Below are 57,671 nucleotides of genomic sequence, written 5' to 3'. Positions count from 1 at the left end.
ACATACCGCAATACGGTCCGCGGGCGTATCCATATCAAAAGGAAGCCAAGCTGCACCGCTTAAACAAATGGCCAGTTGAGCTTTTAAAAGCTCAATACCACGCGGCAGCCATAGCCCTACAATATGACCTGGCTTTACCCCTTTTAAAGCCAGATGTTGAGCCATTATTAAGGCTTGCTGATACAGCTCACCATAACTCAGCGTTTTATCTGCTTCAATTAAAGCCGTTTTATCAGGAAGAGTTTGTGCAGTATGAGCAAAAATATCGGCTAAGACTTCATTCTGCAAAAATTCCGGATGATACTTTCCACGAATTACATTTTTCGTGTTCGTTACAAACTGGTTCATTTTTATACTCTCTTAATTTTCTGATTTGGCTTAAATGAAGTCATAATTTATTTTTCTGACCCATTAACGAAATCTAGATAGGCCATAAATTAATTAAGAGAACTTAAAGCAAGATTAAATTTTTTAGTTTTGATGTTTATTCAACAGAGTAAGAACCTTAGCTGTTAATTTTAATTTATAAATAAAAATCAAATATTTAATATTATTATTCTAATTTTATGATTATCTTTAAGATAAAAACGTACAAAACTAATGAAGTAAAAAGCTAGAATTCACAAGATTTATATAGTTCTCATTTTAATTAAACTAATAAAAGCCATCCTGTATACAAATTCTCCATATTTTAAACTTAATTGTTTAGTTCTGAATTATTAAAAGAGTTCTTAAAAAATAAAAGAGTGTATTTAAATTTATGCATGATGGTTGATTATTAATATTATATTAAAATTGTATGCATCAATTCTTTTTAACTTATATCTTTATCTGGATTTTATAAAAACTTAACTCCATTAAGCAGATTGAGCGAGCAGTTGTTTATCTACTTTCCTCATAACTCAACCGACCCTATTTGGTGTGGTGAGTTGTGAGGGTTAAACAAAGATACTCTTGGAAGGCGAGCTAAGATCACCTGTTTCATTTAAGCATGTCGAAGTATCTTTATTTATAATATTTGAAAATGGACTTAAAGAATTAAACAGTGGTGCTGGTATGAGTCAACACATAATAAACCCAAAAGAAATACCTTTAGCATTTCAAACCGCTTGGAATAAGCATGATATGCAGGCCTTTGCTGCTCTTTTTGATAAAGAGGCGACTTTCGTTAACCGTTTCGGTCACTACGTTAAAGGAGTTGATGAAATTATTGCAATGCATCAACCTATTCATGAAACCATTTATCGTGATTCAACACTAGAGAATGAGCTGATAGACCTCATACCTATGAGTGAGGATATATGTATTTCACATTTTTGGAGCCGCCTCACTGCGGGCGTAGCTCATCCTCAAGGGCCTCATCAGATTGATACTCTCATTCTTACTGTGCTCACCCAGAAGAATCATTCTTGGTACATTCAGGCGCTAGAAAATGTCACTTTGACGAACCCTCGTACGGGAGAGACCATACTTAGAAATATATAGAAAGGAGCACGATCATTTTTTTAGTAATTTATATGCATAAAAAAAAAGCCCTCGTCATTAACAAGGGCTTTTTAAGAATTTTGGCGGAAGCGGTGAGATTCGAACTCACGGAGGACTCACACCCTCGTCGGTTTTCAAGACCGGTGCATTAAACCGCTCTGCCACGCTTCCAACGAGCGCTATAATATAAACAAAAATGCAAGTTGGCAAATCTTTTATTTAATTTTTAATTCAAACGCTCAAAATAAAAACAAATCTATCTAAATTTCATCATTTTTAGGTTTTTCATAGCGAATTGCATTGATATACCACAGCTTTTTGCCCAAAGGCGTGTGTACTTCTACTTCATCATCAACTTCTTTACTCAAGAGTGCACGTGCCATAGGTGACTCAATTGAAATATGCTGAGGATGGTGATCATAAATTTCATCTACCCCGACAATTCGTAAAGTTTTTTGCTCCCCTTCTTCATTTTCAATGTCGACCCAAGCACCAAAGTAAACTTTGCCTTCTTGCTCAGGTGAGTAATCAACAATTTTTAACTCTTCTAAACGCTTTCCTAAGTAGCGTACTCGTCGATCAATTTTTCTAAGGAGCTGCTTGTTATATTGATAATCTGCATTCTCACTACGGTCACCGAGGCTTGCAGCCCAATTTACTTTTTTCGTAATTTCTGGTCTTTCTTCATGCCAAAGTTGTTTTAATTCAGCAACTAATTTGTCATGGCCTGACCGAGTGATTAAGTTAGATTTCATGATTAAAAACCACTGATTAACAACATAAGGGTTACAAGATGTAGCATTTTATACCCTATTTTCTCACATCAGAAGTGTATAAATTTTCTTCCTTAATAAATTCATGTTGTTATGATGATATATCGGATATTTAATTGTACAAAATTTGACAATACTTTTTTTCAATATTATGATGCGCGCATCTTAAATGTTGAGTATTTTTTAACCCACTCAAAAACTATGTAGATTTTCTACACAGTTTGCTTTTTTCATTTCATGTCATTTTGAATGACGTCATGACTGCCCACCCCTTATTGAATTTATCAACTTTTAGAAGTTATGGCAGCTTTTTGTCTGACTTTTAGGGCATAAATTACCTGTAGCGGAGACAACATGCACAGTAATTCAAGTTCTGGGTCGAGGCTTGGCCTTAGCTCTTTATTTTCTTCTCTCCCATTGAAAGTTCTTGCGCTCAGCACTATGTTTTTTCCCTTTCATAGTATCAATGCAGGAAAAACCCTACAGTACAATACTGTAGTTAACACAAACACATTAACAGTGGTTGCCGTAGAAAGCCCAACGACTGTTTTTAAAGAAGACCAGTTTTTACACGGCTTCGGTTATGACTTAGCGCGTAACTATGCACAAAGCTTAAATGTAAAGTTGGACTTCAAAATCGTGACAGATAATGCCACGGCGCTTAAGTGGGTTCAGCAAGGTAAAGCAAATCTTGCCATGACAACCGCAAGCTTAAGTTCAATCGAGAACAAAGGTTTAATGTCTTTTTCTGCAAGTTGTGGTGATATCGTAAATTTGCAAAAAAATGGATTAAATCCGAATCTAAGCTGGGTGTTTAAACAAGCAGATGACCCGCTTACACAAACAGCAAGCGGTTTTGTTTGTCAAAGCAAACAAAATGGTCTAACTCAGCAACTTGCTTCTTTTTATAACCGTAATGTTGTAAAACCAGAAGCTTGGTCTACGATTCAACGTGACTTAAGTGCACGTATACCGATTTACAAAGCAAGCTTTAAACAAAGTGCTGCTCAGTACGATTTAGACTGGCATTTGCTTGCAGCGATTGGTTATCAAGAATCGTACCTAAAGCCAGAGTCTGTTTCACCAACAGGTGTACGTGGGTTAATGATGTTAACCAATAGTACAGCTCGGGCAATGGGTGTAAGTAACCGTAACGATCCAGCACAGAGTATTCAGGGCGGTGCGAAATATTATGATCTCATGTTAAGTGAGTATGATGATATTCCTTTCCCAGATCGCAACTGGTATGCACTTGTAGCTTACAATATGGGACCGGGTGCGGTGAACCAGATTCAAAAGCGCTTGCAAGCCCAAGGGAAAGACCCTAACCAATGGGTTAATCTCTATAATTATTTGCAGAGTAACAAAACTCGCAATGGTCGATACAAACAAGCGGTTCAGTATGTGACTCGTATACGTGCTTATCTTGAGCACATTAAAACGGCACAAACGCGAATTAATATCTAGTTTTTATCATCTAAAAGTTGATAAATTCATTGTTTGTATAAATAAAAAGCTTACCTCTCGGGTAAGCTTTTTATATGAATACTTTTTCAGTTTAAGCGGTTTGCTCTAATACTTTTTTGAACAAATCTTTTTGTTCTTGGCTTGGTTTAGCTGTTTGTAAAGCCATTAACTGAGACATATCGCCTTGAACTTTTATTTTACCAGTCATGAATGCCTGCATAGCAGCTGCCATATCAAACTCAAGGAATACTTTACGTAAAGTTTCAGCATCCATGTTTAATGTAGTTTTGGCATTTGAAGACAAACCTTTTTGGATTTTACCCCCATCTAACGCTAATTCGGTATTTCCAGAAGCATCTGTAACTACTAAATTAATTGCCAAATTCGCAAGAGCTGGTGGCAAATTAAGATCACCTGCTTCAGCAGTTAATTTTTCGACAGTCGCAAACCAATCATCAGTTAAAAATGCAGGCATGATTCTTCCTCAAATTTATTTGTTCAATTTCTCTAGTGTTGCCTATCCAGACAACATCGTGTGAAGCACTTCTGCTTGAGCGTTGTTATAGCATGTAATTTTAAGGTTGAGCTATGACTTTTTGTACGGAACATTCATTTTTTAGTATTTTGATACATTAAAGGCACTTGTTTATAAAGTGCCTTCAATTGACTTATTAATTCGTTTTATTCAGCAGCAAAGCTTAAGTTCACTACATCTAAACGTTTTTTCAGTTCTTCTGGATCTTTAAAGTCTAATTCGCGCTGCGAGTCAAGAACTTCGAAATCGAACAAATCACGGTCAGCAAGTTGTGAAGGTGAAACGTTCTGTAACGCACCAAAAATGCTGTGTAAACGTTTTGGATACTGTTTGTCCCATTCACGAAGCATTTCATTGATCATGGCACGTTGTAAGTTCTCTTGTGAACCACAAAGGTTACACGGAATAATCGGGAACTTACGTAACTCTGCATATTTGATAATGTCCTTTTCTTCAACATAAGCCAAAGGACGAATCAAAATATTTTTCTTATCCGACGATAAAAGCTTAGGTGGCATTGCCTTTAAGCTACCGCCATGGAATAAGTTCAAGAAGAAAGTAGCAATAATGTCATCACGGTGATGCCCTAGCGCAACTTTGGTTGCACCAATTTCTTGAGCAAAGCCATAAAGCGAACCACGGCGTAAACGTGAACACACAGCACAGTACGTTTTACCTTCAGGAGTTAAACGTTTGGTAATGCTGTAAGTGTCTTTTTCCAAAATGTAATACGGAATGTTATTCTCTTCCATATAACGTGGTAAGACATCTTCAGGGAAACCCGGCTGCTTTTGGTCAAGGTTAACCGCAACAATATCAAAGTTGATTGGTGCAATACGTTTGAACTGCAACAAAATGTCGAGCAAGGTATAACTGTCTTTACCACCAGACACACACACCATGACCTTGTCACCATCTTCAATCATATTGAAGTCACGGATGGCATGTCCAACTTGACGGCGAAGCTTCTTAAGCAAACGATAATAGGCCGAGCTTGTTGGAAGTTCAGGCTTAAAATTAAATCCTTCGTTGGACTCAACTGGCGCGTACATAGACGAGATATACCCATAAATAAAAATACCGCGCAATTTTATATGATTCGGATGAGAATCGCATCAAAAGAATAGTTTCAATTCTTGAAGTCGTCATAATGCTCAGGCATGATGCAAAAGCAGTGCGCTATTTTGACCGATGAGTTCATTTTTTGCGCAAAATGCTTACTTTTTGGACTTTTCCACAGTTTTCCACAAAACCTGTGGATAAAATTGTGGATTTCTTAATACTTGACAAACTGTTTTGACCTTCTGTTAAGGGTTTTATTTAAATTGATCATTTTTTAACCAATGATTTTTACCCTTATTTTTCAAATAGTTATTCAAGTCAATAGAATCATTTTAAAAATTTTTTTTAATTTTTTTTGATGATCATTCGAGCAAAACTGCTTGATTTTTTCAAAGAGTCAAAATAAAAAAAATTACACAAAACTTCTTTAAGTAATATTTTTTGATAAACTCTTTGACAAGTTTTGAGACCCTAAAATTGTGAATAACATAAAATGAAAAATTCGGTTCAATATCTTTTTTCTTGTTTACTGGGGATGACCACTTTTTCGGTAGGTATAACGCCGACTTCAGCAGGTCAGATGTACATTTACCAAGACAAAAACGGCAGTACTTTACTGACTAACCGTAAAAGTTATGACCATTCACTCAAAAAAGTAAAAGTCACCTACTACCCGGATAGTAATATTCATAGTTATAGCAACTGGGGGACTTCAGAGGCTTCGGTTTTACCAAGCTATAGCAAAAACAAAAATGCTTTTGACCATATTATTAAGCAGGCAGCACAACAGCATGGTGTTTCGGAAGGATTAATCAAAGCCGTTATGCATACCGAGTCTGGCTTTAATGTAAATGCCCGCTCTCCGGTTGGTGCCCAAGGTTTAATGCAGCTTATGCCGGCTACTGCTCGTCGTTTTAATGTATCTAACGCTTATGATCCTCAGCAAAATATCTTCGCTGGTGCTAAATATTTAAGTTGGTTGCTCAAACGTTTTAACGGTAATACGCAAATGGCCCTTGCCGCTTATAATGCAGGAGAAGGAAACGTCGATAAATATGGCGGTATTCCCCCATTCCGTGAAACCCAAGATTATGTTCGCCGAGTCACAAGCCGCTACCAAAACTTATATTCTTCTGGTGTAGGCCTTTCTTCTTTTAGCAATTCGAGTATTTCTGCCCAAGCGATAAACCAGCCAGCCATACCGCACAGTACTTCGACGCAAGTCTCTGCTCAGCCTATAAAGTATTCTTCCTCGCGCCAAATCGTTACATTGCCAGATGGTACATATACAGACGCACCTACGGGAACTTATGTCACCAATAATGCAACTGCTATTGCACATATCCGGATTGAGTAAGCTCAAAAGGCCTTATACCTTACGGTTATTTATTTAGCGGGTTCTATTGTCAAAAAATTGTAATGATCTATTACTCCCACTGTCGTGTTCAGAGGGGCCTTCTAATAACTTGTTTAATTTAAATACATTCTTAGATCGCAAAGAATGTATTGATTCCTTATTTTTTTCTTGAATTTTTCCCCTAAGCGCCGCATATTAGCTGAGTGATTTATAATTTATAAATCAGATAATATTTTATTTATAAGAGGATTTTCTCAATGATGCGGATTGGTTTGTTTTTGCTTACCAACCTCGCGGTACTGGTTGTAGCTGGCATTATTTTGTCACTCTTCGGTGTCGGTAGTTACCATGGCGCGGGTGGCTTAAATCTAGGCAACCTTTTAGTCATCTGTTTTGTGTTCGGTATGGTGGGCTCTTTAGTCTCTCTATTCATGTCCAAATGGATGGCTAAGAAAACTACTGGTACAGAACTGATTGACCCAAATGCTCCTCGTAACCAAGCTGAAAGCTGGTTATTGCAAACAGTCGCTGAACTTTCTCAACGTGCTGGTATTAATATGCCAGAAGTTGGTATCTTCCCTTCATATCAGTCTAATGCCTTTGCAACAGGCTGGAATAAAAATGATGCCTTAGTTGCCGTTTCAAGCGGTCTACTTGAGCGTATGAACAAAGATGAGCTACGTGCTGTACTCGCGCACGAGATCGGCCACGTTGCAAATGGTGACATGGTCACATTGGCGCTCATCCAAGGTGTTGTAAACGCCTTCGTTATGTTCTTTGCTCGTGTAGTAGGTGACTTTATTGACCGTAATGTCTTTGGTCGTCAAGACAATGAAGCCCCAGGTATGGGTTATTTCATCATTACAATGGTTCTAGATATCGTGTTCGGTATTCTTGCCTCTGCCATTGTGATGTGGTTCTCTCGTTACCGTGAATACCGTGCAGATGAAGCCGGTGCGCGTTTAGCTGGTAAACAAGCAATGATTTCTGCTTTATTACGTTTACAAGCTGAAACAGAGTTACCTGACCAAATGCCAAAAGAAATGAAAGCGTTCGCAATTGCGGAAGGTAAAGAACAAGGCTTTAGTTTAGCTGCATTGTTCCAAACCCACCCTACAATTGAACAACGTGTGGCAGCTCTACACCAATTAGATTGCCCATAAAACGTTTAATGTAAAAATAAAGCCTCCAAATGGAGGCTTTATTTTTTTGATTACACGGTTTGATAAAGTCCCCAAAGGTAACTTGCACCCCACCACACAGCTAAGCCAATTAAAAGCAGTGCAAACGCACCTAATAAATCGGGTATGTGCAACCATAACCAACTCACAACAGGGTTACGCCAGAATGCCGACTGTTGTTGTTTCTTTTCGAGCTTTTCATGTAAATACGGATGAACGACATGAATATCACTTTGGATCGCATATTCTTCACGTATGTGCGTGTGAACTACATCTAGTGCTTTTCGACTTGGTCTTATAAAAATATCAAAAATAGTCCCAGCCACAGGAACAAATCCGACTACAGCATCTACAACGGCAAGTTTGATCACTGGAGTGAGCTTATGCTGAGGCACACCAATTTGTTTGGCTTTATAGATGGCATAACAGGTCAATGCGAAACCAGCGACATCACCTGCAATTGGAATCGTACTCAGCGCAGCATCGGCACCAATACCTTGCTTTGTAAAAGGAATACGGACCGCACTATCCATCATGGTTGCGAACTTGGCAAGATCCCGTTCTAGTGCGATAACCTGCTGCTGTGTTAATTTTTTTTCTTGAGGCATCAAAATCAAATATAAGAAGAAAAGTTAATCTTAATATACTTGATTTGATGCCCGTTTTTAAATTGTTTACTTTTAAGTTGAAGCTTTCGATTTAAACAGTGAACGTAATAATACGTACATGACCGGAATAAAAAACAGAACCAGCACAGTACCAAACATCACGCCACCTAAAATACTAATACCAATTTCTTGACGACTAACCGCACCAGCGCCTTGAGCAAACACAAGCGGAATTACACCTGCCCCAAAGGCTAAAGAGGTCATTAGAATCGGTCTTAATCGTAAGCTCGCACCTTCTAAGGCTGCCTGAATGGCATTCTTACCTTTTTCTTGCGCTAAGGCCGCGAACTCAACAATTAAAATGGCATTTTTACATGACAAACCAATAGTCGTTAATAGCGCAATTTGGAAATACACGTCATTTGGCAAACCAAAAATATAAGAGAAAATCACACTTCCTCCTACACCAAGCGGAATAGATGTCATTACGGCGGCGGGAATACTTAGGCTTTCATATAAAGCAGCTAAACATAAGAAAATAAATCCAGCCGAAATTAAATATAACCACACGGCCTGATTAGTCGACTTTTGTTCTTCAAAAGATAAACCTGTCCACGCTAAACCAATATCTTTTTGCTGGTTAACAAGTTGTTCTACATCTTTCATCGCTTGGCCAGAACTGCTGCCACTCGCAACATCTGCTTGTAGTTGTAAAGCACTATATCCCATATAGCGTTTTACAATTTCCGGCGCCCCGCCCCAGCTAAAGTTGGCAAATGAACTAAAGGGAACCATTTCATTTTGGTCATTACGTACAGACCAGTTATATAAATCTTCCGGTTTAGATCTAAACTCGGCATCACCTTGAATCATGACACGTTTAATACGGCCCCGATCAATAAAGTCATTTACATAAGTTCCGCCCCATGCGCTCGACAAAGTGTTATTAATTGCCGATAGCTGTAGTCCATTTGCTAGTGCCTGTTTCTGGTCAATCTTAATATTAAGATTTGCCTTACTATTGGTTGACTGCTTATCAAAGTTTTCGAAAGTTGAATAATTTTTACTTTGAGCCTGCAATTGGCGGAAGGCACTATCTAGAAAATCTTGCCCCTGTCCATTCAAATCCTGAATCCATAAATCCAGACCATCTGTTTGACCTAAGCCATTAACTGAGGCAGGTAAAGTCACATTAATCTGTGCATTATTAAAATGACTAAAGTATTTCATTGCACGCTTTTGTATAGCCTCAGCCGAGTTTTCTTTTCCTGTTCGGACATCCCACGGTTTTAGAGCAATAAACCCTTGTGCCAAGTTTTGTCCCGTGCCCGAATAATTTCGTCCATAGCGGATTAAAACCAAATCTACATTTTTATCTTCTTGAGTTAAGAAATATTGGCGGACTTGCTCACCAATTTTCTGGCTTTGAGAAATTGGTGCGCTGTCTACGAGCTTAATTTGAACACTTAAAATTCCTTGGTCTTCTTTAGGAATAAAACCGCTTTTTAAACCGTTATAGAACAGCGTAAAAACGGCAATTAAAGCCACAAAAATCACAATAACTGATTTACTGTAATGAATACTCGTCTGAACAAGCTTGATATATTGATTTTTAAGTTGCTCAATCTTTTGGTTAAACCATACGGCCCAACGCTGAGGTTGAGGGTTTGGTTTTAAAATTAATGCACATAAAGCCGGTGTTAAAATGAGCGCAACAATAAGCGACAACGCCATAGCGGCAACTAAAGTAATAGAAAACTGACGGTAAATCACCCCAATTGAACCGCCTAAAAAGGACATTGGAATAAAAACAGCAGTTAAAACCAACGTAATTCCGACTAAGGCACCACTAATTTCCCCCATCGACTCAATAGCAGCTTCTTTAGGAGATAAGTGCTGTTCATGCATGAGCCGCTCAACGTTTTCCACGACCACGATCGCATCATCGACCAACAAACCAATCGCGAGTACCAGCGCAAATAACGTTAAGGTGTTAATACTAAAACCAAGCACATATAAGACCGCGAAAGTTCCTAAAATTACAACTGGAACGGTAATACTCGGAATGAGCGTAGCACGCCAGCTTTGTAAGAACAGGAACATGACCAAAATAACCAGAATAATCGCCTCTACCAGAGTCTTTACTACTTCCTTAATTGACTCTTGAACAAAGGGCGTATTATCTCGTGGATAAACGATTTTATAACCCGCTGGTAGTTTCGTTGTAAGCTGATCTAGAGTTTGGTGGATGAGCTTAGAGGTCTGAATTGCATTTGCACCTGAAGATAAAGAAATACCCAAACCTGCGGCAGGATAGCCATTAATAGTGTTAAAAGACTGATAGTTTTCTGCACCTAGCTCAACTCTGGCAATATCTTTTAAATACACATAACTCGCCGTTTTATTCGACTTCACGACAATATTTTTAAAATCCTCAACTGTTTTTAAGCGAGAACCTGCTGTGACTTTTGTATTTAAATATTGACCGTCAATTACGGGTAAGTCACCAATTGCCCCTGCGGCGACTTGAGTATTTTGTGCGGTGATTGCATTCGCTACATCACTTGGCATTAAATTATATTGTTTTAATTTATCCGGATTTAACCAGATACGCATGGCATATTGTGAACCAAATACATCAGTTTCGCCCACCCCTTCAATACGGTTCAGGTTATCTACCACATGCGTAGTTAAATAGTCCGATAGCTCAATGTTTCCTGTTTTACCAGTCGAGTCATATAAGCCAATTACCATAAAAGTGTCACCCAGTGACTTACTTACCGTAACACCTTGGCGTTGAACTTCATCCGGTAAGCGACGTATTACGCCACTAATACTATTTTGTACTTGGACCTGAGCAGTATCCGGATTTGTTCCGTTATCAAAACTTATGGTAATTCGACTACGTCCAGATGAGTCACTTGATGAACTAAAATAGAGTAAGTGATCAATCCCTTGTATTTGCTGTTCTAAAATTTGAGTAACACTTTGCTCAACCGTTTGTGCATCTGCACCACTATAGTTGGCCGACACAGTAATTTTAGGTGGAGCAATGTCTGGATACCGTTCTACAGGCAAATTCATGACCGAAAAAATACCGAAAGCCATAACAATGATCGCCAATACATTGGCAAAAATGGGGCGTTGAATAAAAAATTTAGATAGCATGGCTGCTCGGTATGATGTCGTTAATTAACAGAAGTAAATGCCGCTTCGAGACCTTGTGATGATCAACGAGCGGTATAAAAAAGACAAGTAGAATTAAACAATAAATGTAATTAAGACAAAAACAAAGCGTGATTGAATATTTCCAACAAACCAATAAAAAACCAGTTAACGAGTGTCACTTAAAATTCATGAATTCTTCATGATCATGTCAAACAAGGCCCTGAAACTTGAGTCGTTTCAACTAAAACAATATGAGTAGAATTATGTTTAGAAAAGCACTTTTATGCTTAAGTTTAATTAGCTTGGTTGGTTGTAATGATGACGATAAAACTGAAACGACGCCAACCACGCCAGAATATCAACTTCCTAAAATTCTAGTAGTAGGACACCGCGGCGCTAGCGCTTTACGTCCTGAACATACTTTAGCTTCATATCAAAAAGCGATTGATGACGGCGCAGATTTCATTGAACCTGATCTAGTCTCTACAAAAGATGGCGTATTGGTTGCCCGCCATGAAAATGAGATTGGTGGAACAACCAATGTAAGCACTTTAAGTCAGTTTGCAGACCGTAAAAAAACAAAAAATATTGATGGCGTCGACTTAACTGGTTGGTTCACGGAAGACTTCACTTTAAGTGAATTACAGCAGCTTAAAGCGCGTGAACGTATTCCTGAGTTTCGACCAGCCAACACAGCTTATAATGACCTTTACCCTGTCCCAACTCTAGAACAAATCATTGAGCTTGCCGAAGCTAACTATAAAAAGACAGGGAAAATTATAGGTTTATATATTGAGACGAAACATCCGACTTATTTTAAAAATCAAAATCTGGCAATGGAAGATACTCTTCTAAAAACCTTAGCCAAATATAAATATACACGTGATATTGCACCTGTCTATTTACAGTCTTTTGAAGTTCAGAATCTAAAAGATTTAAAAAGGGAGCTTGATCTTCATAAGACGCTTAAACATGCACAAATTATTCAGCTATACGATTCAAAAACATCTCGACCAGCAGACTTCGTAGAGTCTGGTGACACTAAAACTTATGCAGATTTGGCCACAGCACAAGGGTTAAAAGATGTTGCCAAATATGCAAATGGTGTAGGACCAAGTAAAGGTTACATACTGACCTTTAATAATGATGGCTCTTATAAAACTAGTACGTTTATTTCTGATGCACATACGGCTGGCTTAAAAGTACATCCTTATACTTTCCGACCAGAAAATAACTTCTTACCAGCGCCGTTAAAGTGCAGCTCAGATAAACCTGCAGAACGTTGTCCATCTGGTGCATTAAAAGAGTTTGAAGCCTATTTCAAGGCAGGTGTTGATGGCGTCTTTACAGATGACCCAGCACTCGGTCGTGAAGCTGTCACTAATTTTGAAAAAGCTGCAAAATAACTCAATCTTCATAAAAAAACAGGGCAATGAATGCCCTGTTTTTTTTATTTATCAAGACTGTTATTGAAATATAAAGGAATCCACTGATACTGCTCAGCATTCACTTTATACACATGACCAATTCCCGGGAACGGTAAATGCGGGGCAGCTACCCATTGTTGCTTATTTGAAATTTCAGCAAACATTTTTAAACGAGTATTAATTGCCTGCTCTGAATTTACATCAAAATCTACCCCAGTTTTTGGAGCATCAAACTGTAAAGAATGTGAGTGGACAATATCACCAACAAAGACAATTTGTTGCCCTTTACTCTTCAAACGGAAGCTATGATGTCCCGGTGTGTGCCCTTGTGTATTGATTACTTCAAAACCTTGAATAACATCACCATCTTTAAAGGTTTTGAATGCTTTTTTTGCTTGATAAGGTGCAAGTGCAGCTTTTACGTTTTTAACAGTACCTAAATAATTTTCTTTTTTATCCGCTGGTACAGTTTTTTCATTTGCTGGATCTAACCAATAATCTGCTTCACGTTCATGAGCATAGATCGTTGCATTAGGAAATACGGCTTTTCCATTTTGAGCAATACCGCACACATGGTCTGGATGTAAGTGGGTCAATAAAACAGTTTTCACATTGGCAAGTTGATAGCCCGCTAATTCAAGATTTTTAGCAATTGAACCTAACTGTGGACCAAAACAACTCGCAGCTCCACTGTCAACAAGCGTCAAACTTTTACCATCATCAACTAAAAAGGCATTTACTGAAGTCTGAATCCCCTTTTCATTTACAGCAGCATATTTCGTTAAAATTTTAGTTTTTTCAGCCGGACTTAAATTTTTGAACAATTTAGGATCTAGATAAATAGTGCCATCGAGCAAGGAAGTTATCCGATAATTACCGAATTGATGATGGTAATATCCAGGTACTTGTTGAGCTGAAGCTGGTTCTGCATAGCTTATATGCAAGCTACCCATGATAAGTCCTAAGGCTACAAATAGTTTTTTCATCTCTTCTTCTCTATGGAGTTATAAAGTCAAAATCTTTAAAAAAGATTTAATATTTTTTTAAGGGCTGCACTATATAATGCATGAAAAGTGTCAAAAATATAAGTGAATGGATAGTTATTCTCCCTATAAGGGTAAAAGTGGCCTAAAGCGCATCTTGAATGCCACCAGTTATTCAATTTCAGGATTTAAAGCTGCTTACCAAAATGAAGCTGCATTTCGGCAAATTGTTTTAATTAATCTTGTACTCATCCCTGTCAGCTTTTTCCTTGATGTAACTCGCGGCGAACATGCCCTGATGATTATTGTCTGTTTGTTCGCCATCATTGTTGAGCTCTTCAACTCTGCCATTGAAGCAGTGGTTGACCGAGTTTCACTCGAGAAACACCAACTTTCCAAAAATGCGAAAGATATGGGTAGTGCCGCTCAGTTTGTTGCACTTTCTATTATTGTCGCAACTTGGCTTATTATTTTATTTGGATAAAAAAAACCATGCTTATAAATAGATAAGCATGGTTGTAACAAAAGAGGAACTTCTAGCTGCTGTTCCTGTTTTAATTTTAGGGTACTGAACTTAACTTATTCTTAAAATTACTGGAAAAATAAAAAAATCCCTGCGAATGCAGGGATTTTTTTGGGTTAAAGCGTTGATGCGTTATTACATCATTCCGCCCATACCACCCATACCGCCCATATCTGGAGCAGCTGGTTTGTCTTCAGGAATGTCAGTAATCATACATTCTGTAGTTAACATTAAGCCAGCAACAGAAGCAGCGTGTTCAAGTGCAGAACGAGTTACTTTAGCTGGGTCAAGGATACCCATTTCTAACATATCACCATATTCGCCAGTTGCAGCGTTGTAACCGAAGTTACCCTCACCATTCTTAACAGCGTTGATAACTACAGATGGCTCATCACCAGCATTCGCAACGATTTGACGAAGTGGAGCTTCAATCGCACGGCGTAAAATGTTGATACCAGCTGTTTGATCTTCGTTAGCGCCTTTTAAGCCTTCAAGAGCATTTACAGCGCGAACAAGAGCAACACCACCACCAGCAACAACACCTTCTTCAACTGCTGCACGAGTTGCGTGAAGTGCGTCGTCTACGCGGTCTTTCTTCTCTTTCATTTCAACTTCAGTTGCTGCACCGATTTTAATTACAGCAACACCGCCTGCTAACTTAGCAACACGTTCTTGTAATTTTTCACGGTCATATTCTGAAGTAGATTCTTCGATTTGAGCACGGATTTGTTGAACACGCTCAGCGATAGCAGCAGCATCACCAGCACCGTCAACAATAACTGTGTTTTCTTTAGAAACAGTGATTTTGTGCGCTGTACCTAAATCTTGAAGAGTTGCTTGTTCTAAAGACATACCAACTTCTTCAGAAATAACTGTTGCGCCAGTCAAGATCGCGATGTCTTGAAGCATTGCTTTACGACGGTCACCGAAACCAGGAGCTTTAACAGCACATACTTTGATGATACCGCGCATGTTGTTTACAACAAGAGTTGCAAGCGCTTCACCTTCAACATCTTCAGCGATGATAAGAAGTGGTTTACCAGTTTTAGCAACTGCTTCTAAAACAGAAATCAATTCACGAATGTTGCTGATTTTTTTATCAACAAGAAGGATGAACGGATTTTCAAGTTCAGCAGTTAAAGTATCTTGTTTGTTTGCAAAGTACGGAGAGATATAACCACGGTCAAACTGCATACCTTCTACAACGTCTAATGCGTCTTCGAAGCCAGAACCTTCTTCTACAGTGATTACGCCTTCTTTACCTACTTTTTCCATTGCTTGAGCAATAAGTTTACCAACAGTAGTATCAGAGTTAGCAGAGATTGAACCTACTTGTTCAATTGCTTTGAAATCATCAGCTGGTTTAGCAATAGAACGGATATTTTCAACTACAGTTTTTACTGCAATGTCGATACCGCGTTTTAAATCCATTGGGTTCATACCAGCAGTTACTGATTTGATACCTTCATTTAAAATTGCTTGAGCAAGTACAGTTGCAGTTGTTGTACCGTCACCTGCGATGTCGTTAGTTTTGCTTGAAACTTCACGAACAAGTTGAGCACCCATGTTTTCAAACTTGTCTTTTAATGAAATTTCTTTTGCAACAGTTACACCGTCTTTAGTGATGTGCGGCGCGCCGAAAGAGCGGTCGATCACAACATTACGGCCTTTAGGACCTAAAGTCACTTTAACCGCATCTGCAAGTACGTTTACCCCTGCAATCATTTTTGAGCGAGCTGAATCACCAAATTTTACGTCTTTAGCTGACATATTAAACTCCGAATCTTTTTAAATACTGAATCTGATAATGAATTGAGTTATGGATCGATTAGCCTTCTAATACAGCTAAGATGTCTGACTCTTTCATGATTAAGAGTTCTTCACCATTTACTTTAACTGTTGTACCTGCATAAGTACCAAATAACACCTTGTCACCAACTTTAACATCCAAAGCACGTACGCCGTTATCAGTGATTTGACCATTGCCTACTGCAATTACTTCACCTTGAGATGGTTTTTCAGCAGCAGAACCTGGCAATAAAATACCGCCAGCAGTTTTGGTTTCTTCTTCTACGCGACGAATCACAACGCGATCATGTAATGGACGAATGTTGCTCATAATTAACTCCATCAGACTTAGTCTTTTTGATTAATCGTTATTGCTTTAATCCAGAGCAATAACAAAATATTTAGATGTCACTTTTGTGGGGATGAAAAAAATGGCTTCAAGGGGAAAATGAAAAAAAATTCTATTTTTTTGGTCATTTTTTAACAGGTTGTGAAGAGTTTTTATTAAATTTAAAGCACAAAATAAAAGAGGCTATTTTCATAGCCTCTTTACTAAAGTTAAATATTTATATTAAACAATGATTTGCTGGTTATTTAGTAATTCGTCTAATGTTGTATTTACTTGATTTAGAGTTATCAATGACACACTATTAAACATTGTACCCTCGCCATCTCGGTCAAGACTAATAGTCGTGTTCCCAGCATCTTGCTCTACAGTAATAAATTTAGCTAATGCGCTTACATCTCTAGAATAGTCAATTAATAGTTCACTTAAATCGATTTTATCAGCTTGAAGGTCAGTTCTGATATCACCTAAAGTAAAATCTAACACCGTGTCATGTCCATTCCCGCCAGTCGCATCTTGGCTATTTAGCAATTGGAACAGTATGGAATCAGTACCTTCATTAGTCATATAGGTATCGTTACCTTCACGCCCATTCAAAACGTTATTACCAGAGTTACCTGTTAAAAGATTATCTAAAGCATTACCTGTTGCATTTAGATGAGCAGAACCAACCAGTTCCAAGTCTTCTACATAACGCCCGCTTTCTAGACCTGTCGACCAATCAGAATATCCAACCAGACTATAACTCACAGAGCTAATTATTTTATCGTGTCCACCAAAATCAACATCTCGATAGCCTGATTCAACAAGTTGGTTCTCCCAATAACCGCTTTCTACGAAAACATCTTGATAGTGGCTAGTATCTACCCAAACATCTTCATAATGACTTGTATCAACATAAACGTCTTCATAATGACTAGTATCAACCCAGCCTTCTTCTGAACGTATATAGGTCAATTCATAACCTTCTTGCCATTGTCCATTCGCAAAATCATAATATTGTTGTTCATATCGACTATAATCGCCATCTGCCATGCCATTATCAATATAAGTTATACCATTCTGATTTTGATAAACATTTTGTACAGTTGAATAACCACTTGTGACCAATTGGGAATCATAATAACCATCAACAAACCATATCTGTTCGTAATGACCTTCAGTGACCCATTCTGGATATGTATAGCTATTATCAATCCAGACATCTTTATATATTGCATACGGCTCAACAATATATTCTTGAACAAAATCAATTATATGATCAACTATATAAGTATTATCAGCAGAATCACCTTTAAACTGATCAACAGTGATTGTAGTTAAATCACTAATTGCTTTATTGATAGTTTCACTACGATTTCCAGCACGATCAATAACAGTAAGATCAAATGATGTTGCATTCTCATACATATAAACAGAGAAAGTTCCATCAACCATAACCGTCGTACTTATTACAGAAGTTACAGAAGATTCTTGATCAGCAAAATGATATATAACTTCAAGGATAGCTCTACTTTCTGCATGTCCCGCGAGCTCTCCCAATCCATTTATGGCAAGTTGTGTGGCTACATTCGGTACTGTTGTATCATTCGTAGCAACAATCGTTGAGCCCACACTTATATTTTGATTGGCATCAACTACTTTTACTGTCAATGTTTCACCATGCCAATATTGTGACCATAATTGCACCCAGAAAGTACCACTACTTCCCACAGTAGTCTGACCAACTAAATTATTATTAGCATCGAAAATATTAACAGTTGAATATGCTTCAGCCTCCCCAGAAAGTATATTTCCTTCTTCCAATACAAGTTGTGTTGCTGCATTTGGCGCAACGATGTCTATCGGTGCCTTAATTTCTGTATAAACGCTTTGATACCCATTATGTTCCACAACAACACGTAAAGTTTGTCCATTCACCTGAGGTGAGTATAACTGGATATTAAAATATCCAGTTTCATCTACAGAACCACCGCCAATATAATTACTATACACATCAAAAATATGCATCTCACTATTTGGTGTAGCAGTTCCCTCAATGAAGAAACCATTTTCAGATAAAACAACATGATCTGCTGATGGTGGTGCATTAATATCTGCATTAAAAGTAATATTAAATGGCGTACTTATATTTTTAGCTAAATCCGTTGCCGTGATAAATAATTGCTCTCCACGTAATACAGGTGGATACATACCAACATTGAAATATCCAGCTTCCTCCATTTGAAATTCTGCTCGTAAATCTCCATCCGCATCTATTACTTTAATAATTACTTTTGAATCAGCATGTCCAGTTATCTCATGACCGTCGTTACTAATCGCTACCTCATTAATCACTGGAGCAATATTGTCTAATGGCGCAATAAGTTCAGTGATTGGGCTGTATTGATATGTATTCTGGTCATAAACTCGAATTAGTAACGTCTGTCCATGTAGATAATAGCTATTTAACTTAATAGCAAAACTACCATCTTCATTAACTATACTGCTCCATTCTCCATTAATGATCTGACCATCAGTAGATGTGACAACAATCGTCATTCCTGCTGTCGCCTTACCTGTAAGAATATGGCCATTTACATCCAATTTTAGCTCTGTTGCAGCAATTGGTGAGTTGGTAAATAAAGGTACTATTTCATTAACAACTTCACTGCGGTTACCTGCTTGATCTTTGACAACGATACTTAAATTTTGTGTCTGGTATTGACTCAAATTGATCCATTGATTAAAGACCCCACCATATCCAACATCAGTTGTTGTGATAACTGCACCATATTGATCAATAATTTCAATCGTTGCATTTGGCTCAGCCTCACCAAAAAGCAATCCATCTGAGCTTAAAGTAATATTTGTAGCTGCTGCTGGTGCAACATTATCAATTAAAGCATTTTGCTTAACTTCAACACTTCGGTTACCAGCTATATCTACAACGATGAAAGTTAATTCCTCTCCATGTAAATAAACCTGATTGAAATAACCTATCACGTTACCTTGGCTATCAACATATCCCCAACCAGCGCGGTTGCCAAATTGATCTAGTACTTCAATTCGAGTATCTGCTTCAGCACGCCCCGTAAAGTACTGACCATTTACATCAAAAACAATATTCTCAATTTGATTTGGCGCAATATCATCAATCAAAGCATTCTGCTTGACCTCTGTACTGCGGTTACCTGCTCGGTCAACTACAACAAAAGTAAGCTCTTCTCCATGTAAATAGACTTGATTAAAAGAACCTGACACATTACCAATACTATCTACATAACCAGAACCTACGACCTCACCCTCAGTATTTTTAACTTCGATTCGGCTATCGGCTTCTGCTTGCGCTGTAAAGTTTTGACCATTTTCATTTAAGACGATGTTTTCAATCGGATTTGGTGCAATATCATCAGTTAAAGCATTTTGCTTAAATTCAATACTTTGATTACCTGCTTTATCTATAACAATAAAAGTGAGTTCCTCACCTTTTAAATAAACCTGATTGAAGTGACCTGACACATTACCAGTACTATCGACATAACCATAGCCAACAAACTCACCCGCAGCATTTTTGACACTAATAAAACTATTTGCTTCTGCTTGTGCTGTAAAATTTTGCCCATTTTCATTAAAGATGATGTTTTCAATCGGCTTTGGTGCAATGGTATCCATCAAAGCATTTAACTTCATTTCATCACTACGGTTACCTACTCGGTCTATAACAACGAACGTTAATTCTTCTCCATGTAAATACACTTGATAGAAGTAACCCGTCACATTACCAGTGCTATCGGTAGAACCCCAACCTATCTGACTACCAAATGAGTCAAAAATTTCAATCTGACTATTTGCTTCTGCTTGTGCCGTAAAGCTTTGGCCATTTGCATCAAATACAATATTTTTAATCGGATTTGGGGCAATATCATCAAGCGGCGCCTTAACTGAAACAGCTTCACTCACATTTCCAGCAAGGTCTTTAACAATGACTGTAAACTCTTCACCCTGTAAATTGTAAGTACCGAAAAAAATAGTAAATGTACCATCAGCATTTACACTCTGACTCCACGTATTCATCTGCTGACCATTTTGATCAAAAATCTGGATGAAGGTATTTGGCTCAGCTACACCAGAAAGGGATGAACCATCTTCATTAAAGACCAGATCACTTGCAGCTACAGGAGCAATATCATCAAGCGGTGCTTTTACAGTAACCTCACCACTCAAATTACCAGCCTGATCAACTACAACTACTTTAAATACTTCTCCATGCATGTAGTTACTGTTTAAATAGATGTTAAATGTTCCGTCCCAATTAACATTATTATTCCACTGATTTAATAATTGACCATACTGATCAAATATTTGAATCGTCGCATTTGGCTCAGCCATACCACTTAGATATGAGCCATCTTCACTAAATACTAAATTAGTCGCATTTTCCGGTGCTGTATTATCAAGAAAGGCTGTTTGTTTTACTTCAATGCTACGATTACCAGCTTGATCAATCACAACAAAAGTGAGCTCCTCACCTTTTAAATAAACTTGATTCAAGTAACCTGACACATTACCAGCACTATCCACATAACCAGAACCTACAACCTCACCCGCAGCATTTTTAACTTCAACTTTGCTATTTGCTTCTGCTTGCGCTGTAAAGTTTTGACCATTTTCATTAAAGATAATGTTTTCAATCGCATTCGGAGCAATGTCATCAATCAAGGCATTCTGCTTGACCTCTGTACTGCGGTTACCCACTCGATCAACTACAACAAAAGTGAGTTCTTCACCATGTAAATAGACCTGATAGAAGTAACCAGAAACATTACCCATGCTATCGGTTGAACCAGTTCCTATGACTTCACCAGCAGTATTTTTGACTTCAATTTGAGTGTTTGCTTCTGCCTGAGCTGTAAAGTTCTGTCCGTTTGCATCAAGTAAAATATTCTCAATCGGATTTGGTGCGATATTATCAATCAAGGCATTCTGCTTGACCTCTGTACTGCGGTTACCAGCTCGGTCAACGACAACAAAAGTGAGCTCTTCTCCATGTAAATAGACTTGATATAAATAACCTGACACGTTACCAGCGCCATCCACATAACCTGAACCTACAATCTCACCAACAGCATTTTTAACTTCAATTTGAGTATTTGCTTCTGCTTGCGCTGTAAAGTTTTGACCATTGATATCTAATATAATATTTTCAATCGGATTTGGCGCAATATCATCAATCAAGGCATTCTGCTTGACCTCTGTACTGCGGTTACCCGCTCGGTCAACTACAATAAAAGTGAGCTCTTCGCCATGTAAATGCACTTGATACAAATATCCTGAAACATTACCTGCACTATCTGCTGATCCATAACCTACGACGTCACCGTTATTATTTTTGATTTCAATTTGGCTATTTGCTTCTGCCTGAGCTGTAAAGTTCTGACCATTGAGATCTAATACAATATTTTCAATCGGATTTGGTGCAACGTCATCATTCAAAGCACTCTGCTTGACCTCTGCACTGCGGTTACCTGCTCGATCGATCACGACAAAAGTAAGTTCCTCACCGTGTAAGTAAACTTGCTGAAAATAACCCGATACATTACCTGAGCTATCGGTGTAACCAAAACCAATCTTATTTCCAGTCTGATCTAATACATCAATAGAACTTCCGGCTTCTGCCTGAGCTGTAAAACTTTGGCCATTTTCGTTGAAGATGATATTTTCAATCGGATTTGGTGCAATGGTATCAATTAAAGCATTTTGCTTAAATTCGATACTGCGATTACCTGCTCGATCTATAACAACAAAAATTGAGTTCCTCACCGTGTAAATAAGTTTGATTGAAAGAACCAGAAGCATTACCTGCACTATCTGTAGAACCCCAACCTGTCTGATTACCCAATGAATCAAAAACTTCGATCTGACTATTTGCTTCTGCTTGTGCTGTAAAGTTTTGACCATTTGCATCAAGTAAAATATTTTTAATTGGATTCGGTGCAATATCGTCAAGCGGCGCATTTATTGAAATAGCCTCACTCACATTTCCGGCTTGGTCTTTAACAGTGACTGTGAATGCTTCTCCATGTAAATTGTTACTACCTAAGTAAATAGTAAATGTACCGTCAGAGTTAATGGTGTTATTCCATATATTCACTAGCTGACCATTATGATCAAAAACCTGAATCGTAGTATTCAGTTCTGCTACACCCGTAAGATATGAACCATCTTCTGAGAAAACTAAATTGCTGGCTGGTGTAGGAGCAACCGTATCAGCGGTAATTACAGTATCAGCACTTACTTGCCCACGTGCATCCTTAATTGATAAGAAAAACTGCTCACCATCGACAAGAGGACGATCAAGCTGGAGTTTAAAATAACTTGATCCATTCCAACCGTTATCTTCACCAACTTTAATTTCAGCTACAACGTCACCTTTGGCATCTTTAACAGTGAGAGTACTATTATTTTCAGCTTGCCCACTTATCACGCCATCCGAAGTAAAGCTATCTACATGGGGGGCAAAAGCATAGTTAGGCGCTTGTATCTGAGCTGCTAAACTTACATTTCCATTTACATCGGTAGCCGTGACATAAACTGTCTCAGCATTGGTTAAAAATGTACCTAGTTCTATTGAGAAACTTCCACTCTCATCGGTCCAGTTATTCCAAAACCATTTATTAAGAATATTTCCTTGCCCATCTTTAACTAAAATTTCAGAGAAAGGTTCTGCATGACCATAAACTAAATCACCAGCATCATTGAAATTTAACTCCGTTGGAGCAGATGGAGGAGTCAGATCTACGATGATATTTTGCTCAGGACTCATTAACCCTTTATTATCAATAATTTGAACGGAAATTTTCTCTCCATCAATTAAAGGGCGGTTTACATTCAAGCTAAAATGACTAAAGTCACTCCAACTATTTTCATCACCTAATGTAACCTTTCCTAATTCATTGCCGTCAGCATCACGTACAATTACCGTACTATTATCTTCAGCAACTCCTGAAATTAAGCCTTCTTGTGTAATACGTTCAATATGTGGAATATAAGCAAAGTTTGGAACCTCGATTAGGGTTTCACTCGTATTTTGATTTTTATCTACTACTTGTACAGTAACCGTTTCGCTTTCTTTTAAAAATTGGAACACTTGTAAACTTGCAAAGCCTTGCTCATCGGTAAAACCGGTAGCAATTAAATTGCCTTCTCCAGAAAATGCACGAATAAAGCTGTTAGGTTCATTAACATGTACTGATAAAGTTTCACCACTAATATCAAATTGTGGAGTTTCTAAAAATACTGCTGGAGTATAGTCTGCAGTAATATATTGTGGATGGCCTGAAATATTATCTTTATCTGTAGTGATAATAATTTGAGCCCCTTCCTCTAAAGGCTGATCGAGGGACAAAATAAATGGTCTTAATTCGCCTAATGCCATTACACTAAATGGTGTAATACCAGAGCTATCAAATACATTAGAATTAAATTCTTGTAGAATATTTCCATTCTGATCTTTTACAATAAAATGACTACCTTCAGTCGCATAACCACTAATCACGCCTTCTGGACTAATTCGTGTAATACTAATAGCTGGAACTTCAGTAACTAGCCCAATTGATGAATTTTCACTACTATAACCATTATAAGTAGCGACTGCGTAAACTTCTTGATTTGAGTTAATTGAAAGATCTTGTAAAGTAAATTTACCTTCTTCATTAGTTATTGTACTTGCAAGCCAATCACCATTTTTATTGTAGATATCGACCTTACTTCCTTTATATGCACTACCTGAAATGATAGCTCCATCTATATTGTTGAAAGTCAGTGAATCTAGGGTTGGTGAATTCGGAGTATGATCCACATTATAATTTTGGGTATGTTTGATAATGGCTGTATTGCCAGCTTGATCAGTAAGACTAATCTCAATTGATATATTGGTTTGCGGCTCTACTGACCAAAGAAACTCTGCTGGAATTTCAGTAACCCATTCTTGCGTGACTTCATCAAAATGAAAATTATAAGTAACATTGTCTAATGTCGTATTTACTGATGTCAGTGAGCTATTTAAATCTGTGGGTAAATTAGCTATTTCAAGTCTTATAGAAATAACTTGATCTTTTTCAACTAGACTTATTGTATTGTCTTCAGTAATCGGCTTTACAATCACTGTGGTTGATTCAACATTTAAGGAATTATCTACAATAACTTTTTGTATAGCAGATTCTGAGATATTGCCTGCGAGGTCTGTCACTATAGCTTTATATTGGTAAATACCATCAGCTAAATCTTTTTGATCAGCTGTTGTCTCTTGCCAAGTTTTTCCTTCATCTTTTGAAACTTCATAGTGGTCTAGTAAAGCGGCTTGTTCCCCAATCACAATCGGTTGAGCTAGCTTTAAAGTAAAACCATTATCTTGCGTAATCTGATCTGTTGCTGAAACACCTGTATCATTCAAATCAGATAAAGTGAGTTTACCTGCTTGCGGTGCGGTAGTATCCACAACCACTTTTTGTACAGCCGTTTCCGAGGTATTGCCGGCAGCGTCTGTCACTACAGCTTTATATTTGTAAACACCATCAGTTAAATCTTTTTGGGCTACCGTGGTTTCCTGCCAAGTTTTTCCTTCATCGGTAGAAACTAAATATGTTACTCGGCTACCAGTTTCCTGTACTTCCAGTTTTAAATTGAAGTTTTTATCTTGCGTGATCTGATCTGTTACTGAAACGCCTGTATCATTCAAGTCAGATAGAGTCAGTTCACCTGCTTGTGGTATGGTAGTATCCACAACCACTTTTTGTACAGCCGTTTCCGAGGTATTGCCAGCAGCGTCTGTCACTACAGCTTTATATTGGTAAACACCATCAGTTAAATCTTTTTGGGCTACCGTGGTTTCCTGCCAAGTTTTTCCTTCATCAGTGGAAACTAAATATGTTACTCGGCTACCAGTTTCCTGTCCTTCAAGCTTTAAAGTGAAGTTTTTATCTTGTGTGATCTGATCTGTTACTGAAACGCCTGTATCATTCAAGTCAGATAGAGTCAGTTCACCTGCTTGTGGTGTGGTAGTATCCACAACCACTTTTTGTACAGCCGTTTCCGAGGTATTGCCGGCAGTGTCTGTCACTACAGCTTTATATTGGTAAACACCATCAGTTAAATCTTTTTGAGCGACCGTTGTATCTTGCCAAGTTTTTCCTTCATCGGTAGAGACCAAATATGTTACTCGGCTGCCGCTTTCCTGTCCTTCAAGCTTTAAATTGAAGTTTTTATCTTGCGTGATCTGATCTGTGGCTGAAACACCTGTATCACTCAAGTCAGATAAAGTCAGTTCACCTGCTTGCGGCGCGGTAGTATCCACAACCACTTTTTGTACAGCCGTTTCCGAGGTATTGCCAGCAGCGTCTGTCACTACAGCTTTATAAAGATAAATACCATCAGCTAAATCTTTTTGATTTAATGTCGTCTCCTGCCAGGTTTTACCTTCATCGGTAGAGATTAAATACGTTACGCTACTTCCCTTTTCCTGTCCGCTGAGTTTTAAATTAAACTTGTTATCATTCGTGATCTGATCTTGTGTTAACTCCCCTGAATCTAAAAGATTTTGGAAAGACAATTTACCTGGTTCCGGAGGTGTTTTATCTTTGGCGTCTTGCTGAGATAATAATGCAACTGTCCCTGCACCAGCTAAAGCACTAACAACCCAAGACCAGATAGGTACAGAAGATGAAGCGTCTATATATTTTGGTATCTCTTTTAATTCTAAATAATTAACAGTGGTCTGTCCTGTAGCATCTTCAGCTAAATTAGCAGTCCAATAAGTCTGCCCTTCATTTAAAAGAATTTGTGGATTTTCACTAATAAAAAAGTTCTCTAAAACAATTTCAGTCCCATCTTTTAGATGAATAACCGCACTATTACCATCTCTTGTTATTGAAGCAATTTTTTCTGGATTAATATCAATTTTTGCGATTACCTTCGGATCTATTACAATATTTTTTGTTTGGCCAACATTAATATCAACTGTATTATTTTTTGAAGCATTATTTGCCATTAATGATACTTGTACCATTTTTCCACCATGAAATTTCAAATAATTATTAAGTTTTTCTAAAATATTAAGTCAAATAGAGACTCATTTTAATAAAATATTATTAAAGAACATAAAAAACTAAATCCATATTATAGCTAGTTAAAAAGCACGGCTTTTTATATAGTCAAAATCTTTTTATGCATTAATATTATTTTTTAAAATGATAAAACATTTAAAATGTTTTCCTATTCCCCATATATAGAATTTTTAGCTTAAGCATTGTAATGGATAAAATTTTATCAATCTACTCATAAGTTAAGTGTCTTATAGAATTTTTATAAATTAAATTAATTGAAAAATCTTTAAATCGTAATTAAACCAATAATGCTGAATTTTTCCTTCATTTGAAATTGTATTAAAGCTATTTGGATTATGATGATATAAGCGAGTAGAAGTTGCTGTACCTGCATGTATATCAAAAATTGGATGATCTATTTTTAAAGAATAAATCTGAGTTAAATCATATATAGCTGTTTTATGGAGATGCCCATGTAACATTCCAAATAGACCAGTTGTACTCCACTTTTCTAAAGCGATTTTACCCAGAACCGGACAATCTTTTATTCCATGCTTATTATCAGGGGGCGTATAAAAGGGTTGATGAAAAACAACTAGCTTTATTTTATTTTTAGGTCCTCTGTCTAAGCGCTCATAAGTAGCTTGAATTTGTTCAATCGAAATATGCCCACGCGTATGATAACGACGACGTATACTATTCACCCCAACAATATAAAAATGTTCAGTTTCTAAAGTCGGCTCTAATTCACCAAAAAAATATCTATAACGGGTAAATGGAGAAAAAAAACGGTTCCAGACATGATACAAAGGTATATCGTGGTTACCAGGCACCACAAGATAAGGAATATTGAGGCTATCTAAATACTGTCGACATTTAAAAAATTGTTCATATTTGGCGCGTTGAGTAATATCGCCGCTCACAACAATCACTTCAGGCTGTTGCTGAATACAAAAATCTCTTATTGCCTCTAAACACTCTTTTTTTTCTGTCCCAAAGTGTAAATCAGACAGATGTAGTAACATTCGGCACCATAATATTTAAAGCATTTTTTTCTACAGTGAAATTTAAAGGAGGTTTCATCTCTATGATTTCTCCATCTAAGGCCACTGTGAGTTTGGTTTTCTTTGCACATTCAACAATGACATGATCAGCACAAAAACTATATACATCTTGTGCATCTTCAACTTTACCTTGAACCCATTGCCAAAGCATATTTAGTAAACTCAGCTTATCACTTTTTGTAATTACAACTCCAGCGACTCTTCCCTGTGCTGCACATTCTGCAATTCTGAGCTTCATATCACATAGTTGCAATTGGTTATTTCCAAAGAAAATAAGCGGCGCTTTAACTGGATATTTCTTGCCATCTACAGTTATAGAAAGCTTCATTGATTTATTTTCTCTCAATAAAACATCTAAAGCTGAGGTATAGGCATGTAAAGGCAGTCTTCCTAAATATTTATTGTAGAGTTCGCGTTTTTTGATAAAAAGAGGATATAAACCTAAACTGGCATTATTTAGATAAATATGATCATTAATAGCTGCTACATGTACTGACCTAGGTTTACCTGTTGCAATAACCTCTGCTGCCTCTAAAAGGTCTAACGGAATCTCTAAAACTTTAGCAACATAATTAAAAGTCCCTAAAGGCAGAATTCCCATGGGAATAGAAGTATTTTTAAGTTTAGTTGCAACCGCATTTAAAGTACCATCTCCTCCTGCCGCAACAACCACTCCTGTATTTTCATTTTGTGAATGTCGATGAATAACATTATTTATCAAATCATCAAATAATGTATTTTCATTTAATTCAAATACTTGTATTTCAAAACCATATTCTGTAAATACAGTCATGAGCTGCTCATAGACGTCTTCATGTTTTGAAGCATGAAATCCTGATTTTTCGTTATAGATGATTGAAAGAGGTTTCAAAGGCCGCATTTTATTATCGTAAAGTCAGTTCTTTATTCTATTTTGTATATAAAATCGCCTATTAAAAGTCTCTTTATGTAAATTTTGAATGAGCTTCATTTGTATAATCAATAATAATTCTCAAAAAATTTTTTCAACCATAATTTATTGATTTTAAATAAAATAATTTAGATAAATAACATACATATAACATAAAAATATAAAAGTAAAAACCTTATAAAAACATATAAACATATGATTTTAATTAAAAAATAAAGAAAACTCCAAATATCTGCTAGTTAGTCTTTAGTCTTATTTTTTTTATGATTTTATGCTTTAATACAGCCACTTTTTTATTTGATCTTTCATTGTATCCCAATGAATGACTTGTACGTTGTACATATTTTGAATAGGCCTCACCATGACCACAGTGAACGCACCAGAATTCGTTCGTCATCCTAAGCTTATAGCATGGGTTGAAGAAATTGCAAACTTAACCAAACCAGCAAAAATCGAATGGTGTGACGGAAGCGAAGAAGAGTATCAACGTCTAATCGACTTGATGATCGCTAACGGCACCATGCAGAAATTAAACCAAGAAAAACATCCTGGTTCTTATCTTGCAAATTCTGACCCATCTGACGTTGCGCGTGTTGAAGATCGTACTTACATCTGCTCTCAAAATAAAGAAGATGCTGGTGCGACAAACAACTGGGAAGATCCAGCTGTTATGCGTGAAAAATTAAATGGTTTATTTGAAGGTTCAATGAAAGGCCGTACCATGTACGTTGTTCCTTTCTCTATGGGTCCTTTAGGTAGTCATATTGCTCACATTGGTATCGAGTTAACTGACTCTCCTTATGTAGCTGTTAGCATGCGCAAAATGGCACGTATGGGTAAAGCAGTTTATGACGTATTAGGTACAGATGGCGAGTTTGTTCCTTGCGTACATACAGTAGGCGCTCCACTTGCTGAAGGTCAAAAAGATGTTGCTTGGCCTTGTAACCCAGAGAAATATATCGTTCATTACCCAGAAACTCGCGAAATCTGGTCTTTCGGTTCTGGTTACGGCGGTAACGCGTTACTTGGTAAAAAATGTTTAGCTCTTCGTATCGCTTCTGTCATGGGACGCGAACAAGGTTGGTTAGCTGAACACATGCTTATTCTTGGTGTAACTAACCCTCAAGGTGAAAAACACTACATCGCTGCTGCATTCCCGTCTGCTTGTGGTAAAACAAACTTTGCAATGTTAATTCCACCAGCAGGTTATGAAGGTTGGAAAATCGAAACTGTAGGTGACGATATTGCTTGGATTAAACCAGGTGAAGATGGTCGCTTATATGCAATTAACCCTGAAGCTGGTTTCTTCGGTGTAGCACCTGGTACAAATACCAAAACTAACCCGAACTGTATGGCAACTCTTCACAAAGACGTTATCTATACAAACGTAGCAGTAACTGACGATGGTCAAGTATGGTGGGAAGGTCTTTCTAAAGAAGTTCCAGCAAACTTAACTAACTGGAAAGGTCAACCTCACGTAAACGGCGAAAAAGCAGCACATCCAAACGCTCGTTTCACTGTTGCAGCAGGTCAATGTCCATCTATCGACGCTGATTGGGAAAACCCAGCAGGTGTTCCAATTTCTGCATTCATCTTCGGTGGTCGTCGTGCAGATACAGTACCTTTAGTTTCTGAAGCTTTCGACTGGGTTGACGGTGTATATAAAGCGGCAACTATGGGTTCTGAAACTACTGCTGCTGCTGTTGGTCAACAAGGTATTGTTCGCCGTGACCCATTCGCGATGCTTCCATTTGCTGGCTATAACATGGCTGACTACTTTGACCACTGGTTAAACCTTGGTGCGAAAGTAAGTGAAAAAGCTGAAGCTTCTGGCAACAAATTACCAAAAATCTTCAATGTAAACTGGTTCCGTCGTGATGCTGAAGGCAACTTCGTATGGCCTGGTTTCGGTCAAAACATGCGTGTTCTTGAGTGGATCATTGATCGTTGTGAAGGTCGTGCGAACGCTGTTGAAACACCTATCGGTTTTGTTCCAACATATGAAGACTTGAATTGGGAAGGCACTGAGTTCACTAAAGAACAATTTGACCTCATCACAAATCAAGATAAAGACCAGTGGGTTACTGAAATTGAAAGCCACACTGAGTTATTCAATAAACTTGGCGAACGCTTACCTAAAGCATTAAAAGAACGTCAAGCAGCTTTACTTGAAGCTGTAAAAACTGGCTTCTAATTGCTCTATATAAAAAAGGTCGCCATGTGCGACCTTTTTTATTATGCGGCATCGTCTTTTAATCGACGTTCTGATAAATAGGCTTCTAAAACTTTTACCTGTTTTTCATCAAATGCCAAACCTAATTTAGATCTGCGCCAAAGTATATCTTCTGCTGTGTGAGCCCATTCATATTCACACAAATATCTGACTTCACACTCAAACAAATCATGGCCAAAATGTTGACCCAATTGTTCTATAGCATTTCGCTCTTTAAGCATATTCCACACTCTTGTGCCATATGCATGAGCCCAACGGTTGGCAAGTGCGTCAGAAATTCTACTTACACGTGTTTTAATCTGATTGATTAAATCATCTAGTGTGGTCCAGTTTTCGGCGCCAGGTAATGCTTCATCTGCAGTCCACTCCTCTGCCATGTCATTAAAAAAAGGAGCCAGATGTTCTAAAGCAGCTTCGGCTAACTTTCGGTAAGTTGTAATCTTGCCCCCAAACACTGAGAGCAATGGTGTGGTTTTATCTTCTGCCTGTAGAGCCAAAGTATAGTCGCGTGTAATTGCAGATGGATTATCCGACTCATCATCACATAAAGCACGCACCCCCGAGTACTGACTTACAATATCAGCTCGCGTCAACTGCTTTTTAAAATGTGAATTTGTCACTGTCAAAAGGTAATCAATTTCCACATCAGTAATCTCTACTTTTTGTGGATCACCTGTGTATTCCTGATCTGTTGTACCAATGAGGGTATATTTTTCTAAATAAGGAATTGCAAAAACGATCCGTCGATCTTCGTTTTGCATAATAAAGGCCTTATGGCAGTCATATAATTTTGGCACAACAATATGACTTCCTTGTATAAGCCTAATTTGATAAGGCGAACTTAATCCCAGGTTTTCACTAATAATTTCTTCAACCCAAGGTCCCGCCGCATTTACAATAGCTTTCGCACGTATCTGATAAAACTCAGCTCCGCTTTGTAACTCCAGATGCCACAATTCCTGTTGTCTATAAGCCTTAACACAACGTGTACGTGTAACGACTTTTGCCCCTTTCTCTTTAGCTTGTAGTGCATTTAACACCACAAGACGCGCATCATCTACAGTACAGTCAGAATATTCAAAACCACGTGTTATCGCTGGTTTTAAAGGGCTGTCTTCTTTGAAATAAATGAGATTTGATCCTAATAATTTTTCTCGTTTTCCCAAATGATCATAAAAAAATAGACCTGCTCGAATTAGCCATGCAGGGCGTAAATGGGGTCGATGAGGCATGATAAAACGCATTGGTTTAATAATATGTGGCGCTTTAGCTAGCAATACTTCACGCTCTGCTAATGCTTCTCTGACCAGCCTGAATTCTTTATGTTCTAAATAACGTAGGCCGCCATGAATTAATTTGCTGCTAGCAGATGAGGTATGGCTGGCTAAATCATCTTTTTCACATAAAAATACCGATAATCCGCGCCCTGCTGCATCATTGGCAATACCAACACCATTAATACCGCCACCAATTACGGCAAGATCATATATTTTTGAACAATCATTAGGTTGTACTTTCATTTCTCATGTTCTTTTTATTGTTGATCTTATAAAAATTAAAACATCAAATTGATGAAACAACAATCAAAAAAGTAGAATAATCAATTTTGCATCCTCTAGCATTGAACTATCCATTGACTACCCTACTGTTGAATTCAACTAGTTAAGAAAAAGTTCAATCCTCTGCCCAATTTTGACTACGCTTAACTGCTTTTAGCCAACCTTTATAAATAAGTTCAGCTTGTTCATAAGGCATTTTCGGTTCAAATACTTTTTCTATGGCAGATTTATTTCTTAACTCATGAAGATCTTGCCAAAAACCAGTTGCCAGCCCTGCCAGGAAAGCTGCACCCAATGCTGTAGTTTCTTTCATTATTGGACGCTCTACCGGTGTCGTTAAAATATCGGCCTGAAATTGCATCAAGAAATTGTTTTCCGTTACTCCTCCATCGACACGGAGTGTACGAAGCTCTTCTTCTGCATCTTGTTGCATGGCATCTAAAACATCTCGAGTTTGAAAGGCTATAGACTCTAGAGTTGCGCGGATAATATGTTCAATACTAGCCCCACGCGTCAGACCAAAAATTGCGCCGCGAGCTGTCGGGTCCCAATACGGTGCTCCTAACCCGGTAAAAGCAGGTACTACATATACACCATTATTATCCTTTACACGTGTTGCATAAAGCTCGGAATCCTTAGCATTCTTAATAACCTTTAATTCATCGCGTAACCACTGTACACAAGAACCACCATTAAATACGGCACCCTCTAAGGCATAGTTCACCTCACCACTCGCACCACATGCAATAGTTGTGAGTAATCCATGCTCTGAACGTACAATCTTTTTACCCGTATTCATGAGTAGAAAACAGCCGGTACCGTAGGTATTTTTAGCCTGTCCCGACTCAACACACATTTGACCAAAAAGCGCAGCCTGCTGATCACCCGCGATTCCGGCAATCGGGATCCCTACTTCTTGTCCACTAATGGTATGTGTATATCCATAAACCTCAGATGAACTACGAACCTCCGGCAATATTGCTCTAGGAATATCTAAAGCTTGTAAAAGTTTTTCATCCCACTCAAGCTTTTCGATATCAAACAGCATGGTTCGAGATGCATTGGTAAAATCAGTGACATGAACAGCACCATTAGTTAGTTTCCAAATGAGCCAAGTGTCCACCGTACCGAATAATAACTCTCCCCGCTCAGCACGCTCACGGCTGCCTTCAACGTGATCCAAAATCCATTTAATTTTTGTGGCCGAGAAATATGGATCAATGACTAAACCGGTGGTCTTACGGATATATTCTTGCCAACCTGCTTTATACAATTGATTGCATATTTCGGTTGTTTGTCGGCTTTGCCAAACAATCGCATTGTAAATAGGTCTTCCTGTTTTTTTGTCCCAGACAATGGTGGTTTCCCGTTGGTTTGTAATTCCAATTGCCGCAACTTGCTCACTCTTGATGCCAGCTTGAGCCAATGCTTCGACCCATACAGCACTTTGAGTTGCCCAAATTTCCATAGGATCATGCTCAACCCAACCTGGCTGAGGGTAAATCTGGGTAAATTCTCTTTGAGCAATACTGACAACGTTCGCATCATGATCTAAAACAATTGCTCTTGAGCTTGTTGTTCCCTGATCAAAAGCGACAATATATTTTTTCGGGCAATTTGACATCTGAATGTCCCTTTCATTTTCCACACACATCTAGCCCACAATGCAAAAACATCATGCCTAACTGTATTTATTTAAAATTTTCTTTGGAATATATCATTATTTTTAAGTGGCATAGGGTTTCTTCGTCCAAACATTACCCATTCTTTATCAATTTTTTACTGCATGGAAAAAAGTAATAAGAAAAATATTGAAATTAGAAGATAAAAATATGCTGATCGGCTAATTTGAAATCACATAAATATTCAACTTATTCCTTTGCTTAAATAATAAACATTGTTTTACAGACATAAAAAAAATAAAGTGAAATACTCCTGTAGATAATATGTAAAAACGGAATAAATCTTCTCTTTTTTAGCATTCAACCCAAGCGAAACATGGAGCGAATCATGGTTGATCAACCTTCTACCGCAACAACTCCACATTCTAATTTAGATACAAAAACCCGTCTAAAATCAATTTTGGGCGGTTCTGCCGGTAACCTTGTCGAATGGTACGACTGGTATGTATATGCCGCATTTACGCTCTATTTTGCTCATGCATTTTTCCCAAAAGGAAGTCAAACCGCCCAACTTCTTCAAGCTGCCGCTATTTTTGCAGTGGGTTTCCTTATGCGTCCCATTGGCGCATGGATTATGGGGATCTATTCTGACCGTAAAGGACGTAAAGCGGGCCTTACGCTTTCCGTTACTTTAATGTGTATCGGTTCGCTACTGATTGCTGTTACACCTTCCTACGAAAGTATTGGCGTATTTGCTCCATTGCTTTTGGTTATTGCACGTTTAATTCAAGGCTTAAGTGTAGGCGGTGAATATGGCGCAAGTGCAACGTATTTAAGTGAAATGGCAGAAAAAGATCGACGTGGTTTTTTCTCAAGCTTCCAATATGTCACTTTAATTGCAGGACAGCTTACAGCTTTATGCGTACTACTCATCTTGCAAATGATACTCACCGAAGAACAACTGCATGACTGGGGATGGCGTGTTCCGTTTTTCATCGGAGCCCTTTTAGCTATTGTGGTGTTCCGTATTCGTCGTGGCTTATTGGAAACTCAATCCTTTAAAAACGCTCAAGCAGAAACAGATCAGCCGAAATCAGGAATGTTTGCTTTATTTAAACATTATCCTAAAGAGGCCTTCACTGTATTATTCCTAACTGCTGGTGGTACTTTAGCTTTTTATACTTACACCACCTATTTACAGAAATATTTAGTGAATACTTCTGGTTTTACCAAGCCTGAGGCTACTCAAATTACCACTTTAGCCTTATTCATCTTTATGTGCTTACAGCCATTGGCAGGTGCCTTATCAGATCGGATTGGCCGTAAACCGCTTATGATCGCCTTCGGGGTTACAGGTGTTTTATTCACTTATATTTTGTTTGATACACTTGCAAACACGCATAACTACTGGACTGCTTTCTGGTTATGTTTAGGTGGACTAGTCATGGTAACTGGCTACACATCAATTAATGCTGTAGTGAAAGCTGAACTTTTCCCTGCACATATTCGAGCTTTAGGCGTCGCATTACCTTATGCAATTGCGAATACTTTATTTGGTGGTACAGCCGAGTTTTTTGCATTAAGTTTTAAAGAAGCCGGGCACGAATCTTGGTTCTTTATTTACGTCAGTATCATGATTTTCATTTCATTGCTGATTTATATCTTCATGAAAGACACCAAGCATCATTCAAAAATTAAAGAACATTAAAATCCTTCAATTAGAGCTAATATCATAAGTGAATGTTAGCTCTAACTTAGTGAATAAGCTCCAACAACGTTTCTATTTTATGAGATACTTCATATAAGAAAATAAGGACGATACTGATGAATAAAAGTATTCTATGTTTGGCATTAAGTAGTATGTTCATTTTAACTGCATGTCAGACTACGCCTCGACAATATAATGGTTCAACTGGCTACCAGATTGAAAACCAAACAAAAACTTCAGCGACTTTAGCTTACACTTTAGCTGGTCGTAGTAACCAGCAACTTGATGAGCGTAAATTGCAACGTGCTTGTCAAAATGTGTTAGGTGCTCAGAAAGTTTATAAATTATCAATTTTAAGCATCAATGAAATTCCTAATCCAGCTAAAGATGAGCATTACGGAATTCAACTAGGTGAAACCCGCGCTTCTTTTGGCTTATCAAATACACCTAGCTTAAATAATGGTGAAGATTATGCGACACGCCAAGCACTTGAAGCACGTCCAAGTACATTAAAAGTCGTTCGTTATACTTGTTCATAACATAAAAAAAGACGCTGTTTTTACAGCGTCTTATAAAAACTTACATTTCTAAATTCTTTCGCTTCATCCAGATCTGGCCAAGTTGTTGCACTTCTTTCTTCAATTTTTTCATATTTTGGATGACTAAAATTTTTAACACGGCTATCTGCTACCCATACTTCTGGTGCAAATTTTAAAAATTCATCTAAGAAAAAGCGATTACATTGGTCATATAACACATCGGCAGCAAGTAAAACATCGACTTGTTCAGCCTTATATAAATCATCTAAATATTCGAGTTCTACATCATTAAGTAAAGCATTTTCACGGCAAGCATTTAGACTAACCTGATCAATATCACAGCAGATTACGCGTTTTGCTCCTGCCATTTTTGCAGCAATTGCCACTACACCAGAACCTGCTCCGAAATCTAACACCACTTTATCTTTAACATGGTGCGGCTCTGCAAGTATCCACTGAGCCATCGCCAAGCCTGATGCCCAACAGAAAATCCAATACGGCGTGTCATTCCAGATACGGCGAATAACTTCGTCATCCAATCGATCAGTTGGAAAAACAGGTGGAATCAACCATAAAGAAATTGGAGTTTCTGGCAACTGTTGTGCCATTAATTCACAATGAGGAATGACTTCATGTAAGGCTTGAAGTAAATGTTCAGGGGCTTTGGTCAATTGAAAGGTGCAGCTCATAAATAAGCTCAACAATTTATAATTACTATTTGATCATCTGCATAACGAGCAAGACTAAAACAGTAGCTTAAAGCATGATAGTGGCTAGTTACTAAAAATACGTTAGTTCAATTCCACTGCTTTAATTAGTGCAACCGTTTTGGTCTTGCGTAGCATTCGCTACTCATCCCGAAAGAAAAGTAACATACGAGCTCCTAACATTTTCGTTAAACGGTAGGATGCTGACGTGAATAAACTAAATTAACCTAAAGCTTTTTCAGCAGCTTCTACAGTTTGACGAATCAAAGTTGTAATGGTCATTGGACCAACGCCACCCGGTACTGGTGTATAAGCAGAAGCAATTTCTTCAATACCTTGTAATTGAATATCGCCTACACCACCGCCATCACGTGGATGGAAACCAGCGTCTACAACAACTGCACCTTGTTTAATCCAGTCTTTTTGAATAAGTTCAGCTTTACCCACAGCACCAACAATAATGTCAGCTTGTTTCACAAGCTCAGGTAAGTTTTGTGTACGTGAATGACAAATAGTTACTGTCGCATTTGCTTGTAACAACATCATTGCCATTGGTTTACCTAAAATTGCTGAACGGCCAACTACAACCGCGTGTTTGCCAGCAATTTCGATATTGTTTTCTTTAAGAATCGTCATAATGCCAGCAGGAGTCGCTGAACCATATGCAGCTTCACCCATTGCCATACGGCCAAAACCAAGGCAAGTTACGCCATCTACATCTTTTGCTAAAGAGATTGCATCAAAACATGCGCGCTCATCAATTTGTGCAGGAACTGGATGCTGTAAAAGAATACCGTGAACATCTGGATTGGCATTAAGCTTTTCAATTTCAGCTAATAATTGTTCTGTTGTGGTTTCTTGTGGTAATTCGATTTTTAATGAATCCATACCTACTCGGCGGCAGGCATTCCCTTTCATACGTACATAAGTTGCAGAAGCACCATCATCCCCAACCAAAATAGTCGCTAAAATTGGGGTACGACCTGTTTTCGCTTTTAAAGCTTCAACACGTACCAACAAATTTTCTTCAATTTGCTTTGCTAATGCACGACCGTCTAAAACCAATGCCACAGCACATCTCCAAGGTAGACATGAATTTAATGTGCCAATAATACATGATAATTTCGACAATTTTATTCTAGATGTTGTTTTTATGTGCATCTTCGCTCAAAACAGTATTGTTTTTTTTGTAAAGGTTGCTAATATGTGCATCACCAAATGCAGGCGGGGTGGCAGAGTGGTCATGCAGCGGACTGCAACTCCGTGGACGCCGGTTCGATTCCGACCTCCGCCTCCAAATTTGGTAAAGCCCGGGTGGTGAAATAGGTAGACACAGGGGATTTAAAATCCCCCGCCCTCAAAGCGTGCCGGTTCGAGTCCGGCCCCGGGCACCATCTTCAAGTACTGAATATGGTGTCATAAAGAATCCAGCGTAAGCTGGTTTTTTTATACCTAAAAAAAGGGCTACTATGTAACCCTCTATTTTTTAATTTTAAGCCGTCTTTTGACCTTGTTTTAACGGCATCAAATTCAAATCCAATACAATATCGTTTTGTCTACTTGAATCTATCTGATATTCGGTATTTTTAATTGAATCTACAAATCTCCACTCAGAATGAACTTGCGCCTGATCTAGAGTAACCAACAAGTACCCTCGTTGATTTAAATTACAATAAACCAATTCATCAATTAATGTAGTAAATGCAAATTCAAACTGTTGAAGCTGAGCCAGTGGAATACTTAAATATTTTTCTAAACCTGGAGACGATACAGAACTGGTCGCTAATTCAACTCCAACATATTTTCCTTTCTGGCTATATAAATAAGATGCCCATGCATTATGTGTATCCCCGGCTAACACAATGATCTTTTTATTAAATTCTACCAATTTATCGTACACAAACTCTCGCTCAGCATAGTAACCATCCCAAGCATCGAGATTATATGGCGCAACCGTCATAATTCTTGCTTTTTCTTGGGCTGTTAATGTCGGATCATTTTGTTGTAAACGAAGTTTTAAAGCGACCAACTCGGTAATTTGTGCATTCATCTTGGCAAGCGCTTCAGGCGAAGTTCCTCCTGAAGTAATTTGCCCTAAAGACGCCAACAACTCAGCTGGAATCCACATTTTACTCATTAATACTTGCTGTCCTACTACATTCCATATTGCTGTAGATTGCTTTAATTTATCGACCAACCAATCTCTTTGCGTATACCCCATCAAAGTACGCACCGGATTAGTTAAATCTGCCTGAAACTTAGCAATATCCAAGCCTGTAGCCGTCATGTAGTCTGTATATGCAAGCTGCTTATCACGCGCAATAATACGCGTATCTAGCATGGTTAACTGAACAAGAGAGCCAAAGTTAAACTGGCGATAAATATTTAAATGATCTGTAGTAGAAACTGGACGAATTGGCATCCATTCAAAATAGGCCTGTAAGGCAGCTAATTTACGGTCCGAAAAGGCCCCTTCATTACTTTGATGGTTTTCCGCCCCCTCACGCCAAGCATCATTTGCCAACTCATGGTCATCCCAAATCACAATAAAAGGATGGCGCTGATGAGCTGCTTGCAAATCTTTATCTTGACGATAAAGCGCATAACGTTTGCGGTAATCATCTAATTTAATAATTTCTTTATTATTATCGGCAGGTAAATTACGGCCTAGCTTGATTGCATCTTCTGTCGCATAGCCATCTGCCCCATATTCATAAATATAGTCACCCAAGTGAATAATGACATCAACATTCTGTTTTGCCATTTCACGATAAACATAAAAGTAACCCGCAGGATAGTTAGAACAAGAACATACTGCAAAGCTCACTTTATTGGTGGATGTTGGTAATGTTTTCGTCTGCCCAACTGGTGAAACTTTATTACCAAATTTAAAACGGTAGTAGTACACCGTATCTGCTTGTAACCCAGCTGCATCAACTTTCACTGTAAAGTCATCAGTCTTGCTTGTTTCAACCATTCCCGTCTTTAAATTTTGTTTAAACTGATTATCGGTTGAAATTTCCCATACAACTTTTAAGCGCACCCCAGAGTGTGTCGGTGTTACTCGTGTCCACAAAATAACTTTATCTTGTAGTGGGTCCCCGCTTGCAACACCATGAAGAAAATCTGCTTGTATTTCTGGGCTTTCATCATCTGAGCCATCATTACAACCTGTAAAAGCAACAGGTATAGATAAAGCCCCAAAACCGAGTAGACTTTTTTGAATTAATTCTCGGCGTGAAATTTTCTCTGACATAAAATTACCTAAGTTTTAAGCAATGAGTGTCTTAAACTTAAGTAGAGAAGATGAACAACTGATCTCAGTTTGATGAACAAATCATGACATAAATTGGTTAATTTATAGAAATACTGATAAGAACTGATTGAAAATAAAGCAAACTCTCTGTTTTTCTCTTGCCAATCGCGCACTTGTCCTCTATTATTGCGCACATGCCCGGGTGGTGAAATAGGTAGACACAGGGGATTTAAAATCCCCCGCCCTCAAAGCGTGCCGGTTCGAGTCCGGCCCCGGGCACCATTTTCAACTATTGAATTTGGTGCCATAAAGAATCCAGCGTAAGCTGGTTTTTTTATGCCTGATGAAAATAATGCCATGATCAGAATATTAATATTTATATCCGCTCTACTCTTTTTTATACCCTTTGCAAATGCCGAAGATATATTTAACGGTACAATCTTGTTCAAAAATAATGATTGGCACTTTGTACGCTGCTCTATTACTCAAGATGACTATCTAATTGAAGCCCCTCAAGAGATATTTACTCAATTTAAAGAGCTACAGCAGCAACAAAAAAACTATTGGGTCAGCGTATTGGCAGAAGTAAATGAACAGCAGAATGGAAATTTAATTTTAAAAATTGAGAAAATAGACGAAGTTCATTTAGACGAGACATGTCATTTATTAGAAGCTCTCAAAAATTTTGAAAATCGAGAGTAATCACCACTCTCGATTCATCACCAACTCTTCCATCTCCAGATCTAAATATCCTGCATCTTGTACCACCATCATCATTGCCTCAGCAATATAATCAGCAGCACTATCATCAAGCGATGAATCTAGATCTTCGAACTGTGGCTTCATTTCATTAATTTCATTTACAGTTTGATGAGCATATCGATAGATATCTTGCTCAGCTAAAGCAGGTTTTTGAACTTTTTTAGCAAATTGCTCAATAAGCTGCTTGAGTTCAGCGACCAAAATATCTGGATAATATTCATCATCGAACATTGGGAGAAGTAAGTCTTCAAACATACAAAAGTTTACACAACAGCAAAAACTTGCCGCTTATAACATATTTTCGTAAAAATCACGAGATATTTACCCGACTCACTCATCTACTCTATTTTAATGAGCACTGAGCAAGTCCAATTTTATAACGTCATTATTCAGACTTGCTGCATAGCTTTCCAAACTAAAATTGCTTCATGCATTTCCTTTACATCATGCGCTCTTACAATGGATGCTCCCTGCTGAATACTAAGCAAATGCCCAGTTACACTTCCCACAGCACGTTGATCTGCAGGAGCGCCTTGTAAAGCTTCACCTATGAAACGTTTACGAGAAAGGCCAGATAAAATTGGATAACCAAGTTCATTAAGTTTCCAAAATTCTTTTAATAGTTTTAAATTTTGCTGAGCATTTTTCGCAAAGCCAAATCCAGGATCAACAATAATATTGTGCTTTTTTACCCCAGCAGCCAAAGCCTCATCAATACGCTGTTGCAACTCTTGCATCACATCGAGTGTTACATTAGTGTACTGATCCAACTGATTCATTGTCGTTGGTTCACCGCGCATATGCATAATTACTACAGGTATATCTAATTCTACGGCAGTTTTTAAAGCATTGGGACGTGTTAAGGCACGGACATCATTCCAGATATGTGCTCCTGCTGCTTTTGCTGCGCGAATAACTTCTGGCTGACTTGTATCGATCGACAAAATAACGTTATGGCGAGATAAAGCCTTGACCACAGGTACCACACGGCGCACTTCTTCCTCTACTGCAACTTCTGAAGCACCAGGTCGGGTAGATTCCCCCCCAATATCAATAATAGTCGCGCCTTGCTCAATCATACTAAGTGCATGGTCAACCGCTTGGTCTAATTGGTTATGTTTGCCACCATCACTGAAAGAATCAGGAGTGACATTTAAGATACCCATAACATGGGGCTGAGATAAATCTAATTGAAGCTGTCCACACTGTAAAATCTGCTTTGGTAAAGATATTAGCTGCATAAAAAGCTCCGGTTCAAAATCAGCGGCTATTTTAACAAGTAAGCTTTACATGCTGTCGATTTCTTTTCAGTTTTATCCAAAGTTAAGACAAATAAAAAAGCCACATGACTGTGGCTTTTTTATTAATTAACTTAATTCATCGCTGGTAATGGCGGCGGAGTAGATGGACCATCTTTTGGTGGCTCAAACGCAGATACCGGATTTTCAGCAATATAAACTTTCGGTGGTTGAGGTTCGCGGCCTTCCATGATGTCACGGATTTGGTCACGATCAATAGTTTCCCATTCCATCAACGCTTTAACCATTGCATGGGCGATATCTTTATTATTTTCCAAGATATCACGAGCAACTTTATATTGTTCATCTAAAATACGGCGTACTTCCTGATCAACTTGTTGTTGAGTCGCTTCAGAAATTGTACGGCTACCTACGTTACCGAAGAATCCATTTTGGTTTTCATCTTCGTAAACCATCACACCCATTTTGTCAGACATACCGTACTTCGTTACCATCGCACGAGCCATTTTTGTAGCACGTTCGAAGTCATTTGAAGCACCAGTCGATTGTTGCTGAATGAAGACTTCTTCAGCAATACGTCCACCAAACAAAATTGCAATTTCATTTAGCATTTTGTCTTTATAGTGGCTAATCTGATCTTGTTCAGGTAACTGCCAAGTTACACCTAAAGCCCAACCACGCGGCATAATTGTTACCTTATGCACAGGGTCAGTACCCGGTAAAATCTCAGCAACAATTGCATGTCCAGCTTCATGGTAAGCAGTTGCACGACGCTCTTCTTCACGTAGAACCATTGATTTACGTTCAGGACCCATATAGATCTTGTCTTTTGCATCTTCAAAGTCATGCATATCGACAGTGTTCTTATTACGGCGAGCAGCAAACAAAGCAGCTTCATTTACAAGGTTTGCCAACTGAGCACCAGAGAAACCAGGGGTACCACGAGATAAAACTTTAACATCTACACCAGTAACTGAAGGCAATTTTTTCAAATGTACATTCAGAATTTGTTCACGACCACGGATGTCAGGTAAACCAACCATAACTTGACGGTCAAAACGGCCTGGACGTAATAATGCTTTATCCAATACGTCAACACGGTTAGTCGCAGCAATAACGATTACGCCTTCATTACCTTCAAAACCGTCCATCTCTACGAGCATTTGGTTTAAGGTTTGCTCACGTTCATCATGACCACCACCTGTACCTGAACCACGATGACGACCTACTGCGTCAATCTCATCAATAAAGATGATACATGGCGCATGACGTTTTGCTTGTTCAAACATATCACGGACACGGGACGCACCCACACCCACAAACATCTCAACAAAGTCAGAACCAGAAATGCTAAAGAATGGAACTTTTGCTTCACCAGCAATTGCTTTGGCTAATAACGTTTTACCAGTACCTGGAGGACCAACCATAAGCACGCCACGTGGAATAGTAGCGCCCAAGCGTTTGAATTTTGCAGGATCTTTTAAGAAATCTACAATTTCCACAACTTCTTGTTTCGCTTCATCACAACCGGCAACGTCAGCAAAAGTCACTTTGATTTGGTCTTCAGAAAGCATTTTTGCCTTCGACTTACCAAAACTCATCGGACCATTTTTGCCGCCTGCACCACCACCCATGTTACGCATAAAGAACATGAATAACAAAATGATTAACAGTACAGGGAAACTAGCAATGAGAAGTTGCATCAAAATGCCTTGACGTTGTGGTGCTGTGCCCTCTACAACAACATTTTGCTTGTTTAAGCTTGGCATAAGTTCAGTGTCTTCAACTTGCGGACGAACAGTTTCAAACTGAGATCCGTTAGTTTTTTCACCACTAATATTTAAACCGTCAATCGTGACTTGCTTAATTTGGCCAGCATTCACCGCTGCAACAAAATCTGAATATTTCATTGCAGTTGGCTTATTGCGGTCACTGATATTACTGAAAATTAAAATCAGAACACCAAGTATTATTAGCCACAATACGGCATTCTTGAAGTAATCGCTCAAAGCTTTATTCCCATATCAATCTAATTTGATCATGCCCAAACTTGGCCGATCGTCTTAAAAACAGCAATTGTCTTGCTTGCGGATAACCTAAAAGATACAAAATGCACAATTTTTAGGAGCTTGGCAAGTAAACTTTATTGCAATGCTTTCTTACGCCCTTGTCCAACCAAAAAAACTTCTTTAGATCGTGCCCGAGAAGCTGCTGGTTTTGCTGTTTTTAACACATCAAAACTATCAACGACTTGTTTACGAAACTCATCAAATCCTGCGCCTTGGAACACTTTAACAACAAACTGTCCATTTGGACCCAAGACTTTCTGAGCAAAGTCTAAAGCAAGTTCACACAAATAAATCTGTCGAGGTTGATCAACAGCCCTATTACCTGATGTATTGGGGGCCATATCAGAAATTACAATGTCTACTTGTCTTCCGTTTAAAATATTTAACAATTTTTCAAATACAGCTTCTTCTCTGAAGTCGCCTTGTAAGAAAGTGACATCTGGCAAAGCATCCATAGGTAAAATATCGGAAGCAATAACCAATCCTTTACTACCAACGAGTTTCCCAGCGATTTGTGACCAACTCCCAGGAGCTGCTCCCAAGTCCACCACTGTCATGCCTGGCTTGATCAACTTATATTTTTCTTGAATTTCAAGAAGTTTATACGCTGCTCGTGCACGATATCCTTCCTTTTGTGCTTTTTTTACAAAAGGATCGTCTAGATGTTCCCTCATCCACGCACGACTACTTTTAGACAATTTTTGGTTGGTGATGCGTGTTGCCATAACTCACTAAATATCAAAAAAACTTCTGATTGCTCATTGTACGTGAAAATTACTCTCATTACAGTACGGATGTAACGTAATCTCAATAACTTTTACAGTTTTTTTCCAATAATGTTGATCGATTATTTATACAGTTTTTCGTACATTTGATTTTAAGTTTTTTGCTATACTAAGTCGTTTTTAAAATCAGGTATTTTTAATGGCCGCTTTATCTATTCATGAACGTAAACGTTTACGTCAAATTGGTCATGTGCTTAATCCGGTTGTCATGATTGGTGGACAAGGCTTAACAGACGCTGTTATTGAAGAAACGCTCCGTGCTTTAAACGATCATGAACTCATCAAGGTAAAAATTGCTGGTGAAGACCGTGAAGCTCGTGCCGCAGTAATTGATGCGATTGTAGAAGCAACTGGTGCTGAAGCTGTCCAGAAAATTGGTAAAATTGTTTTACTCTATAAAAAAGCAGCTAAGCAAAATCAACATTTATCTAACCTTGTTCGTCACGCACACTTAGCAAACTAACTTATTGACTACTTATGGCAAGTTACGAACTTTCAGCTTTTGATCGTTTTCATGCTGTTTCTGTTGTTGGCGCAATTGAACAGCAAGCCCCATATACATTAAATGTGGGTTTTTGGATTCGTGATCCAAACCAACTGATTATCTGGCCCCAAGAAGTCGCCGCTCATCCTCGCCAGGACTTTTTGTGGGAAGAGACTTGTTTTGAAATTTTCATAGGCGTGCATGATGAAGATTTCTACCGGGAAATTAATCTTTCCCCTTCTCAAGCATGGCAGACTTACCAGTTTGAAGAATATCGCTATCCGGAAAGCATGCCTCCCCTCGTTGCTTACGATATCGAATTGAATCATCTCAAACGTACCCACTATGGGTTAAATGTAAGTCTTGACTTAAGCCAGTTTATGCAACAACACCGCTTAAAATGGGCAAACCTTTATCTAGGTTTGACTGCTGTTTTAAATACAAAAGATGGTATGCAGTACTATGCAATGCAGCATAGTGGAAAACATGCGGATTTTCACAATAAACGTGATTGGCTGCATGAGTTTTAAAAAACAAAAAAGCGAGAAATTAATTCTCGCTTTTTTATTAACTTTTAATGCTAATTCTTTAGTGATCTCTTGCTTTGTTCCAAGCTTCAACCGCATTATTTTTAGTACGTTTTAAGCTTTCAGTTAAAGAGTCTTTATGTTTTAAAGAAATTTGGCTAATGTCACCTTTAAGTTCTTTAGTCACTTTGGTTAGATCTTCAATTAATGCATTGATTTCAGCTTTTAAAGTATTTTTTAATTCATTCAATCCTTCTTGTGAAGTATTGAACTGAGCTTTAATCACATCAAGACGCTGTAAAATATCTTGTTTAATCTGAGCAAATTGATTGTGAATGTTCTGATTCAATTCTTGAGTTTCAGCTTCAATCTTTTCTTCAGTCTCATTAATTACAGCTTTTACTTGCTCTTGTGTTTCTGCAATAGCTTCTTTAACTTGCGAAGTCGCTTCGTGAGCCACTTCTTTGACCTGTTCTCTTTTTTCAGCTACAACTTCTTTTACCTGTGTAGCTTTAGTGCTAACCGCTTTTTTAGCCCGAGTCGTCGTTTTGGCTACGGCCTCTTTAGCTTCAGCTACTTCTGTTTTTACAGTCTCTGCTACTGATGAAGTATTCTCAGCTATGTCTTTTGAAACTTGGTTATCGCTCATGCTATTTCCTCGTATTGTTTATTTTTTAGCTAACATTACAATAAGAGGAATTAGACAATTTCAGCAGCCAGATTGTCAGACAATTTGCTAAAAGTATCAATTTCAGACAAGTGGATGAATTTTTTTGCTAAAAGCAAGCAATGAATTAAATTTTTTAATAGAAAATAAATAGACTTTTTAAGGTTCCATGCGTATAATGCGCTGTTAAGTTACAAGCGAGCAGACCAGTGAGGAGGGGCATGTTTTTTTAGAACATCGCCTATCTTTTTTAGGTCTACTCGCTTTTTTACAGCCGAAATTCAGGAGCTTTGGTTTGAGCACCCCCGCCATTTTAGCCCTCGCAGATGGAACGATCTTTAAAGGAACGTCAATCGGCGCAACGGGAAGTACGACTGGAGAAGTCGTTTTTAACACAGCCATGACAGGCTATCAAGAAATTTTGACTGACCCAAGTTATGCACAACAAATTGTGACATTAACTTACCCTCATATTGGTAACACTGGTTGCAACGAAGAAGACGTTGAATCTGGTCGTATCCATAAAGTATGGGCGAATGGTTTAATTATTCGTGACCTTCCACTATTACACAGCAACTTCCGTTCTGAGCAATCATTAAGTGAATATTTGCAAGCACACAATGTTGTCGCAATTGCTGATATTGACACACGTAAACTTACTCGTATTTTACGTGATAAAGGTGCACAAAATGGTTGCATCCTTGCCGGCGAAAATATTACTGAAGAAGAAGCAATTGCTAAAGCTCGCGCTTTTGGTGGTTTAAATGGTTTAGACCTTGCAAAAGAGTGCTGTGACCCGACAGGCTTTGAATGGTCTGAAGGTTCGTGGGTATTAGGTAAAGGCTTTACTCAACCTGAGTTAAAATACCATGTGGTTGCATACGATTATGGTGTCAAAACCAACATCTTGCGTATGCTTGCAGACCGCGGTTGTAAACTTACTGTTGTCCCTGCTGAAACTCCGGCTGAAAAAGTATTAGCACTTAATCCGGATGGCGTATTCCTTTCAAACGGCCCTGGCGACCCAGCTGCTTGTGATTACGCTATCGAAGCTGTAAAAACTATTGTTGAAACCACAACATTACCTGTATTTGGTATCTGTTTAGGACACCAAATCTTGGCACTCGCTTCTGGTGCAAAAACTGTAAAAATGAATCATGGTCACCACGGTGCGAACCACCCTGTACAAAATCTTGAAGATGGTACAGTGATGATTACATCTCAAAACCATGGTTTTGCTGTAGATGCAGAAACATTACCGGCTAACTTAAAAGCAACGCATAAATCATTGTTCGATGGCACTCTACAAGGGATTCATCGTACAGACAAACCAGCTTTCAGCTTCCAAGGTCACCCTGAAGCAAGCCCAGGTCCACATGATTGTGCACCTTTGTTCGATCATTTCATCGAACTTATTGAAGCATCTAAACAGTAATTAAGGAGCGAATAATGCCTAAACGTACGGATATTAAAAGCATCTTAATTATTGGTGCTGGTCCAATTGTCATTGGTCAAGCTTGTGAGTTTGACTATTCTGGTGCTCAAGCATGTAAAGCACTTCGTGAAGAAGGCTATCGTGTTATTTTGGTTAACTCTAACCCAGCAACCATTATGACTGACCCTTCAATGGCTGATGCAACTTATATTGAGCCAATTACTTGGCAAACTGTTGCTCAAATCATTGAAAAAGAGCGCCCAGATGCAGTACTCCCTACTATGGGTGGACAAACTGCATTGAACTGCGCACTTGCACTTGATGAAAATGGCGTATTAGAAAAATACGGCGTAGAACTTATTGGTGCAACAAAAGAAGCAATTGAAAAAGCTGAAGACCGTAAATTGTTTGATGAAGCAATGCGCAAAATCGGCTTGGAATGCCCAAAAGCTGCCATTGCTGAAACAATGGAAGAAGCATTGGAAATTCAATCTCGCTTTGGTTTCCCAGTAATTATCCGTCCGTCATTCACTATGGGTGGTTCAGGCGGTGGTATTGCATATAACCGCGAAGAATTCCTTGAGATTTGTGAACGTGGTTTCGACCTCTCTCCTACTCACCAATTATTGATCGACGAATCTTTAATTGGCTGGAAAGAATACGAAATGGAAGTTGTTCGTGACAAAAACGACAACTGTATTATCGTATGTGCGATCGAAAACTTCGACCCAATGGGCGTTCATACAGGTGACTCAATCACTGTAGCACCGGCTCAAACCTTAACTGACAAAGAATATCAATTGATGCGTAATGCTTCAGTTGCAGTTCTTCGTGAAATTGGTGTTGAGACAGGTGGTTCTAACGTTCAGTTCGGTATTAACCCGAAAGACGGCCGTATGGTTGTGATCGAGATGAACCCACGTGTATCTCGTTCTTCTGCGCTTGCGTCTAAAGCAACTGGTTTCCCAATTGCAAAAATCGCAGCCAAACTTGCTGTTGGTTACACCCTTGATGAATTGAAAAATGACATCACTGGTGGCGTAACTCCTGCAAGCTTTGAACCATCAATTGACTACGTTGTAACAAAGATTCCTCGTTTTAACTTCGAGAAATTCCCACAAGCAGAACCTGTATTAACCACTCAGATGAAATCTGTTGGTGAAGTCATGGCTATTGGTCGTAACTTCCAGGAATCTGTACAAAAAGCATTACGTGGTCTTGAAGTTGGCGTAAGCGGTTTCGATGAGAAAATCGAAGCTGGTGCAACAAATGTAAAAGAAACTATTCTAAAAGAGCTTAAAGTTCCGGGACCTGAACGTATTTGGTACGTAGCAGATGCATTCCGTCACGGCTTCTCTTTAGATGATGTATTTGAAGCAACTAAAATTGACCGTTGGTTCTTGATCCAAATTCAAGATATTGTCAACACAGAAGCTCAAGTAAAAACTTTAGGTTTTGGTGATCTCACTGCTGAAAATATCCGTTCGTTCAAACGTAAAGGTTTATCTGACCTTCGTATTGCGAACCTCATGGGTATTTCTCAAAAGCAATTCCGTAAGCAACGTTGGAACTTGGGTGTTTACCCTGTATACAAACGTGTTGATACATGTGCTGCCGAGTTTGAATCTGGTACAGCATATATGTACTCGACTTACGATGAAGAGTGTGAAGCTAACCCATCAAATCGTGACAAGATCATGGTTATTGGTGGTGGTCCAAACCGTATTGGTCAAGGTATCGAATTTGACTACTGCTGTGTACACGCTGCTTTAGCAATGCGTGAAGACGGTTATGAAACAATCATGGTGAACTGTAATCCTGAAACTGTTTCTACCGACTATGACACATCTGATCGTCTATACTTCGAACCTGTAACACTTGAAGACGTTCTTGAAATCGTACGTACAGAGAAGCCTAAAGGCGTAATCGTACAATACGGTGGTCAGACTCCACTGAAATTGGCACGTGCTTTAGAAGAAGCTGGTACTCCAATTATCGGTACATCTCCAGATGCAATTGACCGTGCAGAAGACCGTGAACGTTTCCAACAAATGATTCAACGTTTACAGCTTCGTCAACCAAACAACAGCATTGTAAAATCTGCTGAAGAAGGTATCTCTGAAGCTGCGAAAGTTGGCTATCCATTAGTTGTTCGCCCATCTTATGTATTAGGTGGCCGTGCAATGGAAATCGTCTATAACGAAGATGAGCTTAAACGTTATCTTCGTGAAGCAGTACAGGCTTCTAATGAAGCACCTGTTCTTCTTGACCACTTCCTTGATGATGCAACTGAAGTTGATGTTGACTGCGTATCTGACGGTAAAGATGTCGTGATTGGCGGTATTATGCAACACATCGAACAAGCAGGTATTCACTCAGGTGACTCTGCATGTTCTATTCCTCCTTACTCTCTTTCTAAAGAGATTCAGGATGAGATGCGTCGTCAAACAATTGCGATGGCAAAAGAACTTGGTGTAGTTGGTTTAATGAACGTTCAGTTCGCAGTGAAAGGCAACGATATTTACGTTCTTGAAGTAAACCCACGTGCATCACGTACTGTTCCATTCGTATCGAAATGTATTGGTGAATCTTTAGCAAAAGTAGCTGCTCGTTGTATGGCGGGTCAATCACTTGAGTCTCAAGGTTTTACTAAAGAAATTATTCCAAATCGTTTCGCAGTAAAAGAAGCAGTATTCCCATTTGCAAAATTCCCTGGCGTAGACCCAATGCTTGGTCCTGAGATGAAATCTACAGGTGAAGTAATGGGTGTTGGTCAAACCTTTGGTGAAGCATTCTATAAGGCTGTTTTAGGCTCAAATGACCGCTTACCAGGCTTACCAACTGAAGGTGAAGTAAAGCATGCGTTCTTATCTGTTCGTGAATCAGACAAGAAATACATCGCTGATATTGCTAAGAAATTAGTTGAATATGGCTTCAAACTTGTAGCAACAGGTGGAACATATCAGGTACTTAAAGAAGCAGGTTTAGAGTGTGAATCTGTAAATAAAGTAACTGAAGGCCGTCCACATATTGTTGACCGCTTGAAAAATGGTGAAATACACCTTATTGTCAATACCACTGAAGGCAAACAAGCTCAATATGACTCTGCAATGATTCGTCGTGCTGCCCTACAAGGCAAAGTGTATTACACAACGACTATCAATGGCGCAGAAGCGGTTTGCCAAGCCTTTGCTGTGAAATTGCCAATGGATGTATACCGCTTGCAAGATTTAACTGTAGGTTAATTTTTTTCCGATAAGTCCCGCCACCTTATCGGTGGCGGGATTTTTTCATTTTTTTAACTGTGTTTTCTCAACTTAAGAGGGACCGAAATGCAACGTTATCCAATGACCCCTGAAGGTAAAATCGCCTTAGAGAAAGAATTACAACATCTGAAAACTGTTGAACGTCCACGTATTACTCAAGCGATTGCTGAAGCACGTGAACATGGGGACTTAAAAGAAAATGCAGAATATCATGCTGCTCGTGAACAGCAAGGTTTCTGTGAAGGCCGTATCCAAGATATCGAAGGAAAATTGGGTGCTGCACAAGTCATCGATGTTAAAGACTTAGAACAAAACGGTCGTGTTGTATTCGGTGTTACGGTAACGATTGAAAACCTTGATACTGAAGAACGCAAGACTTATAAGATTGTTGGTGATGATGAAGCTGATTTTAAAATCAATAAAATTTCAGTAAATTCGCCAATTGCACGTGGCCTTTTGGGTAAAAATGAAGGTGATGAAGTAAAAATTACCACTCCTCAAGGCGAAGTGGAATACGAAGTTGTAAGTGTAGAATATATTTAATTTTTATATAGATATACTTAAGTTATAAAACCCCTCAATTGAGGGGTTTTTTATATTTCAGACTAATATTAAAAAATTCACTATGCATCTTTTAAAAAACCTGATGCAAAGATTTGAAAAGCATTTAATGCTTCAGGAAGTACTTGTTCAGGATATTCACTAGAGGCCACCCATAATGCTGCGTTCATGGCAGCGCCATTTAAAAGCACTGCTGCCGCTTCAGGATCTACAATTTTAATTCGTTCTGCTGCCAATAGCTGTTCAACGCACTCACGTGTAGACTGCAGACATCTATTTTGACTTGGCCAATGCGCTGGATCGCCCAGCACTGCAGGTCCATCACGTAACACAATACGCTGAAACTCAGGATTCAAAGCATTTTGTATATAGGTCTGCCCTTCAAGTAGTAACCCTTCCCAAAGATCATCAGGCTGCTCTCGATGCTGCTGGGCATATTCTGCCATTTGTGAATCAATTTGATCGACCACTGCAGCAAATAAACCACGTTTATCGCCAAAATGATGGTACAGCGCCCCACGGGTCAACCCTGCTTCTGCCGTGAGCTTATCCATTGAAGTATCTGCATAGCCATATTCAGCAAATGCACGACGTGCTACTTCAATCAGTTTCTTGCGGGTTTCCGCCATCTTTTGTTCACGAACAGACATGTATTTCACCAAGGAATCATCACAAAAAATTTTAATTGACATACGCCTCGTATGTCAATTATGTTTACATACGAGGCGTATGTGAAACCTAAGCGACATTTATTGATTTGATATTTAAATACTGAAGGAGAACAAACCTGATGAGAACTGCAATATTTCCTCAAGACCGTCATGCATTATATGAACAGCATGGTTATTCAGCCGCAATTCAATCGAAAGATTTACTCTTTGTTTCAGGGCAGGTTGGTAGCCTTAAAGATGGCTCGCCTGTACCTGATTTTGAAAAACAGGTAATCCAAGCTTTTAAGAACTTAGCAGAGACACTGAAAGCAGCTGGTTGTACTTTCGATGATATTATTGATGTCACCACCTTTCATACTGATCCTGAACGGCAGTTTGAAAGTATTATGAAAGTTAAAAATCAGATCTTTACACAAAAGCCTTATCCAAACTGGACCGCTGTTGGTGTAACTTGGCTAGCGGGTTTTGATTTTGAGATTAAAGTCATTGCACGTATTCCTCATAATAATTAGTTCAAATTAGCATCCCCTTTAATATTTGATTCACTGGCTGGGCTGAGATTATGGGTTCAGCTTGAATCGCAATTCGGTATAATGGCATATTCCCTTTTTTTATATTTCCCTTATGGCTGAAAAGTTAATTGGCTCCCCTGTTCGTCACTGGTGTGAATTTGAGTTCATTTCCAAAACTGTGAAAAATCCAAATATCCATATTAAAGGGAATTACTCTTACTACTCGGCATATTGGGATCAAGGTTTTGAACGTTGTGTAGTGAGGTATCTACATGACAAGCCTTCTACTCCAGACAAGCCAATTGATCAGCTCTATATTGGTAATTTTGTTTGTTTTGGCGCTGAATGCGTGATTATGATGGGGGGCAACCAACTTCATCGGCCAGACTGGATATCAACATTCCCCTTTGACACCCGAAGTTTTTTAGCCGCTGGTGACACTATAATTGCAGATGGCTGCTGGATTGGAAGCCGTGCAATGATTATGCAAGGTGTAAAAATCGGTGAAGGTGCTGTTGTTGCAACTGGAGCTGTGGTCACTAAAGATGTCCCCCCCTATGCAATTGTTGGTGGCGTACCTGCAAAAATTATTAAATACCGTTTTCCTCAAGAGCAAATAGAAAAAATACTTGCTTTAAAAATTTATGATTTAGATGAAAAACAAGTTTTAAAAATGCGGGAATATTTACAGACGGATGATATAGATGCATTAACAGCATATCTTAAAAAATTACAGAGCGAATAAAATATATTTGCAAGAATTTCTTGCTTAAAAACACAAATGATTACGTGCTCGAATTTCAATCGTAAGAAAAGAAGTATAAAGTATTGAATAAATAACCATCATTACAATAAGGAATAAGCTCATGTTATATCAACATATTCTTGTACCAATTGACGGTTCTGAAACTTCTATGGTTGTTATGAAAGAAGCAATCAAAATTGGGAAAGCATTAAACAGTAAAATTACGGTTGTACAAGTTATGGCACTTGACCCGATTATTGCTGACCTTTACGTTAAGACGGGGCAAACCAATGAATTGATTGAGCGTACTAGAACATATTTGCTAGATATTTTAGAGCAAGCCAAGCAACAATTTTTGCAAGAAGGTCTTAGTGTAGAAACCAAATTACTTGAAGGTTTTGTTGTTCACGAAGAAATTATTCAAGCTGCACAAGAGCTTAATGCTGATCTGATTGTGATGGGTTCTCATGGCCGCACAGGTGTACGAAAACTTGTATTAGGAAGTGTTGCGCAAAAGGTTTTAGGTGAAAGTCATATCCCGGTTTTAATAGTTCGTTAAAACTAAAAAGCCTGTCTAGCTTAATGTAGCAAGGCAGGCAATTTTTAAAATACTTTTAAGGCTGCCAAGCAAATTGCTTTAAGTTTACTTTGCCATTTAATAAATAGATTCCTTCTGCTTCAAGCTTTAACTGCTGAACATTTTCGCCTTTTTTATTAAACTTACTTAGGCTAATTTTACCTTGCGAATTAATAACACGATGCCAAGGGACCTGATGATCTGCCTCAAGATGTTTAAGCACATACCCAACTAATCTGGCATGTTTAGGTAAACCTGCCATACGAGCAACTTGGCCATAAGTTGCAACTTTTCCATATGGAATCAAAGCGATGACTTCTAAAATTTGTCGATGTAGTTCATACTGAGTTGTCAAAATGGAATCCATAAACGTTGACATTATTCATATCATATAAAAATTTTTGAATAAAATTAAACCTACTCTAAGATGAGCTCAAGGGAAAATCGCATGAAAAAAATATTGCTGTTGATCAGTGGAACTTTACTGTGTGTTTCTTGTACTACTCGTCCCCCTCTGCTTTCAGAAAGAGGTCCAAGCATATCTGCAGATGGTCGGCCTATTGTTCCCGTCACTTTTGTTTTTACTACCAATACTCCTCAGGCTACAAAATTTGATAATTATCAACAAATGCGTAAGGAAATTAAGATTTTAAATAAATATTATGTAGATGATAAAAATAATAAGATTTTCAAATTTAAATTACACCGTTATATCCCTTATGAAGAATTCTCAAAGTTACATTGTGATTTGAAACAGCAAATTAATCAGCCTTATCCCATTTCTACTGAAACTATTCCTGCCAGTGTAAATACATGTTTTCCTAAGCGCACTGCAAGTAAAGAAGTCATTGTCTTTATTTATGATGCCTACTCAACAAAATGGAAATTTGAAGATGTAACAAGCAGAGCATTTCGTAATAATGGCAAACCTTTTATTTTATTAGATTGGAACCGTCTAAATTATAATATTCAGGCTGGTAGTGTGCATGAGATGGGGCATGTATTTGGTCTAAAACATGTTTGTGCCCCGAAGGCTACAAAACGTACTCCAACTAATATTATGACAAGTGCTGAATGTAAATTAGGCAGTGGTGGCTTAAGAAATTTAGGGTTTACTCCAGCACAACTTCAAACCATTTTATCGACTTACAACCAATATCCTTAAAATTTAACTTCAAGATATCTCCCTATTAAGTTATCTTGGGATGCCATGTAATTCTCAGGGGTCAGTAAAGATGTCATATAAATACTGGCCTTTGAGAAGTCTTCAGCATCTACAGGATAAGGCTGCCAAAATGTTTGTAAATTATTGGTGTAAATGGGGTAAAGGCGAATGATATCTTTTGCCAAATCAAGTCTAGCTATACAGCCAAATGGCAAAGCATTTTGCTGTTCATATTCACCGTCACTATTAAAGACTGCATTGCCTATATTAAAAACAACAGGCTTTTGATTGATGATCTGGATTGGTTGAATAGTATGAGCACCATGACCAACGATCAGATCCGCTCCTGCTTGAGTAAGAATAGTCGCGAGTTTAGTTTGGTCTTTTGTAATAGGCTTAAAGTCGACACCCCAATGACAAATAACAATAATTTTGCGTTCTGGATGAGCCTGCTTATAACGCATTATTTGTTCAAGTAAAACGCCATTTAAGCAAGCTACTCCACTTCTTGATCCTAACGCATAAAAGTCATAATCCAGATAAGCCGTGTCTCTATGCCAATAACCATTAAAAATCGCATAGTGCTTAGTCTCAAAAGTGATTTCAAAGTAATTGTGAGCATCTTTTTGGTTCAGTCCAGCGCCAATATAAGAAATACTCGCCTGATCCAACTGATGTAATGTATAGGCTAATCCTTGCTCACCGTAATCTTTCAAATGGTTATTTGCTAAAACCAAATAATTTAGATGAATACTCTTAAATTCTTCTAATGTTTTTTTAGCATCTGCTTTTAGAACAAATGGCTTTTTATCTTTTAACGGCGATTGATTTTCTAAAGAAAATACTGCTTCAAAGTTAGCGATGTTGATGTCATTTTTACCTAAAAAGGGCTGTATTTTTTCAAATGAATAATGATACCCATATTGCTGTAAGGCATCTGTTTGCCCTCTAGACTTACGCTTTTCGGTATACATTTCACCAAAATAGGTATCTCCAAGAATATTGATAATGCCTGTTTGAGAAGAATATTTTTTGGCCTCGACATGCCCTTCTTGAAAATAATGGTAGTAAGGAACCATATGCTCCAGACGGTGAATATCATCCAGAAAAGAGAAAAAACCAATGCTCCGGTTATGTTCGGAATAAGTGATATAAATCTGTCTAAAGGTATGTGAGATATATAAAACCGAAGTGAGTACCGGATGAGCAAGCAAAGGCGTAATCGGTTGATATACTTTATTTTTAAAAGAAAGTGTTCTAATAAAGAAAAGTTTTTTCAGCTCGGCTGGATAGCTATAAATGTGTTTTACCAACAAAAATAGATTTTTTAATTGATTAGGTGCTCTTAAAGCTAACTGGTAATCTTCTGCTCTTTTAGACAAGATTAATTGTGTTTGCTCAATAGAGCCAAACAGCATATTGCTTAAGGCATCTTTAATATCATTTGCCTGAGTAAAAATTAAGAATTGTAAGAGCTCGGTAAATGTATATGATTCATTTTTTTCTAGACCTAAATTTTGTTCACCAATTTTCTTAATTTTTTGTTCAGGAACCCGATACATTTCATCAGCTTGAACTTTTTTTTGATGGAATTGTTCTAATGCATAATCAATCAGTAATAATGTAGAAATGTCTCCATCAATTTCAAATGCCCAAATTGCCTCTTCAAATTGAGCATGATCAAGAGCGGTTAGCAGCTTAATTTCAAATAGAGGGTAAGTCATATAGAGGTGGTCCCACATGTTTGAACAACTAAAAGCTTATTTATAAGTGATACTCTGCTCTAGTTAAGCTACCTTATTT

General features: G+C 38.2%; 41 protein-coding genes, 4 tRNA genes and 3 pseudogenes (1 of these 48 running past the window's edge). 22 read left to right on the top strand and 26 right to left on the bottom strand.

Going from position 1 to position 57,671, the window contains the following annotated elements:
• A pseudogene (posA, locus tag G9371_RS17260) lies at nucleotides 1-348 on the bottom strand (delta-poly-L-ornithine synthetase PosA); it reaches 3,650 nt to the left of the window's first position.
• Between the two features lie 606 nt (nucleotides 349-954).
• Here posA and G9371_RS17255 point away from each other — a divergent pair.
• The gene (locus tag G9371_RS17255) at nucleotides 955-1,485 is read left to right on the top strand and encodes an SgcJ/EcaC family oxidoreductase (protein ID WP_032009197.1); all 531 of its coding nucleotides are present in this window, start codon (nucleotides 955-957) and stop codon (nucleotides 1,483-1,485) included.
• Nucleotides 1,486-1,566: 81 nt separating this feature from the next.
• On the opposite strand, the gene G9371_RS17250 is transcribed toward G9371_RS17255, so the two are convergent.
• Nucleotides 1,567-1,656 (bottom strand) — tRNA-Ser (locus tag G9371_RS17250).
• 89 nt (nucleotides 1,657-1,745) lie between these two features.
• Nucleotides 1,746-2,240, bottom strand: a complete 495-nt coding sequence (gene greB, locus G9371_RS17245; protein ID WP_000841361.1) for a transcription elongation factor GreB — start codon at nucleotides 2,238-2,240, stop codon at nucleotides 1,746-1,748.
• A 372-nt stretch (nucleotides 2,241-2,612) separates the two neighbouring features.
• Here greB and G9371_RS17240 point away from each other — a divergent pair, with 372 nt between their 5' ends.
• Nucleotides 2,613-3,725 (top strand): transglycosylase SLT domain-containing protein, encoded by a 1,113-nt coding sequence (locus tag G9371_RS17240; protein ID WP_001984613.1) that lies wholly within the window; start codon nucleotides 2,613-2,615, stop codon nucleotides 3,723-3,725.
• A 91-nt stretch (nucleotides 3,726-3,816) separates the two neighbouring features.
• On the opposite strand, the gene G9371_RS17235 is transcribed toward G9371_RS17240, so the two are convergent.
• Nucleotides 3,817-4,200, bottom strand: a complete 384-nt coding sequence (locus tag G9371_RS17235; RefSeq protein WP_001110719.1) for an SCP2 sterol-binding domain-containing protein — start codon at nucleotides 4,198-4,200, stop codon at nucleotides 3,817-3,819.
• A gap of 206 nt (nucleotides 4,201-4,406) precedes the next feature.
• Complete coding sequence (gene ttcA, locus G9371_RS17230; protein ID WP_000271249.1) at nucleotides 4,407-5,312, bottom strand: tRNA 2-thiocytidine(32) synthetase TtcA; 906 nt, start codon at nucleotides 5,310-5,312, stop codon at nucleotides 4,407-4,409.
• A 503-nt stretch (nucleotides 5,313-5,815) separates the two neighbouring features.
• Between ttcA and G9371_RS17225 the strand changes: the two genes are divergently transcribed.
• The gene (locus tag G9371_RS17225) at nucleotides 5,816-6,679 is read left to right on the top strand and encodes a lytic transglycosylase domain-containing protein (RefSeq protein WP_000798650.1); all 864 of its coding nucleotides are present in this window, start codon (nucleotides 5,816-5,818) and stop codon (nucleotides 6,677-6,679) included.
• Nucleotides 6,680-6,936: 257 nt separating this feature from the next.
• A complete protein-coding gene (gene htpX, locus G9371_RS17220; protein ID WP_000984535.1) occupies nucleotides 6,937-7,842 on the top strand; it encodes a protease HtpX in 906 nt (301 codons plus the stop codon).
• Between the two features lie 50 nt (nucleotides 7,843-7,892).
• Here htpX and G9371_RS17215 read toward each other — a convergent pair whose 3' ends face one another.
• On the bottom strand, nucleotides 7,893-8,468 hold the full coding sequence (locus tag G9371_RS17215; RefSeq protein ID WP_001135455.1) for a DUF4112 domain-containing protein: 576 nt from the start codon (nucleotides 8,466-8,468) through the stop codon (nucleotides 7,893-7,895).
• 72 nt (nucleotides 8,469-8,540) lie between these two features.
• The gene (locus tag G9371_RS17210) at nucleotides 8,541-11,636 is read right to left on the bottom strand and encodes a multidrug efflux RND transporter permease subunit (protein ID WP_000949244.1); all 3,096 of its coding nucleotides are present in this window, start codon (nucleotides 11,634-11,636) and stop codon (nucleotides 8,541-8,543) included.
• Between the two features lie 263 nt (nucleotides 11,637-11,899).
• Here G9371_RS17210 and G9371_RS17205 point away from each other — a divergent pair, with 263 nt between their 5' ends.
• Nucleotides 11,900-13,042, top strand: a complete 1,143-nt coding sequence (locus G9371_RS17205) for a glycerophosphodiester phosphodiesterase (RefSeq protein ID WP_000488513.1) — start codon at nucleotides 11,900-11,902, stop codon at nucleotides 13,040-13,042.
• A 44-nt stretch (nucleotides 13,043-13,086) separates the two neighbouring features.
• Here G9371_RS17205 and G9371_RS17200 read toward each other — a convergent pair whose 3' ends face one another.
• Nucleotides 13,087-14,049 (bottom strand): MBL fold metallo-hydrolase, encoded by a 963-nt coding sequence (locus tag G9371_RS17200; protein WP_029423991.1) that lies wholly within the window; start codon nucleotides 14,047-14,049, stop codon nucleotides 13,087-13,089.
• 106 nt (nucleotides 14,050-14,155) lie between these two features.
• Here G9371_RS17200 and G9371_RS17195 point away from each other — a divergent pair, with 106 nt between their 5' ends.
• Nucleotides 14,156-14,530 carry a diacylglycerol kinase gene (locus G9371_RS17195; RefSeq protein ID WP_000379022.1) on the top strand — a complete coding sequence of 125 codons (375 nt, stop codon included), beginning with the start codon at nucleotides 14,156-14,158 and terminating at the stop codon, nucleotides 14,528-14,530.
• A gap of 174 nt (nucleotides 14,531-14,704) precedes the next feature.
• Here the strand turns inward: G9371_RS17195 and groL are convergent, their stop codons facing one another.
• The 5 genes and pseudogenes from groL to G9371_RS17170 form a co-directional block, all read right to left on the bottom strand.
• Nucleotides 14,705-16,339: a chaperonin GroEL gene (gene groL, locus G9371_RS17190; RefSeq protein ID WP_001274623.1), complete on the bottom strand. Its 1,635-nt coding sequence runs from the start codon at nucleotides 16,337-16,339 to the stop codon at nucleotides 14,705-14,707.
• Nucleotides 16,340-16,397: 58 nt separating this feature from the next.
• Nucleotides 16,398-16,688, bottom strand: coding sequence for a co-chaperone GroES (gene groES, locus G9371_RS17185; protein WP_000065579.1), 291 nt, complete (start codon nucleotides 16,686-16,688; stop codon nucleotides 16,398-16,400).
• A 240-nt stretch (nucleotides 16,689-16,928) separates the two neighbouring features.
• A pseudogene (blp1, locus tag G9371_RS17180) lies at nucleotides 16,929-26,748 on the bottom strand (biofilm-associated Ig-like repeat protein Blp1).
• Between the two features lie 303 nt (nucleotides 26,749-27,051).
• On the bottom strand, nucleotides 27,052-27,810 hold the full coding sequence (locus G9371_RS17175) for a metallophosphoesterase family protein (protein WP_000924309.1): 759 nt from the start codon (nucleotides 27,808-27,810) through the stop codon (nucleotides 27,052-27,054).
• Nucleotides 27,791-28,729, bottom strand: a complete 939-nt coding sequence (locus G9371_RS17170; protein WP_001247645.1) for a diacylglycerol/lipid kinase family protein — start codon at nucleotides 28,727-28,729, stop codon at nucleotides 27,791-27,793. Before G9371_RS17170 ends, G9371_RS17175 begins: the two co-directional genes overlap by 20 nt.
• A gap of 391 nt (nucleotides 28,730-29,120) precedes the next feature.
• On the opposite strand from G9371_RS17170, the gene G9371_RS17165 reads away from it, so the two are divergent.
• Nucleotides 29,121-30,953, top strand: coding sequence for a phosphoenolpyruvate carboxykinase (GTP) (locus G9371_RS17165; protein WP_000214355.1), 1,833 nt, complete (start codon nucleotides 29,121-29,123; stop codon nucleotides 30,951-30,953).
• Nucleotides 30,954-30,994: 41 nt separating this feature from the next.
• On the opposite strand, the gene glpD is transcribed toward G9371_RS17165, so the two are convergent.
• Entirely contained in the window at nucleotides 30,995-32,512 is a 1,518-nt protein-coding gene (gene glpD / locus G9371_RS17160) for a glycerol-3-phosphate dehydrogenase (RefSeq protein ID WP_005109537.1), read from the bottom strand.
• 154 nt (nucleotides 32,513-32,666) lie between these two features.
• A complete protein-coding gene (glpK, locus tag G9371_RS17155; RefSeq protein WP_029423992.1) occupies nucleotides 32,667-34,175 on the bottom strand; it encodes a glycerol kinase GlpK in 1,509 nt (502 codons plus the stop codon).
• 374 nt (nucleotides 34,176-34,549) lie between these two features.
• Here glpK and G9371_RS17150 point away from each other — a divergent pair, with 374 nt between their 5' ends.
• Nucleotides 34,550-35,881, top strand: a complete 1,332-nt coding sequence (locus G9371_RS17150) for an MFS transporter (protein WP_001984607.1) — start codon at nucleotides 34,550-34,552, stop codon at nucleotides 35,879-35,881.
• 116 nt (nucleotides 35,882-35,997) lie between these two features.
• The gene (locus G9371_RS17145) at nucleotides 35,998-36,420 is read left to right on the top strand and encodes a hypothetical protein (protein WP_001043188.1); all 423 of its coding nucleotides are present in this window, start codon (nucleotides 35,998-36,000) and stop codon (nucleotides 36,418-36,420) included.
• Nucleotides 36,421-36,440: 20 nt separating this feature from the next.
• Here the strand turns inward: G9371_RS17145 and G9371_RS17140 are convergent, their stop codons facing one another.
• Nucleotides 36,441-37,109, bottom strand: a complete 669-nt coding sequence (locus tag G9371_RS17140) for a class I SAM-dependent methyltransferase (RefSeq protein ID WP_001278012.1) — start codon at nucleotides 37,107-37,109, stop codon at nucleotides 36,441-36,443.
• A 240-nt stretch (nucleotides 37,110-37,349) separates the two neighbouring features.
• Nucleotides 37,350-38,198: a bifunctional methylenetetrahydrofolate dehydrogenase/methenyltetrahydrofolate cyclohydrolase FolD gene (gene folD, locus G9371_RS17135; protein WP_001229846.1), complete on the bottom strand. Its 849-nt coding sequence runs from the start codon at nucleotides 38,196-38,198 to the stop codon at nucleotides 37,350-37,352.
• 152 nt (nucleotides 38,199-38,350) lie between these two features.
• Between folD and G9371_RS17130 the strand changes: the two genes are divergently transcribed.
• Both G9371_RS17130 and G9371_RS17125 read left to right on the top strand, forming a co-directional pair.
• A tRNA-Cys gene (locus G9371_RS17130) sits at nucleotides 38,351-38,424 on the top strand.
• Between the two features lie 11 nt (nucleotides 38,425-38,435).
• Nucleotides 38,436-38,521, top strand: a tRNA-Leu gene (locus G9371_RS17125).
• A gap of 98 nt (nucleotides 38,522-38,619) precedes the next feature.
• Here the strand turns inward: G9371_RS17125 and G9371_RS17120 are convergent.
• Nucleotides 38,620-40,383, bottom strand: coding sequence for an alkaline phosphatase D family protein (locus tag G9371_RS17120; protein ID WP_029423993.1), 1,764 nt, complete (start codon nucleotides 40,381-40,383; stop codon nucleotides 38,620-38,622).
• Between the two features lie 196 nt (nucleotides 40,384-40,579).
• Between G9371_RS17120 and G9371_RS17115 the strand changes: the two genes are divergently transcribed.
• Both G9371_RS17115 and G9371_RS17110 read left to right on the top strand, forming a co-directional pair.
• Nucleotides 40,580-40,665 (top strand) — tRNA-Leu (locus G9371_RS17115).
• 54 nt (nucleotides 40,666-40,719) lie between these two features.
• Entirely contained in the window at nucleotides 40,720-41,085 is a 366-nt protein-coding gene (locus tag G9371_RS17110) for a hypothetical protein (RefSeq protein WP_001112519.1), read from the top strand.
• On the opposite strand, the gene G9371_RS17105 is transcribed toward G9371_RS17110, so the two are convergent.
• The 4 genes from G9371_RS17105 to rlmE form a co-directional block, all read right to left on the bottom strand.
• Nucleotides 41,086-41,400, bottom strand: coding sequence for a DUF5713 family protein (locus G9371_RS17105; protein WP_000461267.1), 315 nt, complete (start codon nucleotides 41,398-41,400; stop codon nucleotides 41,086-41,088).
• A 134-nt stretch (nucleotides 41,401-41,534) separates the two neighbouring features.
• Nucleotides 41,535-42,386 (bottom strand): dihydropteroate synthase, encoded by an 852-nt coding sequence (gene folP, locus G9371_RS17100; RefSeq protein WP_029423994.1) that lies wholly within the window; start codon nucleotides 42,384-42,386, stop codon nucleotides 41,535-41,537.
• Nucleotides 42,387-42,517: 131 nt separating this feature from the next.
• Complete coding sequence (gene ftsH, locus G9371_RS17095; protein WP_001286662.1) at nucleotides 42,518-44,413, bottom strand: ATP-dependent zinc metalloprotease FtsH; 1,896 nt, start codon at nucleotides 44,411-44,413, stop codon at nucleotides 42,518-42,520.
• A 134-nt stretch (nucleotides 44,414-44,547) separates the two neighbouring features.
• Complete coding sequence (rlmE, locus tag G9371_RS17090) at nucleotides 44,548-45,198, bottom strand: 23S rRNA (uridine(2552)-2'-O)-methyltransferase RlmE (RefSeq protein WP_000235573.1); 651 nt, start codon at nucleotides 45,196-45,198, stop codon at nucleotides 44,548-44,550.
• 199 nt (nucleotides 45,199-45,397) lie between these two features.
• Between rlmE and yhbY the strand changes: the two genes are divergently transcribed.
• Nucleotides 45,398-45,721, top strand: coding sequence for a ribosome assembly RNA-binding protein YhbY (gene yhbY / locus G9371_RS17085; RefSeq protein WP_000729551.1), 324 nt, complete (start codon nucleotides 45,398-45,400; stop codon nucleotides 45,719-45,721).
• Nucleotides 45,722-45,735: 14 nt separating this feature from the next.
• Nucleotides 45,736-46,272, top strand: coding sequence for a DOMON-like domain-containing protein (locus G9371_RS17080; protein WP_000179364.1), 537 nt, complete (start codon nucleotides 45,736-45,738; stop codon nucleotides 46,270-46,272).
• 58 nt (nucleotides 46,273-46,330) lie between these two features.
• On the opposite strand, the gene G9371_RS17075 is transcribed toward G9371_RS17080, so the two are convergent.
• Entirely contained in the window at nucleotides 46,331-46,918 is a 588-nt protein-coding gene (locus tag G9371_RS17075; RefSeq protein ID WP_029423995.1) for a hypothetical protein, read from the bottom strand.
• Nucleotides 46,919-47,231: 313 nt separating this feature from the next.
• On the opposite strand from G9371_RS17075, the gene carA reads away from it, so the two are divergent.
• From carA to greA, 3 genes are all read left to right on the top strand, one after another.
• Nucleotides 47,232-48,371: a glutamine-hydrolyzing carbamoyl-phosphate synthase small subunit gene (gene carA, locus G9371_RS17070; protein WP_000106446.1), complete on the top strand. Its 1,140-nt coding sequence runs from the start codon at nucleotides 47,232-47,234 to the stop codon at nucleotides 48,369-48,371.
• 14 nt (nucleotides 48,372-48,385) lie between these two features.
• Entirely contained in the window at nucleotides 48,386-51,616 is a 3,231-nt protein-coding gene (carB, locus tag G9371_RS17065) for a carbamoyl-phosphate synthase large subunit (RefSeq protein WP_001126293.1), read from the top strand.
• Nucleotides 51,617-51,703: 87 nt separating this feature from the next.
• A complete protein-coding gene (gene greA, locus G9371_RS17060) occupies nucleotides 51,704-52,180 on the top strand; it encodes a transcription elongation factor GreA (RefSeq protein ID WP_001190203.1) in 477 nt (158 codons plus the stop codon).
• 34 nt (nucleotides 52,181-52,214) lie between these two features.
• Here greA and G9371_RS17055 read toward each other — a convergent pair.
• A pseudogene (locus G9371_RS17055) lies at nucleotides 52,215-52,848 on the bottom strand (TetR/AcrR family transcriptional regulator).
• A 140-nt stretch (nucleotides 52,849-52,988) separates the two neighbouring features.
• On the opposite strand from G9371_RS17055, the gene G9371_RS17050 reads away from it, so the two are divergent.
• From G9371_RS17050 to G9371_RS17040, 3 genes are all read left to right on the top strand, one after another.
• Complete coding sequence (locus G9371_RS17050; RefSeq protein WP_029423996.1) at nucleotides 52,989-53,381, top strand: RidA family protein; 393 nt, start codon at nucleotides 52,989-52,991, stop codon at nucleotides 53,379-53,381.
• A gap of 112 nt (nucleotides 53,382-53,493) precedes the next feature.
• Nucleotides 53,494-54,126 carry a CatB-related O-acetyltransferase gene (locus G9371_RS17045; RefSeq protein ID WP_029423997.1) on the top strand — a complete coding sequence of 211 codons (633 nt, stop codon included), beginning with the start codon at nucleotides 53,494-53,496 and terminating at the stop codon, nucleotides 54,124-54,126.
• Nucleotides 54,127-54,247: 121 nt separating this feature from the next.
• A complete protein-coding gene (locus tag G9371_RS17040) occupies nucleotides 54,248-54,685 on the top strand; it encodes a universal stress protein (protein WP_029423998.1) in 438 nt (145 codons plus the stop codon).
• Between the two features lie 55 nt (nucleotides 54,686-54,740).
• Here the strand turns inward: G9371_RS17040 and G9371_RS17035 are convergent, their stop codons facing one another.
• Nucleotides 54,741-55,070, bottom strand: a complete 330-nt coding sequence (locus tag G9371_RS17035; RefSeq protein WP_005109526.1) for an MGMT family protein — start codon at nucleotides 55,068-55,070, stop codon at nucleotides 54,741-54,743.
• A gap of 81 nt (nucleotides 55,071-55,151) precedes the next feature.
• On the opposite strand from G9371_RS17035, the gene G9371_RS17030 reads away from it, so the two are divergent.
• Nucleotides 55,152-55,868 carry a hypothetical protein gene (locus G9371_RS17030; RefSeq protein WP_002059686.1) on the top strand — a complete coding sequence of 239 codons (717 nt, stop codon included), beginning with the start codon at nucleotides 55,152-55,154 and terminating at the stop codon, nucleotides 55,866-55,868.
• Here the strand turns inward: G9371_RS17030 and G9371_RS17025 are convergent.
• Nucleotides 55,865-57,592 carry a CapA family protein gene (locus G9371_RS17025; RefSeq protein WP_029423999.1) on the bottom strand — a complete coding sequence of 576 codons (1,728 nt, stop codon included), beginning with the start codon at nucleotides 57,590-57,592 and terminating at the stop codon, nucleotides 55,865-55,867. The genes G9371_RS17030 and G9371_RS17025 overlap by 4 nt on opposite strands.
• Nucleotides 57,593-57,671: the final 79 nt, after the last annotated feature.

It is taken from the genome of Acinetobacter sp. EKM10A (genome assembly GCF_011075215.1).
GTDB lineage: Bacteria > Pseudomonadota > Gammaproteobacteria > Pseudomonadales > Moraxellaceae > Acinetobacter > Acinetobacter baumannii.
The sequence above is the reverse complement of the archived record's forward strand: the minus strand, read 5'-3'. Positions and strand labels throughout refer to the sequence as shown.

Excerpts from the sequence above, each read along its gene's own strand:
- G9371_RS17165 (WP_000214355.1), top strand. The coding sequence starts at position 29,121 with ATGACCACAGTGAACGCACCAGAATTCGTTCGTCATCCTAAGCTTATA.
- carB (WP_001126293.1), top strand. The coding sequence starts at position 48,386 with ATGCCTAAACGTACGGATATTAAAAGCATCTTAATTATTGGTGCTGGT.
- G9371_RS17150 (WP_001984607.1), top strand. The coding sequence starts at position 34,550 with ATGGAGCGAATCATGGTTGATCAACCTTCTACCGCAACAACTCCACAT.
- G9371_RS17110 (WP_001112519.1), top strand. The coding sequence starts at position 40,720 with ATGCCTGATGAAAATAATGCCATGATCAGAATATTAATATTTATATCC.
- G9371_RS17195 (WP_000379022.1), top strand. The coding sequence starts at position 14,156 with ATGGATAGTTATTCTCCCTATAAGGGTAAAAGTGGCCTAAAGCGCATC.
- G9371_RS17200 (WP_029423991.1), bottom strand. The coding sequence starts at position 14,049 with ATGAAAAAACTATTTGTAGCCTTAGGACTTATCATGGGTAGCTTGCAT.
- G9371_RS17040 (WP_029423998.1), top strand. The coding sequence starts at position 54,248 with ATGTTATATCAACATATTCTTGTACCAATTGACGGTTCTGAAACTTCT.
- G9371_RS17140 (WP_001278012.1), bottom strand. The coding sequence starts at position 37,109 with ATGAGCTGCACCTTTCAATTGACCAAAGCCCCTGAACATTTACTTCAA.
- G9371_RS17225 (WP_000798650.1), top strand. The coding sequence starts at position 5,816 with ATGAAAAATTCGGTTCAATATCTTTTTTCTTGTTTACTGGGGATGACC.
- greB (WP_000841361.1), bottom strand. The coding sequence starts at position 2,240 with ATGAAATCTAACTTAATCACTCGGTCAGGCCATGACAAATTAGTTGCT.
- G9371_RS17045 (WP_029423997.1), top strand. The coding sequence starts at position 53,494 with ATGGCTGAAAAGTTAATTGGCTCCCCTGTTCGTCACTGGTGTGAATTT.
- G9371_RS17210 (WP_000949244.1), bottom strand. The coding sequence starts at position 11,636 with ATGCTATCTAAATTTTTTATTCAACGCCCCATTTTTGCCAATGTATTG.
- glpD (WP_005109537.1), bottom strand. The coding sequence starts at position 32,512 with ATGAAAGTACAACCTAATGATTGTTCAAAAATATATGATCTTGCCGTA.
- rlmE (WP_000235573.1), bottom strand. The coding sequence starts at position 45,198 with ATGGCAACACGCATCACCAACCAAAAATTGTCTAAAAGTAGTCGTGCG.
- G9371_RS17080 (WP_000179364.1), top strand. The coding sequence starts at position 45,736 with ATGGCAAGTTACGAACTTTCAGCTTTTGATCGTTTTCATGCTGTTTCT.
- G9371_RS17170 (WP_001247645.1), bottom strand. The coding sequence starts at position 28,729 with ATGCGGCCTTTGAAACCTCTTTCAATCATCTATAACGAAAAATCAGGA.
- G9371_RS17035 (WP_005109526.1), bottom strand. The coding sequence starts at position 55,070 with ATGGATTCCATTTTGACAACTCAGTATGAACTACATCGACAAATTTTA.
- G9371_RS17235 (WP_001110719.1), bottom strand. The coding sequence starts at position 4,200 with ATGCCTGCATTTTTAACTGATGATTGGTTTGCGACTGTCGAAAAATTA.
- G9371_RS17205 (WP_000488513.1), top strand. The coding sequence starts at position 11,900 with ATGTTTAGAAAAGCACTTTTATGCTTAAGTTTAATTAGCTTGGTTGGT.
- G9371_RS17175 (WP_000924309.1), bottom strand. The coding sequence starts at position 27,810 with ATGTTACTACATCTGTCTGATTTACACTTTGGGACAGAAAAAAAAGAG.
- G9371_RS17240 (WP_001984613.1), top strand. The coding sequence starts at position 2,613 with ATGCACAGTAATTCAAGTTCTGGGTCGAGGCTTGGCCTTAGCTCTTTA.
- folP (WP_029423994.1), bottom strand. The coding sequence starts at position 42,386 with ATGCAGCTAATATCTTTACCAAAGCAGATTTTACAGTGTGGACAGCTT.
- htpX (WP_000984535.1), top strand. The coding sequence starts at position 6,937 with ATGATGCGGATTGGTTTGTTTTTGCTTACCAACCTCGCGGTACTGGTT.
- G9371_RS17050 (WP_029423996.1), top strand. The coding sequence starts at position 52,989 with ATGAGAACTGCAATATTTCCTCAAGACCGTCATGCATTATATGAACAG.
- G9371_RS17215 (WP_001135455.1), bottom strand. The coding sequence starts at position 8,468 with ATGCCTCAAGAAAAAAAATTAACACAGCAGCAGGTTATCGCACTAGAA.
- G9371_RS17145 (WP_001043188.1), top strand. The coding sequence starts at position 35,998 with ATGAATAAAAGTATTCTATGTTTGGCATTAAGTAGTATGTTCATTTTA.
- yhbY (WP_000729551.1), top strand. The coding sequence starts at position 45,398 with ATGGCCGCTTTATCTATTCATGAACGTAAACGTTTACGTCAAATTGGT.
- G9371_RS17075 (WP_029423995.1), bottom strand. The coding sequence starts at position 46,918 with ATGAGCGATAACCAAGTTTCAAAAGACATAGCTGAGAATACTTCATCA.
- glpK (WP_029423992.1), bottom strand. The coding sequence starts at position 34,175 with ATGTCAAATTGCCCGAAAAAATATATTGTCGCTTTTGATCAGGGAACA.
- groL (WP_001274623.1), bottom strand. The coding sequence starts at position 16,339 with ATGTCAGCTAAAGACGTAAAATTTGGTGATTCAGCTCGCTCAAAAATG.
- greA (WP_001190203.1), top strand. The coding sequence starts at position 51,704 with ATGCAACGTTATCCAATGACCCCTGAAGGTAAAATCGCCTTAGAGAAA.
- ttcA (WP_000271249.1), bottom strand. The coding sequence starts at position 5,312 with ATGTACGCGCCAGTTGAGTCCAACGAAGGATTTAATTTTAAGCCTGAA.
- G9371_RS17120 (WP_029423993.1), bottom strand. The coding sequence starts at position 40,383 with ATGTCAGAGAAAATTTCACGCCGAGAATTAATTCAAAAAAGTCTACTC.
- groES (WP_000065579.1), bottom strand. The coding sequence starts at position 16,688 with ATGAGCAACATTCGTCCATTACATGATCGCGTTGTGATTCGTCGCGTA.
- G9371_RS17025 (WP_029423999.1), bottom strand. The coding sequence starts at position 57,592 with ATGACTTACCCTCTATTTGAAATTAAGCTGCTAACCGCTCTTGATCAT.
- G9371_RS17105 (WP_000461267.1), bottom strand. The coding sequence starts at position 41,400 with ATGTTTGAAGACTTACTTCTCCCAATGTTCGATGATGAATATTATCCA.
- G9371_RS17030 (WP_002059686.1), top strand. The coding sequence starts at position 55,152 with ATGAAAAAAATATTGCTGTTGATCAGTGGAACTTTACTGTGTGTTTCT.